Here is a 52,465-nt window from a genome sequence, read left to right on the forward strand (position 1 = left end):
TGGAGATTGCCCGCGCCGTAATCGATCAGCGCGGTGGTCACGTCAGGACCGCCGCCAGCGCATCGTCGGCGAGGTTGGCGGGGAAGCCCACCAGCTCGATCGTCGCGCCGCCGCCGGTCAAGAACGGATCGCTCTCGGCCACCGGTCGCACATGCTCGGGCGTACCGCGGAACAGCAGGACGCCGCCGCCCGCATCGTCGCGTCGCCCGGCGAGCAGCATCACGCCCACGTCGATCGCCTCGCGGATCCACTCGACATGCGCGGGGCGCAGCCGCTCGATCGCTTCCTTGTCGGTATAGGTGATGAGCACCAGCGTCAGCGGGGTCGCCGGGCGGATCATCAGAGCACGCCCTTGGTCGAGGGAATCACGCCCGCCTTGCGCGGGTCGATCTCAGCCGCTTCGCGGAGGGCACGGGCGAGGCCCTTGAACGCACTTTCGGCGATGTGGTGGTTGTTCTCGCCGTACAGCGTCTCGACGTGGAGCGTGAGGCCCGCGGTCTGGGCGAAGCTGTGGAAGAAATGCTGGAACAGCTCGGTATCCATCTCGCCCAGCCGGGCCTGGGTGAACGCAGTCTTCCAGACGAGCCAGGGGCGACCCGAGATATCGACCGCGACGCGGGTCAGTGTCTCGTCCATTGGCGAGTGCGCGTCGGCGTAGCGGCGGATGCCGCGCTTGTCGCCCAGCGCCTTGGCCACCGCCTCGCCCAGCGCCAGCGCCGAATCCTCGACGGTGTGGTGCTGGTCGATATGGAGATCGCCCTCGCATTTCAGGCGGATGTCGATCAGCGAATGGCGAGCGAGCTGTTCCAGCATGTGATCGAAGAAACCGACGCCGGTCTCGATCGCATATTGGCCGGTGCCGTCGAGATTGACCTCGACCTCGATCCGCGTTTCGCTGGTGTGGCGGCTGACGGTGGCGGTGCGCATGGTGGCCACATAGCGCGTCGTCCGGGTCATGCAACGCCGCAGCCACCTTGACCGGCGCGGGCAGGGCGCTAGCTAGGGGGCATGACCGGCAGCACCATCCCCGACAGCCTGATTCCGTATGACGAGATCGTGCAGGAGGCGCTGCGCGCGGTCGTCGGCCGCGTGCTCGGCTCGGTCGCGCAGACCGGCGGGCTGCCAGGCAACCATCATTTCTACATCACCTTCAAGACACAGGCACCCGGGGTCGACATTCCGCAGCGGCTGATCGACCGGTTCCCGGACGAGATGACGATCGTCCTTCAGCACCGCTTCTGGGACCTGAAGGTGGACGACACGCGGTTCAGCGTCGGCCTGAGCTTCAATCAGGTGCCGTCGATGCTCGACATTCCGTTCTCGGCGATCACCGGCTTCCATGACCCGGCGGTCAACTTCGAGCTTCGCTTCCAGGCGTCCGACGTCGCCGAGGAGAGCGAGCACGAGCCGGCGGAAAATGACGGCGACACCGCGCGCGCCGCGCCGGTCGAGGACGGTTCGAACGTCGTCGCTGTGGATTTCAAGCGGAAGAAGTAGGCGGCGCCTCCGCCGCGGCGATCTCGTCGCGGCGACTCGGATAGTCGTGCAGGACCATCGGCCGCAGCCGCACGCCCAGGCTGATGACCAGCGGCCAGAACAGCGTGTTGCCGATATCGGCCAGCGTATCGTCCAGCCGCAGCCCGTAGTGCAGGTAATCGAGCAGCTCGTTGCCGAACTCGGCAAGGACGACCACCGCGAACGGCACGAACGAGCCCAGCGAACGGCGGGATACCAGCCGGACGATCAAGAGGATCGCCAGACCGGCATGGATGTGCAGGATCGCATCGGGCAGGCCAGTGCCGTCGCCGATCCATTCGATCCAGCCGTGATAGATGCCGGGAATGTCCATGCCGCGCTTTCGCCGGGCGCAGCCTGTCGATCAAGCCCATATGTGATCGCCGCGGTTCGTCCGGCGAAAAGGGGTCAGTGGCCGTAACGCTTGATCCCGCGCCGGCGCAGATTTTCGCGCCGCCGCTTGCTGATCGTGACCGTCAGCCAAGGAATCGCAACGACGACGATCGCACCCAGAATCCCGTAAGCGACGATCTCGCGCGTCGTGTCGAACAAGGCGTAACTCCGCAAACCATTGTCTTTAAACTGTCGCTAATTCAGCACGCGCGACCGCGACGCACAAGCAGCCCGTGTCCGGAAACGCGCCGAGCCGGGCCGCTCGGCCGATGCCACGAGGTGGAGCCGCGGGCCGAGGCAGGCGTTGAATGACCCGATCATGAACCGAAGGGGAGGGACAAGTGACCGAAACCCGCACCGAAACCGATTCGATCGGCGCGATCGAGGTGCCCGCCGCCACTTACTGGGGCGCGCAGACGCAGCGGTCGATCGAGAACTTCCCGTTCGGCGTGGCCGAGCGGATGCCGATCGGCATCGTCCACGCGCTCGCGCTGGTGAAGCAGGCGGCGGCGCGCGTGAACCGCCGCCACGGCCTGGAGCCGGAAAAGGCCGACGCTATCGAGGCGGCGGCGGCCGAAGTAGTCTCTGGCGCGCTCGACGACCAGTTTTCGCTCGTCATCTGGCAGACGGGCAGCGGCACCCAAACCAACATGAACGTCAACGAGGTGATCGCCGGCCGCGCGAACGAGGCGCTGACGGGCACGCGCGGCGGCAAGACACCCGTCCACCCCAATGACGACGTCAATCGCGGCCAGTCGTCGAACGACAGCTTCCCGACCGCGCTGCACATCGCCGCCAGCATCGCGGCCTATCAGCGGCTCTTCCCTGCACTCGATCGCCTCCGCACCGCGATCGAAACCAAGGCGGCGGCGTGGGACGGGATCGTCAAAATCGGCCGCACGCACCTTCAGGACGCGACGCCGCTGACGCTGGGGCAGGAGTTCTCCGCCTATGCCAACCAGCTCTATCGCGCGGGTCGGCGGATCGAGCCGGCGATCGAGCACGGTACCAACCGACTGGCGCAGGGCGGGACGGCGGTCGGTACCGGCCTCAACGCGCCCGCCAATTTCGCGCGCGATTTCTGTGCGGAGATGAGCGGCCTGACCGGCATCAATTTCATGCCGGCGGAAAACGCGTTCGAGGCGCTGGCGTCGAACGACCCGCTCGTCCACCTGTCGGGCACGCTCAACACGCTGGCGGTCGCGCTGACCAAGATCGCCAACGACATCCGCCTGCTCGGCTCCGGCCCGCGATCGGGGCTGGGCGAGCTCGACCTGCCCGCGAACGAGCCGGGCAGTTCGATCATGCCGGGCAAGGTCAATCCGACGCAGTGCGAGATGCTGACGATGGTCGCGGCGCAGGTGATGGGCAACCATGCCGCGATCACCATCGGCGGGCTGCAGGGGCATCTGGAACTAAACGTGTTCAAGCCGCTGATCGGCGCCAACGTCCTGCGCTCGATCGACCTGCTGGCGACCGCGATGGAGGGGTTTGCCGAACGCTGCGTCGAGGGTCTTGAGGCGAACGAGCGGCGGATCGCCGAGCTTGTCGACCGCTCGCTGATGCTCGTCACCGCGCTGGCGCCCGAGATCGGCTACGACAATGCCGCGAAGATCGCCAAGCACGCGCATGCCGAGGGGTTGACGCTCAGGGAGGCGGGGCTGGCACTCGGCCTGGTCGACGAGGCGACGTTCGACCGCGTCGTCAGGCCGGAGGCGATGACGGGACGCTGACGGAACCGGCGCGATCCGCCGCCGTTACGATCGCTCTGACAAGGCAGAACGAAGGATGATTTCCATGGGTGCGACGACCCTCGGCGCGCTGGTCGGCGCGGCGATCGACGGGATGAGCGGAGATGACGGCGTCGGCGACGGCGCGATCATCGGCGCGATCACGGCGAATGTGCTCAAAGTCGCGGTGCCCGTCGCGCTGACATATGCGGTCGGCTGGGCGGTGCTCTACGGCGTCGGGCAGGCCTTCGATACCATCACGGGCAAGGAGCAACGGGCATGATGAAGCAGATTATCGGCGCGCTCGTCGGGCGCGAAATCGATCGCCGCGACGGTCGCGGCGGCGTCAAGGGCGCCGCGATGGGCTATGCGGCCGGCAGCCTGCTGCGCCGGATGGGGCCGCTCGGGACGATCCTGGGGGCGGCCTATGTCGGTAAGAAGGCGTATGATCGCCGCAAGGGCCGCCGCCCGCTTTAAGGGCCTCTAGGCGGGCGGGGTCTTGACCTTGCCCGCCCGGCACCGCCAAAGGCGCACATGGCGCAATCCACCGACTCCGATCCGCATGGCATGAAGCGCAGGGGCGTTTTGTTCGTCCTTTCCTCACCCTCGGGTGCGGGGAAATCGACGATCGCGCGCAAGCTGCTGGCCGAGGATTCGGACCTTAAGATGTCGGTATCGGCCACCACCCGTGCGATGCGGCCGGGCGAGGTCGACGGGCGCGACTATCATTTCGTCGATCTCGAACGGTTTCGCGCGATGGTATCGAACCACGAGTTCCTCGAATGGGCGCATGTGTTCGATCACCGTTATGGCACCCCTCGCCAGCAGGTTGAGGATATTCTTGCCTCTGGCCGGGACGTCCTGTTCGACATCGACTGGCAGGGCGCACAGCAGCTTTTCCAGATCGCGGGCGGCGACGTGGTGCGCGTTTTCATCCTGCCGCCGTCGATGGAGGAACTGCACCGCCGCTTGGTTGCGCGCGCGACCGATAGCGAGGCGGTGATCGACGCGCGCATGAACCGCGCCGCCGCCGAAGTCAGCCACTGGGACGGGTACGACTATGTGCTCGTCAACGACGATGTCGAGCATTGCTACGACTGCGTCCGCACGATCCTGAAGGCCGAGCGGCTGAAGCGGTCGCGCCAGACCGGGCTGATCGGCTTCATCCGGTCGATGCTGAAGAACTAGCGCTGCGCCGCGTGCGCCTGAGCACGCGCGATCAACTGGTCCAGATCCTCGCGCGCGATGTCGAAGCTTTCGTGCATCTCCTCCAGCGCCGCGTCGATGTCGGTCGGCAGGATGCCGCTTGCCGATTTGGGCGCGGGCACTGGGCGGTGCGGGTAGCTGCGCCGCGTCAACCGGTGAAAGGCGAGCCCCGCCACCACCAGCGTGACCGAATTAAGCGCGACCGGGACCAGCGCGAAATCGAACCCCGCCCCATGCACCGCCGCCCCGCCGATGACCGCGGTGAGCGCCGCCGCGCCGCCCGGCGGGTGAAGGCATCGCAGCAGCGACATGACGAGGATCGCCGCGGCGACCGCCAGCCCGGCAGCGACCGCCGGATCGGGGAGTAGTCGCCAGACGGCTATCCCGACCAGCGCGGAGATCGTGTTGCCGCCGATCACCGGCCATGGCTGTGCCAGCGGACTGGCCGGCACCGCGAAGACTAGCACTGCTGAGGCGCCGAGCGGCGCGACGATCGCCGGCAGCGTGCCGTGCGGCGCCAGCGTACCCGCAAGATAGGTAAGGGCGATGCCCACGCCCGCGCCGAGACAGGCAATTAGGCGCTCGGAAAAGGTGGCGCCGGCGAGCAGCGGCTTGAAGAAAGGCAGCGGCATGACCGCCGCGTCGCGCAAACGCCTCGCTGGTGCAAGCAAGCTCGGCTTGGCCGTGCCCTAGTCAGGCGGCGAGCGCGTTCAGGAACCGCACCGCGCCGTCATATTCCGCGCGCTTGGCCTCGCGTGCCTGTGCGGCGAGCGTATCCTCGCCCCATTGCTCGACCTGCCAATGCTCGTCGATCAGCGAGGCGGTCCAGAGCGCGTCGGCGTCGAACGCCCGCTCGGCGAGCGCGAGGGCCATCACCAGCGAGCCGGTGATCGTCGTGACGATCGACAACGGCGCGAGCTCGAACGCGGGGCGGGCGGCGATCGCCTCGCCCAGCCGCGCGATCGTCGCCTCTGGCTGGGCGACGTGCATGACGCCGCTCGTCACCTCGAAATGCACGTCGTAGCGCCCTTGCGCCCAGGCGAGCAGCGGGTCCCACGCGGCCGCCTGCCGCGTGACCAGCGCCTGTGGCCCGTCGGCGCGGTAGCAGGTGAGGTCGCTTTCGCCGTAGCGCGCGAGGCCCGCGGCGAAGCTGGCCAAATCGGGCGCGATCCGGTCGATCGCGGCGTTGGCAAGGCCGGTGAGCGGCATCGCGCGCGGGTCGATCGTTTCCTCGACACGGGCCCACTCGTCGGCGATCGCGTCGGCAAGGGCGCGGGTCGGCACTTCCAGCGGGGTGCGGCCGGGGGTGCGGACGGGCCGGTCGTCGAGCGTGATGCCGAAGCCGGGGACGACGGCGACGTCCTGCCAGAACCGCTTCATGGCGCGGGCGGCGTCCGCCAGCGGCGTGCGAGCGAGCGCGGCAGCGTCGCCATCACCCTGAGCGCCGCCAGGACGATCGCGAGGCCGAGGATTTGCTGCGGCAACTGGTGCGCGCGGCCCATGATGACGAGCCCGAACAGCGCGCCGCAGACGGGCACGATGCGCGCAAGGACCATCAGGTAATAGCGGCCCATGGCCGGATCGCGGGTCGGTTCCATGCCCCTCAGTACGTCCCTTGCGACAGTCGCACCAGTTCGTCCGCGCGATCCGCGACCGCCAGCGCGCCGGCGTCGCGAAGCTCATGCGCGTCGTGATAGCCCCAGGCGACGCCGATCGGGCGGACGCCCGCGGCGACGCCCATCGCCATGTCGAAGCTGGTGTCGCCGATCATCACGCTGCCCTCCGGCCCGGCGCCAGCCTCGGTGAGCGCGGCGTGAAGCATCGCGGGATGCGGCTTCGACGGGTGGCGGTCGGCGGTCTGGAGCGTGACGAAGCGGTCGGACAGGCCATGATGCGCGAGGATCAACGACAGCCCGCGATCGGACTTGCCCGTCGCGACGCCGAGCAGCCAGCCCGCCGCCTCGAACGCATCCAGCGCCTTGCCCACGCCGTCGAACAGCGGTTCGTCGAGCAGGCCGCCATTGCCACGCAGGTGCTGGAACGCGCGCTTGTAATCCTCGGCCATATCCCGGTGCTGCTCGGGCGCGGCGTCGGGGAGAAGCGCCGCCATCGCTTCAACGAGGCTCAGCCCCACGATCCGGCGGATCGCCACGCGGTCGGGCGCGGCGAGGCCGTGCGCGGCGAAGCTCTGCTCCATCGCGATACAGATGTTTGCCTGGCTGTCGACCAAAGTGCCGTCGCAGTCGAAGACGGCGAGGCGGCGGGTCAACGCTGGCTCCGCCCGCGCCGTTCGCCGCGGCGTTCCTTGCGGATCGTCTTGGCGTGCGCGCGCGCCTTTGCCTTTTTCTCCTCGCGCGTGGCGGGGGGCGGGCTGTCGTCGACGCGGATGTCGCCCAGGCTCTGGTCGAAGCCCAGCATCTCCATCGATTCGGCGAAGTGGGTGGGCAATTCGGCCGTCACCTCCAACTTGCCGCCATCGGGGTGGTCGATGCGAATACGGCGAGCATGGAGGTGCATCTTGCGGCTGATCCCGCCGGTCAGAAAGCTTTCCTGCCCGCCATATTTGCCGTCACCAACGATCGGGTGGCCGATCGCGGCCATATGGACGCGCAGCTGGTGCGTGCGCCCCGTCTGCGGCTGCAACTCGACCCAGGCGGCGCGGTTGCCCGCGCGCTCGATCACGCGATAGCGGCTGGTGGCGGGGGCGCCGTTTTCCTCATCGACATGCATTTTCTCGCCGCCCGTGCCCGGCTGCTTGGCGAGGGGGAGGTCGATCAGGCCATCGGCGATCTCGGGCACGCCGACGACCAGCGCCCAGTAGACCTTCTTGGCCGAACGCCCCGAAAAGCGCTTGGAAAAGAACGCCGCCGCGCGCGGGCTGCGCGCAATCAGCAGCGCGCCCGACGTGTCTTTGTCCAGCCGGTGGACGAGCTTCGGCCGGTCGTCGCGCTCGAACGACAAAGCATCGAGCAGGCCGTCGACATGGTCGTGCGTCTTGGTCCCGCCCTGTGTCGCAAGGCCCGGCAGCTTGTTGAGGACGATCGCCTGCGCGTCGCGGTGGATCACCATCGCTTCGGCCATCGCCGTCTGCTCGGGCGTCAGCGGGCGCTTCTCGCGCACCGGCCGCGCGTTCGCGGGCGCGGCCTCCGCCGGGGGGACGCGCAGCGTCTGACCGGTTGTCAGGCGATCGCCCGGATCGGCGCGCGCGCCGTCGACGCGCAGCTGGCCGGTACGTGCCCAGCGCGAGACGAGGTTGAAACTCGTCTCCGGCAGATGCCGCTTGAACCAGCGGTCGAGGCGGATGCCGTCGTCCTCCGCATCCACGGTGAACTGGCGCACCTGGGCCCTGTCGTCGGTCATGCCAGCGTCCTCACCGCCATCAGGCCGGCGAACAGCGCCAGCGCCGCGCCGATCACCGACACCAGCGCATAGCCGATCCCTGCCATCGCCTGCCCGCGCTCGATCATGTTCACCAGCTCGAGCGTGAACGCCGAAAACGTCGTGAACCCGCCGAGCAGTCCGACGCCGATCAGCAGCCGACAGTTCTCTCCCCCGGTCCCCGCGCGCGCGAGGAAGCCGGCGAGCAGGCCCATCGCCAGCCCGCCGACGATGTTGACCGCCAGCGTGCCCCAGGGCCAGTTCGGACCGAATGCGCCGAGCGTCAGCCGCCCGACCGAGTATCGCGCGGCCGAGCCGAGCGCACCGCCCAGCATCACCAAAAGATATGCCATGTGCGTCCCCCTAGCGCGGGTCGGACGGTTTGGAAACTCAGCGCCCGGTAATGAGGTCGATGTCGGTGCCGCCGTCGCCGCGGTTCGTCAGCACGACCAGATAGGCGCGCCCATCACGGCGCATGCCGCCCAGCACGTGCGTGGCGCCGTCGACCTGATGTTCGGCGGAAAAGCCGGCGCGGACGGCGCGCGTATAGTACCAGTCGATCAGGAGTGCGGTCGGCTTGGCGACGAAGAAGCTGGCGACACGCATAGAGCAGCCGTCACCCTCCACCCCGCCCGCCTCGGTCACGCGCGCGTCGGGATAGAGCGGCAATTCGGACGGCAGGCGATTGGCCCAACTCGCCGAATAGGATAACCGCGCGGTACAGGTCGCCGCCGTCTTCGATCCCCTGGCGCGGGCAAGCGAGCCGAGCGTGATCGACTGGCGGATCGCGCCGTCTCTCAGCGGCTTGGGCGCTGGGGCGGCGATCAGCTTCTCGTCGGGCGCGGCGCTGCCCGCGGCGATGCCGGGATAGGGGACGGGCGCGGCATAGGGCTGGGGCGCGGGGCGCACCGCGTCGGCGTTGCTCTTGGCCGACAGTTGCGGGTCGATCATGATCGGGTCCTGAAGCGCGGCCATTACCGCGGGATCGACCGCGTTGGCCGACTGACCCGCGGTCAGTTCGGCGTCGAGCGCCGCAAGGTCGATATCGTTCGCATTGCCGCCCCCGCCGCATCCGGCAAGCGACAGGCAAAGGGCGATGAGCGGCAGACAGCTACGCATGGCGCCTCCGTAACGGCGCAACGGTTAAGATCGCGTTGGTCAGATCACCAGCAGCCGGGCATCGTCCCCGGCCTCGCCTAGCAGCGATACCAGGCCGCAGCGATCGGCATCGGGGAAGGGCAGCGGCGTCAATCCCGCATCGGCAAGGCCGGTGGGGCAGAGGGACAGGACCGCGCCGAGCAAACAGGCCTGCTCGATCGCAGCGATCATCCCCGCGTCGCCGAGCAGACCGATCGCTCCGGCATCGATATGCAGGCGCGTCGCGGCGCCGAGCGCGGCGCTGGCCGCGGCGAGGTCGAGGCCGCTCTTGGCCCGCGCGGCGCTGGCCGCGGCGAGAATCACGATCAATGGACGCATGGCCTGCTCGTCAGCACCAGCGAGTCGGCGAGACGACCGATCGCCTCCGCCCAAAACAAAAGCGGCGGCCACATCGGGCCGCCGCTTCCGTAATCTGGCTTTCGCCGGACAGCTTAGTTGCTGTCCGAACCGCCGTCGTCGGTCGCGATGATGATACCGGCGATGATCGCGGCAGCCGCCACGACGCCGATGATCACGCCCGAGCCGGCAACCGCACCGTTCGCGTCACGCGAGGCGGTCGAAGCACGGACCGTCTTGGTCTGCGCGACCGAGAGCTTCGACGCCTCGTTCGCGGCAAGCGCCGGAGCAGCGGTCATCGAAACCATCGCCGCGGTCGCAAGGATCTTTGCAAAACGCATCAGAAACACTCCCTTAGTTAAAGTTGCGCCGCCGGCTGGCCGTAGACGCACGACATCAAGAAAACGGCCAACCGTCTATGATGCCGCGATGCTGTAGCGCAACAATCGCGGCTCGGCAACCCGCCGATTTGCACCATATGGGTGGCTAAATTTCGTTTCCACTCCGGGGGTTCGCATCCGGCTGTTGGTCGGCGGGGGTCTGAAGGAACCACCGCTCCGCGCCCTCTAGGCCGATCGCGGTCAGGCGCCCGCTTTCGTACGCGCCCGTGTCGATGCCGATTCGGTTGCTGCGCACATCGACGTCGGAGGTAATCGTATGACCATGCACCACGACCCGCCCGAAATCGCCGCGATGGTCCAGAAACTCGCGCCGGATCCAGCGGAGCGCCTCCGGAGTTTGCTCGGCGATCGGCACGCCCGGCTTGATGCCGGCGTGGACGAACAGATAGTCGCCGATCTCGATCATGTCCTCGAGCGCGTCGAGATAGGCGATGTGCGCAGCGGGAACGATCCGCGCCGCCGCCTCGATCAGTTCGGGGAACAGATATTCGTTATAGTCGCGCTGGCTCATGCCATAGGACAGCAGCGTCTCTCGCCCGCCGAACTGCGTGAAGCCGCGCATCGCCCGCTCGCTGCCCCCGATCGCACTGAGGAACATCTCTTCGTGATTGCCTTTCAGCCCGCGGACGGCGCGGCCCGATCGCGCCAGCGTCATCGCCCGATCGACGACGCCCGCCGAGTCCGGACCGCGATCGACCAGGTCGCCGAGGAAGACGATCTGCGTGTCCGCCGCGCCGCGCGCGGCGTCGTCCGCGTCGATCATCGCGAGCAGCACGTCCAGGCAGTCGAGCCGCCCGTGCACGTCGCCGATCGCATAGACGCGGGTGCCCGGCGGGACGGCGGCATCGGGGGCGGCTTGCTTGGCGGCAACGGCCTTGAACAGACGCTTCAACATGGTTCGAGCGAAGGGCTCCGTCGGACAGCGACACTTCTGTTCGCCGCTTCAACTGGCTAATGGGAGGGAGAATGATCGGTCACGTCCTATGGTGAGCCGCAGCTGGCTCTGCAAGCTTGCGGCGCTCCTGATGCTCGTCGCGGCCCCGCCAGCGACGGTCGCTGCGCAGGATCTTATCTCCGTTTTCGAGGGGCTTCGTGCCGCCGACGCGCGGCTGGAGCGGCTGGGCGAGCGGCTGGCGATCGCTGCCGCCCCCTGGTGCCGGACGGTGCAGCCGGCGCTCGGCATCGCCATCCACGGCCCGGACCAGTATCTGGGCGACGCGCGGGCGCCGGCGACCGCGCATTTCGGCTTTACGACCCCGATCGGCGTTTCCGGGATCGTGCCGGGCGGTGCCGCCGCCCGCGCCGGGGTGAAGGCGGACGATTCAATCGCGGCGATCGATGGGCGACGGACCGATCGCTTCGACATCCTGCCGAGCGACACGCGCGCGACCGCGCCGCTGGCCGCCTTCGATCGGGCCGCCGCGACGCTGTCCCCGGCGGGGCCGGTCCGCCTGTCGCTCCAGCGGGGCGGCAAGCCGGTCGAGGCGGTGCTGAAGACGGTGCCGATGTGCCGCGCCCGCTTCGAGCAGCGCGATGCCGACGTGGTGGCGGCGAGTGCCGACGGCGTGCTCGTCCAGATCAGTTCGCGCCTGATGGACACGCTGGACGATGAGGGGGTGGCGGTGCTGCTGGCGCATGAACTGGCGCACAACGTTCTCGAACATCGCCGCCGCCTCAACGCGGCGGGGGTGAGCCGCGGGTTGCTGGCGGGGTTCGGCCGCAACGCCGGCTTGTTCAAGCAGACGGAGGTCGAGGCCGACATCCTGTCGGTGCATATCCTGGCGAAGGCGGGCTACGATCCGGCGATCGGCGGCCGGTTCTGGCAGATCAACGGGTCGAAGCTGGCGGGCGGGCTGCGGGATGCGACGCATCCGGGCTGGCGCGACCGCGCCGCGACGATGACCGCCGAGGCGGGGCGGGTGGCGGAGCCGAGGCGGCTCGCCGACCTGCTGTCGGCGCGCGACCGGCCCGCGGACGGCAAGTGGCAGGCGATCCTGATCCGCGCGCGCTAGCCGCCGCAGCGGGGGCAGCCGGGGTCCTTGGGCACGGTGAGCGTGCGAAAGCGCATCGTCAGCCCGTCGGCGATCATCAGCTTGCCGGCCATGTCCTCGCCGAAGGGGACGATCGCGCGGATTGCCTCGAGCGCCGCCATGCTGCCCATGACACCGGCCATCGCGCCCATCACGCCGACCTCGGCACAGCTTGTCCCAGGCCTTTCGGGCGCGGTGCCGACGACACAGGCGTAGCAGGGCTTGTCGGCTTCCCATCCGCGATAGACGCCGAGCTGCCCGTCGAACTGCGTCACCGCGGCCGACACGAGCGGGATGCGCGCGGCGAGGGCAGCGTCGGCAACGACGAGGCGGGTGGCGAAGTTGTCGCATCCGTCGAGGACTGCGTCGGCGTCGGCGATCAGCCCCGCTGCATTTTCGGACGTGATCCGAGCGACTTCGCCGATGGCGTTGACATCGGGATTGAGGTGCGTCGCCGCGGCTGCCGCGCGCTCGGCCTTCGGCAAACCCAGATCGGCCTCGGCGAACAGCGTCTGGCGCTGGAGGTTGGACAGGTCGACGCGGTCGTCGTCGACGATCGTCAGCCGGCCGATCCCCGCCGCCGCCAGATACTGGATCGCGGGCGAGCCGATCCCGCCCGCGCCGATGACGACGACATGCGCCCCGATCAGCCGCGCCTGCCCGCCGCCGCCCACTTCGCGAAGGACGATATGCCGGGCGTAGCGGTCGAGTTGCGCGTCGGTCAGCCCGGCCATCGGAACCGGAGCGTCGCGCGATACCATTGCGGCACGATCGCGCGGCCGGGCAGGTTGTTGCGCGAAAAGCTGAGGACGAGGCCGGCGGCATATTGCTCGACCGTGGGGCAATCGATCGCCCGCGGGATGGTCAGGCGCGGCCCCATGTCGGGCGTGACCAGCATCGCCACGTCGACCACCACCTCGCCCCGCGCGCGCGTCGCATTGGCAAAGCGGCAGCGCCCGGCGCCGACCTCACCCGCCACGAACGCCATCATGTCGGGCAGCATCACCGGCGGCGTGCGATAGGGAACGGGCGGCAGCGTATCCCACGCGATCACCTGCCCGGGCGCGGAGGGAAGCGGCAGCGGCGGCGGGGCCGACTGCTGCGCCGCGGCGGCCGCGGCGATAAGGGCGAGCGTGAAGCTCACCGCCCCGTCGAACCGAACCCGCCGCCGCCGCGCGCGGTATCGCCCAACTCCTCGACCTCAGCAAAGTCGGCGCGCTGGACCGCGGCGGGGACGAGCTGGGCAATCCGCTCGCCGCGGACCACGGCGAAGGGCTCGCTGCCCAGATTGGCGAGGATGACCTTCACCTCGCCGCGATAGTCGCTGTCGATCGTGCCCGGCGTGTTGAGGCAGGTGATGCCGTGCTTGAGCGCGAGGCCCGAGCGCGGGCGGACCTGAACCTCGTACCCTTCGGGGATCGCGATCGCAAAGCCGGTGGCGACGGCGTGCCGCGCACCGGAGGCGAGCATCACATCCTCCGCCGCGACGACGTCGAGCCCGGCGGCGCCCGCGGTCGCGTAGGCCGGCAGCGGTAGTCCCACGCCATGCGGCAGGCGGCGGATCGCGATGCGGATCGGGGTGTCGGTCATGTCCGGGGCTCCGCCGTGGCCGCGTTGTCGGCAAGCCGCGACAGCAACTGGGTCACTTCGCCCTGGGCAAGGAGGTCGTCGCCCTCGACTTGGCGATACTCGACGGCGATTCCGCGCAGCGCCAGCGCCTCGGCATAGAGGCGCGCTATGCGGGCGGGTACCCGCGCCTTGTCGCCGCCCGACACGATCGCGATCCGCGCGGTGGGGGCAATGCCGCCGACGGTCTGCAGCGGGTCGAGGCTGTCGACGCTCTCGGCAAAGGCAGGCTCGCGCCGCGCCATATATTTGCGCCATTCGGGAAGCGCGCAGGGGCAGCCGATCAGCAGCATCGACCCAACCAGCGACGGCCGGGTCGCGGCGACATTCGCTGCCAGCACCGCGCCGCCGCCATCACCGACCAGGATCGTGCGCGCATTGCGGTATCGCGCGGCCAGCGCTTGTACGCTCTCACCCACCAGGCGGATCTGCTCGGCGGAATAGCCATCGCCGATGCCGCGTGCGCGCATGCCCTCGCTCATGCGGCCGGCGGGATCGGCGTAACCGGGGCGCAGGACGACGACCGCCGCGCCCGCAGGAACCGCAGCGGCCGCCCGTGCGGCGAAGGCGGAATAGTCGACCGCCGTACCGGGGGCGAGATCGTCGTGCAGCACGATGACGAGATTGCGGACCTGTGCGGGCTTCAGCGCGCCATAGCTTTCGGTAACGAGCCGCGGGGCCGGCGCGCTCACCTCACGTGTCGTCGCACAGCCGCAAAGGAGCAGCGCGGCGGCGAGGGAAAGGCTAGAGCGCATCGGCAATCCTTTGGGCCAGACGGCGGGCGACCACGGCCTTGGGCGCATGGGGCCAGCTTTCGACGCCGGTTTCGGTCAGGAGGTGGACGCTGTTCTCCTCGCCCCCCATCACGTCGCCCGACACGTCGTTGGCGACGATCCAGTCGGCGCGCTTGGCGATCCGCTTGGCGGCGGCATGGTCAAGCACGCGCTCGGTCTCCGCCGCGAACCCTACGAGCAGGCGGGGGCGGTTCGGCGAGGCGCCGAGATCGGCGAGAATGTCGGGATTGGGGACGAGCGACAAGGCGGGGGCGCCCGCGCCCTTCTTGAGCTTCTGCCCGGCCGCCTCGACATGCCAGTCGGCGACCGCGGCCACCATGATCGCGGCGTCGGCGGGGAGCGCGGATGCGACCGCATCGGCCATCTGCAGCGCGGTCTCCACGTTGATCCGATCGACGCCGGCGGGGGTGGGGAGGGTCACGGGACCGCTGACCAGCGTCACCCGCGCGCCCATCTCCGCACAGGCGGCGGCGATCGCGAAGCCCTGCTTCCCCGAGGATCGGTTGGCGATGTAGCGCACGGGGTCGATCGGTTCGTGCGTCGGTCCGGCGGTGACGAGGATATGCCTGCCCGCCAGCCGCCGGTCGGGCGACAACGCCGCCTCGATCGCCGACAGGACCGCTGCCGGTTCGGGCAGGCGACCGGGGCCGAACTCGCCGCACGCCATCGGCCCCTCGTCGGGTTCGAGGACGGTCACGCCGTCGCCGCGCAGCGTCGCGACGTTGCGACGGGTGGCGGCATGGCCCCACATGCGCACGTTCATGGCGGGCGCCGCCAGCACCGGCTTGTCGGTGGCGAGGAGGAGGGTGGTGGCGAGGTCGTCGGCGATGCCCGCCGCCATTCGCGCGATGAGGTCGGCAGTGGCCGGGGCGACGACCACCAGATCGGCCTCGCGGCTGAGCTGGATATGCCCCATCTCGGCCTCGTTCTTGAGATCCCAGAGCGTAGTGTGGACCGGGTTTTCGCTCAGCGCTGCCAGCGTCATCGGGGTGACGAACTGCGCGCCGCCCTCGGTCAGGACGCACGTCACCGCGATCCCGGCGCGGCGGCAAAGGCGAATGAGCTCGCACGCCTTGTACGCGGCGATGCCGCCGCCGACGATCAGCAGGATCCGCTTCATCGCGTGATCCTCTGCACCCGCACGCGGCGCGTGTCCATTGCGGCGGTGGCCAAGTCGCGCAGCGCGTCGGGCAGGAAGGCCAGCCCGACGAGAATGAGCGGCGTCGCCATTAGCGCCCAGTAGAACGTGTCGAGCCGCGCGAAGAGGCTCATGACGACTGCATAGGCGGCGATGACGGCGGCGACGCGCTTGCCCGCCGGGTCGGCCCATGCGCTCCACCCGAACGCGGCAAGCGCGACGATCGGCGCGGCGAGGGCGAGGGGCAGGAGTTGCAGCGCGCTCGACTGCCACACCGCGCGCACGAACAGGCCGGGGCCGTTGAGGCCCGCCCAACCCGGCGACTGCGCATCGAGCGGCCCGACCGCATGGCTCGCCGCCCAGGCATGGAAGCCGAGGACAATCGCGAACAGGCCGAGCGCGCCGGCCCAGCCGAACGCCTCGCGCCGGTTGCCCTCGATCCAGGCGCAGGCGGCCATGACGAGGAGATAGAGCGCGGCCGTCTCGCGGATCAGCGTCGCCGCCAGCCCGATCGCAGCCGCGGAAAGCCACAGGCCGGGGCGGCGGACGGCCATCGACAAGGCGACGAGCGGCGCGGCCCAGAACTCGTGAAACGGCCAGAGCGGCCACTGGACGAAGGCGACCAGCCCGCCCGCCAGGAGCACCGCCGCGGCGACGAGCGGGGCGGGGCGGGTGAATGCGCGCGCCATCAACAGGCCGAGCCAGGCAAGGCCCGCCGAAACCGAGATCGACAGCATCAGGATGACGACCGCCACCGGCGGCAGCGCGGCCTGCACCACCGCCAGCGTCGGCACGCGAAAGGTTAAAAAGGGGCGGAGCGGATAGTCGAGCGCACGAAGCTGGTCGGCGGCGACATCGTAATAGCCCCCGCCCGATCGCATTCCCGCGACGATCCCTTCGTACAGCGCCAGGTCGCTCGCCCCTGCCGCCCCCTCTGCCGAGGGCGCATCGCCGAGCAGCAGCGACTGGAAGGAGAGAAGGACGAGCAGAGCCAGCCCGCCGAGGATCAGGCGCGCGCGGGTGCGGGTCACGCCCGCATACCGGCTGGGCGTCGCCAGCCAGAGCGGCGGGCGGGTCCTCACGTCAGCAGCAGTGTCGCGACGATGCCGGCCCCGGCGCCCATTACCGCCATCGCCGCATAGCGCCAGCCGCCGCCGACGCGGATCACCTGGATTTCGCGGAGCGGCGGCGACGGGGGCGCGCCGCCCGGATCGGGAAACTGCCGCTCGATATTGCGGATCAGGCGGGGCAGGCGGGCGAGCGTCTGGAAATCCTCGACCAGCCGGTCGGCGACCGCGGCCTCCGGCCCCAGTTCGGTGCGGATCCACTCGCCGATGAACGGCGCGCCCACGTCCCACAGGTTGACGTCGGGATCGAGGCTGGTCGCTACCCCCTCGACCATCACCATCGTCTTTTGGAGAAGCAGGAGGTGCGGCTGCGTCTGCATGTCGAAGTCGCGGGTGATGTTGAACAGGCTGTCCAGCATCATGCCGACCGACATGTCCTTGGTCGCCATGCCGCGAATGGGCTCGCCCACGGCGCGCAGCGCGGTCGCGAACTCGGCGACATTGTGGTGCGGGGGGACATAGCCCGCCTCGAAATGAATCTCCGCCACGCGGCGATAATTGCCGGTGATGAGGCCGTAGAGGATCTCCGCCAGCCAGACGCGCGCGCGCCGGTCGATCCGGCCCATGATGCCGAAATCGATCGCCGCGATCCGTCCGTCATGCAGCGCGAACAGGTTTCCCTGATGCATGTCGGCGTGGAAGAACCCCTCGGCGATCGCCTGGCGAAGGAAGGCGCGGACGAGCTTGGCGGCAAGTGCGGGAAGGTCGTGGCCCGCGGCGATCAGCGCCTCCCGGTTCGACAGCTTGATGCCATCGATCCATTCGAGCGTCATGACCTTGCCGGTGGTGCGCTGCCAGTCGATCGCGGGCACGACGAAATCGGGCTCGGCCGTCATCCCCTGCGCGAGTTCGGATGCGGAGGCGGCCTCGCGGCGCAGGTCGAGTTCGCGCAGGGTCCAGCGCTTGAACGTGTCGATCGTCAGGCGGGGGCGAAGGCGCGCTGCCTCGCCGCCCATCTGCTCGACCTGCGCCGCCGCCCATTCATAGGTGTCGATCGCGCGGGTGAACTCGGCCTCGACGCCGGGGCGGATCACCTTCACCGCGACGCGGCGGCCGTCGGTGGTGGTCGCGCGGTGAACCTGCGCGATCGAGGCGGCGCCGATCGGCACCGGCTCGATCTCGGCGAACAGCGTCTCCAGCGGTTTGCCGAAGCTCGCCCGCATGACGGCGGCCACATCCTCGAACGGGACGGGGGGCAGTGCATCCTGAAGCCGCAGGAGGTCGAGCGCCGCCTCGTCGCCGACAAGGTCGGGACGCGTCGCCAGCGTCTGGCCGAGCTTGATCGCGGCGGGGCCGATCGCCTGGAAGGCGTCGGCATAGGCGGGCTTTTTCGGCACACGCGCGCCGAACCGCGCGAGCCGCGCAACGCGGCGAACGGCGGGCGGCGTGTTCGGATCGCGCTCGATGCCCCGAAGCGCGCCGTGCCGCGCGAGCGTGCGGCCCCATTTGAGCAGGCGCCAGAGATGGACGGCGGGTGCGGTCACGCGCCTCAGATCTTCCAGCCGCTATGGATCGCGACGAGGCCGCCGAGCATCGGCTCGACCTTGGTGCGCACGAACCCGGCTTCACCGATCATCTGCTCGAACCGGGCCATGTCGGGGAAGCGGCGGATCGATTCGACGAGGTACTTGTAGCTGTCGGAATCGCCGGCCAGCGCCTTGCCCAGCTTCGGCACCACCTTGTGCGAATAGGCGTCGTACACCTCGGCGAAACCCGGCCAGAGGGTGGTCGAGAATTCGAGGCAATAGAAACGCCCGCCGCGCTTCAGCGCACGATGCGCCTCGCGCAGCGCCTTGGGAATGTCGGTGACGTTCCGGATGCCGAACGCGATGGTGTACGCGTCGAAGAAGCGGTCGGGGAATTGCAGCGTCTCGGCGTTGGCTTCGGTCCAGACCAGCCCGTCGATCCCGCGCTTGGCGGCGCGCTCCATGCCGACTTCGAGCATCGCGGGGTTGATGTCGGCAACGGTGATCGACGCGCCCGACGGCACCATGCGGAACGCGATGTCGCCGGTGCCGCCGGCCATGTCGAGAATGTGCTCGCCGGCGCGCGGCTTCACCCGGCGGACGAACACGTCCTTCCAGACGCGGTGCAGCCCCGCCGACATCGCGTCGTTCATGAGGTCGTAGCGGCCGGCGACGCTCTTGAAGACCTCGCCCACTCGGGCGGTTTTCTCGGCGGGGGCGACGTCTTCGTAGCCGAAGGAGACGGTGTCGGTCATGGCATCGGTCCATGGCGGTAAAGCACGGCGCTGCCAAGCCTTGCGAGGCACGCCCCCGCATCCTAGCTCCAAAGCCTGTATGCCCGAACTTCCCGAAGTCGAGACGACCGTGCGCGGCCTCGCCCCCGTGCTGCACGGCCGGCGGATCGCGCGCGTGATCGCGAACCGCCCAGACCTGCGCCGTCCGCTGCCCCCCGACCTCGGCCAGCGGCTGACGGGCGCGGTCGTGACGGGGCTGGGGCGGCGGGCGAAATACGGCCTGATCGACACCGACCGCGGCGACACGATGGTCTTCCATCTCGGCATGTCGGGCCGCTGGCGCGTGGACCCGAGCGAGGCGTTGATCCACGACCATCTGGTGATCGAGACCGACGAGGGGCGCACGCTCGCGCTCAACGACCCGCGGCGGTTCGGGTCGATCGATCTGGTGCCCACCGCCGAAGTCGAGGATTGGGGGCCATTCGGCGCGCTGGGGCCCGAGCCGCTGGGCGACTCGTTCGACGCGGCGCATTTGGCAAGCCAATTCGAGAATCGCGTCGCGCCGGCCAAGGCGCTGCTGCTCGACCAGCGCGTCGTCGCCGGGCTCGGCAATATCTATGTGTGCGAGGCGCTGCACATGGCGGGGATCGCGCCGTCGCGCGCGGGCGGCCGAATCGGCGCCAAGCGCCTCGACCTGCTCGCCGAATCGGTGCGGTCGGTGCTGCTCGCCGCGATCGAGGCGGGCGGGTCGACGCTTCGCGACTATGCGCGGCCCGACGGCGAACTCGGCTATTTCTCCAAGCAGTGGCGCGTCTATGGCCGCGAGGGGCAGGCGTGCGAATGCGGAACGATGATTCGCCGCCGCGTGGAGGGTGGGCGATCGACCTTCTGGTGCCCCAAATGCCAGCGTTGACGGTTGACCGTTTGCGCCGCGCTCGCTAAGGGGCGCGCTTTCCCGAGCGGTGCCGTGCGTGGCGGCGCTCTTCCACATTACAGGTTTCGAGGACTGGCATGGCGAACACGCCGCAAGCGAAGAAGCGTATCCGTCGTAACGAGCGCCGGGCGGAAGTGAACGGCGCGCGCGTCGGCCGCATCCGCACTTTCGTCAAGAAGGCCGAGGCGGCGCTCGCTTCGGGTGACAAGGCGGCGGCGACGGCCGCGATGTCGGCGATGCAGCCGGAACTCGCTCGCGGCGTCGCCAAGGGCGTCGTCCACAAGAACACCGCGGCGCGCAAGTTCTCGCGCCTGACGAAGCGCCTCGCCGCGCTCGCCTGAACGCAGCTTCGCGCAGGGTTAGAGGCCCCGTCGGCATCCGCCGGCGGGGCTTTTCGCGTGTCCGGGCACCCGAAATGGTGAACGAATCGGAAGGCACGGAAATCCGGCGAGTCGAGCGGCGGCGTTCGCGCCGAAGCCTCTATAAAACCTAGCAAGAACAGAGGCATAAGAGACATTCCGACGCGACCCCGCGGGTTTGCACGTCAAGCCTTTTATATTTCAATTTGTTGACCGCCGGGCCTTGATCGATCCCCGTCAGGCTTCCAAAACGGTCTTCCCGCTGCGCTGTCATGTGCATCCCCGGCCCCGGCCGGAAAGCGGGACTGCCGGGTTCCGCGAATCCGGCGGGGGGCAACCGATCGCTGGTTTTAATGCTGGGCCGCAAGACACCCGTCCTGCGGAACGAGGGAGAATTGTGCGCGTGCACGGCAACGAACCGCTTCGATCCACACCGACTATCGTCGATGCCTGGGACCGGGTGCGCCGCAATCTGCGCAGCCAGTCGGGCGCGAAGGTCTTCGACCAGTGGCTGAAGCCCGCGGTGCTCGCCGCCGGTTCGGATGACGAGACCGTGCGCATTGGCCTGCCGTCGCCGTTCATGACCAATTACGTGAAGAGCCATTTCGGCGACCGTTTGCGCCTCGAATTCCGGCAGGCGATGCCGAGCGTGCGCAGCGTCGTCGTCGAAACCTCGACCAATGCGATGGCACCCGCCGCGATCGCTAACGACGAATCGCCCGTGATCACCGCCGCCCCCGCGCCGACCCCGCGCGTGTTGAGCGCCGAGCGCCCGATCGCTGCCGCGCCGGCCAAGCCGCTGCGCGAGGGCGAGCGATTCGCGTTCGACCCGCGCTTCACCTTCGACCGATTCGTGCCCGACGCCACCAACCAGGTCGCGTTCAACGCCGCCCGGCTGCTCGCGGCGGAGGGACCGGTGCGGTTCAGCCCGCTCTACCTTCACGGCGCGACGGGGCAGGGCAAGACACACCTGGCCCACGCGATCGGCCACGCCTTCCTCGAGGCCCACCCGGCCGGCACCGCGATCTACATGCCCGCCGAGCGGTTCATGTTCGAGTTCGTGAAGGCAGTGCGCGAGCGCGACACCTTTGCGTTCAAGGCGCGACTGCGCAGCGTCGACCTGCTCGTCATCGACGACCTGCAGTTCATCGCCGGCAAGGATTCGACGCAGGAGGAATGCTTCCACACCGTCAACGAATTCATGACGATGGGGAAGCGGCTGGTCATCTGTGCCGACCGCAGCCCGCGGATGCTGGAGGGGATCGACCCCAAGCTGGTCGGCCGGCTCGCCTCGGGCCTGGTCGCCGACATCCGGCCGCCCGAATATGCGCTCCGGCGGGCTATACTGGCTGCCAAGGTGGCCGAGATGCCGCAGGTCGGCGTGCCCGACGAAGTGCTCGAACTGCTGGCGATGCGGATTACCGCGAACATCCGCGAGCTGGAGGGGGCGCTCAACCGCCTCGTCGCCTATGCGCAGCTGATCGGGGAGGCGGTGACGATGGACTTCGCGCTCCAGACGCTGGGCGAGGTGCTGAAGGGTCCGCAGCGCCGCATTACCATAGACGAGATCCAGAAGGCAGTGTCGGCGCATTTCGAGGTGAAGCAGCTCGACCTGGTCTCCGAACGCCGCGCGGTCGCGATCGCGCGGCCGCGGCAGATCGCGATGTACCTCGCCAAGAAGCTGACGACGCGCAGCCTGCCCGAGATCGGCCGCAAGTTCGGCAACCGCGACCATTCGACCGTCATTCACGCGGTCAAGCGGATCGAGGAACTGCGCGACAAGGACCGCGAGATCGACACCGCGGTTCGCGGGCTGCTGCGCCAGCTCGAGGGATAGGACCGCTTGTCAATGCGTTGACCTCGGCATAGCCTGTGCAGACACAGGTGTCTTGCTGGAGGTCGTCATGCGTTACGCGTTGATCGGACTGGTTGCTCTTGGCATTTCGGGGGCCGCTTGGGCCCAGATTTCACCGCAGGTCACGCCGGGCATGGCATCGGGCGCGGGCTTGCCGGCGGTCGGCAACAATTTCGGGCACGATCCCGATCCGCGCATCCGTGCGTCGAGTCAGGAAGAATATCAGCGCCTCCGCCGCGACCGGATCAACCGCATCCTCGCCGCCAATCCGAATGCCGAGGCCGAGCTGCGCGCACTGCCCACGCGCGAGGCGCGCGTCGCCTATTTCCGGAAACTGGACAAGGCGACGCCGCGCTACTGACGCGATGGGGCTTCAGTCGACCTGAAGTCCCATCGAATCCTGTGCTGCGCGCAGCGTCGGGGCGGCGAGCGCTTGCGCCTTGGCCGCGCCCTTGCGGAGCAGCGCCGCCACCTCGCCGCGATCGGCGAGCAGCGCGGTGAGCTTGTCGCGAATCGGGCCGATTTTGGCGACAGTGAGATCGGCCAGGCGCGGCTTGAACGCGCCGAAGCCTTGGCCGGTGAACTCGGCGAGTACATCGGCGGGCGTGCGCCCTTCAAGCGCGGCATAGATCGTCACGAGGTTTCGCGCCTCGGGCCGATCCGCCAGCCCCTCGATCGTCTCGGGCAGCGGCTCGGGGTCGGTCTTGGCCTTCTTCACCTTGCTGGCGATCAGGTCATCCTCGTCGATCAGGTTGATGCGGCTCATGTCGCTGGGGTCGGACTTCGACATCTTTGCCGTCCCGTCGCGCAGGCTCATGATTCGCGGTGCCTCGGCCGGGATGATCGGCTCTGGCAGGGGGAAGAGCTCGACATTGAAGTCGAGGTTGAACTTGGTGGCGATATCGCGGGCCAGCTCCAGATGCTGCTTCTGGTCCTCGCCCACGGGCACGTGCGTCGCCTGGTACACCAGCACATCGGCGGCCTGGAGCACGGGATAGGTGAACAGGCCGACGCTGGCGCCCTCGCGGTTCTTGCCCGCCTTGTCCTTCCACTGGGTCATGCGGTTGAGCCAGCCCATGCGGGCGGTGCCGCCGAGCAGCCAGCAAAGCTCAGAATGCGCGGGGACGCGCGCCTGGTTGAACAGGATCGCGCGGTCGGTGTCGATGCCCGCCGCCATCAGCGTCGCCGCCATCTCGATCGTCGCGGACGCGAGGCTGGCCGGCTCCTGATGCAGCGTCAGCGCGTGCAGGTCGGCGAGGAAGAACAGGCAGTCGTCGCTTGGGCCCATCGCGTCCTGCATCGCGACCCAATTGCGGATCGCGCCCAGATAATTGCCGAGGTGCAGGTTGCCGGTGGTCTGAATGCCCGAGACGATACGCATGGGGTAAGTCCTAGTCGGTGGAACGGCGGCGGATAAGCGCCTTGATGTCGGCGGGACGGAATGCGCCCGTCGCGAAACAGGCGATCGCATAGATCGCAACGCCGATCCCGACCAGTACGGCAAGGGCGGGCAGCGTCGTGAGCAGCGACCCCTGGGTGTAGGGCGCGAACCACGGCTTGATGAAATACAGCGCACCGCCCATCGCCAGCGCGGCGATCGTCAGCCGGGGGATGCGCCGGCGAAGCTGCGCGTCGGCGGCGAAATGCCCGCGCTTCTTCAGCGTCGAATAGAGCATCGCCACATTGAGGCTGGACGACAGCGCAGTCGACAGCGCCGATCCGATCACGCCGACCGAGGGGATCAGCACGAGATTGCCGACGATGTTGACGAGAATCGACAGCATCGCGAGCCGCACCGGCGTTTTCGTGTCCGCGCGGGCATAGAAGCCGGGCGTCAGGACCTTGACCAGCACGTAGGAGGGCAGGCCGATCGAAAAGGCCGAGAGCACCCAGCCGGTACGGATCGTGTCGGTCGCATCGAACTGGCCGCGCTGGAACAGGCCCTGCACGATCGGCTCGGCGGCAAAGACGAAGGCGGCGGCAGCGGGGAGGGTGAGGAACAGCGCCAGCTCGATCCCGCGGTTCTGCGTCTCCATCGCCTGTGCCTCGTTGCCCTTGCGAAGGAGGCGGGTGACCGTGGGGAGCAGGATGGTGCCGAGGCCGATGCCGATCATGCCGAGCGGCAGCTGGTTGACGCGGTCGGCGTAATTGATGGCGGAGATCGAGCCCTCGGCCAGCAGCCAGCCGGCGAGCGCGGTCGAGATGGCGAGGTTGATCTGCGCCGCTCCCGCGCCCGCGGCGGCGGGGATGATGAGCTTCAGCAGCCGCTTCACGTCGTCATCGACGCGCGGCAGCTTGAGGCGCAGCTTCACGCCCGCGCGACGGCAGGCGAGTACCAGCCAGCCGAGCTGCAGCGCACCGCCCGCGGTGACGGCCCAGGCCTGCACCCGCGCGGTTTCGTACGGGTCGCCGTGGAGGAACCAGAGGGCGCTCACCATCGAGATGTTGAGCAGGATCGGCGCCGCCGCATTGACCCAGAAACGGTCGAGCGAATTGAGGATACCGCCGAGCAGCGAGGCGAGCGAGATGAGGAAGAGATAGGGAATCGTGATCCGCGACAGCGTGACCGCAAACGCGAAGTCGCTGGGGGAGGGCTGTTGCCGCGTGAACCCGCCCGCCAGCACCCAGGTCAGCGGCCAAGCGGCGAGGATCATCGCGATCGTCATGCCCATGAGGATCGGGAACAGCCACGCCAGCGCGCGTTCAGCAAAGGCGATGGCGGGAGCGAGGTCGCCGTCTTCGCCCACCCTCTGGTTAAACAGAGGAATGAACGCCGCGGCGAACGCCCCTTCCGCGAACAGCGCGCGGAACATGTTGGGCAGGCGGAAGGCGACGAAGAAGGCGTCGGACGCGAAGCTCGCGCCGATATACGCCGCTTGAAGCGTGTCGCGCACCAGCGCGAGCACACGGCTGGCCAGCGTCAGGCCGCCGACCGATCCCAGCGCGCGGACGAGGTTCATGGTTTCACTCGCACCCGCGCGCCGGCCGGTTCGTCAGGCGTTGCCGATTTCGCCGCTGATCTCGCCCTGTTCGGCGGCGGCCTGCGCCTGCGCGAAATAGAGCGCGCCGAAGTCGATCGGCTCGAGAAGGAGCGGCGGGAAGCCGCCGTCGCGAACCGCATCGGCCAGCACGCGGCGCGCAAAGGGGAACAGGATTCGCGGCGCTTCGCCCAGCAGGAACGGCTGGAGATGCTCGTCGGGGATGTTACGCAGTCCGAACAGGCCGGCATAGCTGAGCTCGCACAGGTACATGACGCGGCCGTCGACCTCGCCGCGGGCCTCGACCTTCAGCACGACCTCGTGCACGTCCTCGCCCACCTGCGTCGCGCCGATGTTGAACTGGACGTCGAGTTTGGGCGCGCCCTGCGACTGATAGATGGCGGGGGCGTTCGGGTTCTCGAACGACAGGTCCTTGACGTACTGCGACAGGACGTTGGCGGCGGGCGCATCGTCCACGCCGTTGGGAAGGGGCGCGCTCGCGTCGAAGCCCTGGTCTTGCTCGTCCATCATATCCTCGTCGAATAAGGCCGGGGCCGGCAATCGTCGCTACCCCCGCGAAAGCGCGGCGACTAGCAGCGGGAACGGACCAGTTCAACGATGGGTTAAGGGCGGGTGCCGGGATCGTTTGAATCCGGCGCGCCACGCGCCTATGTTGGACGCCTAATCTATCGGAGGTCCGGTGCTTCTATACGTCATCGTCCTGGCCATGATCGCGGGTTTCCTCGCGCTGCGGCTCTATTCGGTCCTGGGCAAGCGGACGGGGCATCACCAACCGCTGCCCAAGCCGGCCGAGGATGGCGCGTCGATCGCCCGGCCGCAGCCGCGCACGATCGATGCCGAGCCCGCCCCGCGAGAGGCGGCGACCCGGTCGATCGAGGGGCGCGCCGAACAGGGCGTGCGCGCAATCGTCGGTGCCGATTCGAACTTCGACGTCGCCCAGTTCCTCGACGGTGCGAAGGGCGCGTACCGCATGATCCTCGAGGCCTTCTGGAAGGGTGATCGCGACACGCTCGACTGGCTGACCGAACCCGATGTGAAGGCGGCGTTCGCCGGCGCGATCGACGCTCGCGAGGCCGAGGGGCAGACGCTGGAAAACCGGCTTGTCTCGATCGAGCGCGCGGTAATCTCGGACGCCGCGCTCGAGGGGCAGACTGCGCGGATCACGGTTCGGTTCGATGCAGATATCGCCGCGGTGACGCGCGACAGCGAGGGGAACGTCGTCGCCGGCTCTCTGACCGACGCGGTCGAGACGCACGACGTCTGGACGTTCGTGCGCCGCCTACGTAGCGACGATCCGAACTGGAAGCTCGCCGAAACCGACGAAGCCTGAAAGGGACCTGATGCGCGCTTGGGGGGCGCGGCGCGTCGGCGTCGCAGTCATGCCACTGTTGCTGGCTAGCGCGTGCTCGAACGCGATCGTGCCCGCCGGCATCGATCGCGGCGCGCCGCCACCGCAGCGACCGCGTGCGGCTCAGTCGTCGCCCGTCAGCCCGAGTGCGACCCGATACACGCCGGGCGTAAAGCTCGGCACGCCGGCCACACCGATGCCCGCAACTCCCGCTGCCGCAGCGCCCGCTGACGCGACAAGCGCCGTCGCGGCGGGTTGGGTCGCCGGGCCGTCGATCGCCTCGCTGCCGATCGATGCTGCCGCGGCGCAGCGGGCGCTGGCGGCGTTCCGCCTTTCCTGCGCATCCCTTCAGAAACGGGTCGACGCCACGGGGCTGACTCAGGGGGCCGACTGGGCGCCCGCCTGTGTCGCGGCGGGGCAGGCTGGCGACGCCCTCGGCTTTTTCCGGCAGCAGTTCGAGACGGTGCAGATCGCTGACGGCCGCGCCTTCGCTACCGGCTATTACGAGCCGGAGATTCGGGGCAGCCGTACGCGCCGCGCGGGGTACGAGACGCCGATCTACGGCGTGCCCAGGGATCTGGTCGAAGTCGACCTGACCCTGTTCGCCACCGACCTTGCCGGTCGCAAGATCCGCGGGCGGGTCGAGGGCAATCGCTTCGTCCCCTATTTCGACCGGACGGAGATCGAGAACGGCGCGCTGGCGGGCAAGGCGCCGGTGATCGCCTACGCCGCCGATCCGGTCGAGCTGTTCTTCCTTCAGGTCCAGGGTTCGGGCCGCCTGCACCTGCCCGACGGCGGCGTGATGCGGATCGGCTATGCCAGCCAGAACGGCCGCGCCTATACCGGCATCGGCGCGCTGATGCGCGACCGCGGCCTCGTCCAGCCGGGGCAAGCATCGATGCAGGGGATCATGGCCTATCTGCGCGCCAAACCGGCCGAGGGGCAGGCGCTGATGCGCGAGAACAAGAGCTACGTCTTTTTCCGTGAACTGACCGGACCGGGGCCGCTTGGCGCGATGGGCGTGCCGGTTACCGCGAACGGCAGCGTCGCTGCGGACCCGCGCTTCGTGCCGCTGGGCGCGCCGGTCTTCCTCTCGCTCGACCGGGCGGAGGCGAGCGGGTTGTGGGTCGCGCAGGACACCGGCGGCGCGATCAAGGGAGCCAACCGCTTCGACACCTTCTGGGGCGCGGGCGAGGATGCGCGTGCGTTTGCGGGCGGCCTGACCGCGCGCGGGACCGCGTTCCTCCTGGTGCCGCGCGGCACGCTTGCGAAGCTGGGCAATGGTCGGGCGCCGGCTTGGCCCTGACGAATCCGCGCTTTGGGCGCGGGTGATGGCGTCGGTGCAGCCGCTGCCGGGGCGCAGCCGGCCGCCTGTGCCGGCCGAGGCGGTGTCGCTCACGCCCGCCGTTATTCAGGCGACCCCGCTGGTCGCCAAACCGCTGCCACGCCGCGCCGCCGTGCCGGGCGTCACGCTCGACGCCGGATGGGACAAGAAATTGGCGCGCGGGCTGGTCGCGCCGGAGAGCAGTATCGACCTGCACGGCCATACGCTCGCCAGCGCGCATGCGATGCTCGATCAAGGCCTCTCGCAAGCGATCGCACGCGGGGATCGCGTGTTGCTGCTCGTGACGGGCAAGCCGCCGCGGCCGGAGGCGGAGCGACCCTATTCGCGCGGGGCGATCCGCGCGGCGGTGGGCGACTGGATCGCCGCCTCCCGCCACGCCGACCGCATCGCCGCGGTCCGTCCCGCGCATCCGCGGCATGGCGGGGCGGGGGCGCTGTACATCGTGCTGCGGCGCCAAAGGTGAGCTTCGGTCCGCGCGGAATATGATCGCAGCGTCTGCTCCCGTCCGTACCCCGGCCCTCGCCGGGGTACGAGTAGGAGGCGTCGCCGCCCCGTTCGATGGTTCAGGCCAGCGCCCGACTGATAATGTCGCGATAGATATCCGCCAGCGCGACCAGATCGGGGATCGCCACCGCCTCGTCCGCCTTGTGCATCGTGGCGTTGAGCAGGCCGAACTCGACCACCGGGCACAGCGCCGACAGGAATCGCGCGTCCGACGTGCCGCCGCTGGTCGACAATTCGGGCCGCAGCCCCAGCCGCGCCTCGATCGCGTCGCCGACGATCGTCGAGAGCGGCCCCGGCTGCGTCAGAAACGCCTCACCCGACACGACGGGGCGGACGGTCGCGCCGGGGGCATGGGCGTGGACGATCGCGGCGATCCGCTCGCCGAGGTCCGCGCCGCGGTGGCGGTCGTTGAAACGGATGCTTAGCCGTGCGGAGGCGAGCGGCGGGATGACGTTGGTCGCAGGATTGCCGACGATGATCTCGGTGATCTCGATGTTCGACGGCTGGAACCAGTCGGTGCCGGTGTCGAGCACCAGCGCGTCGATCTCCGCCAGCGCCGCCACCAGCCGCGGGATCGGATTGTCGGCAAGATGGGGATAGGCGACGTGCCCCGCCTGTCCGGGCACGTCGATCCAGATGTTGACCGATCCGCGCCGCCCGATCTTGATCGTGTCGCCGAGGCGATGCGCGGAGGTCGGCTCGCCGACGAGGCACAGGTCGGGCTTCAAATCGCGCTCCCGCATCCGCTCGATCAACGCGCGGGTGCCGTGGATCGCAGGCCCTTCCTCGTCGCCGGTTATGACGAGGCTCAGCGTGCCGCGCGGCTGCGGATCGGCACAGGCGGCGATGAACGCGCCGATCGCCCCCTTCATGTCGACCGCGCCGCGGCCATGGAGCAGGTCGCCGCGCACCACCGGCTCGAACGCCCCCGCGCTCCAACCCGTCCCCGCGGGCACCACGTCGACATGCCCGGCAAAGGCGAAATGCGGCCCGCCCGATCCGCGCACGGCAAGCAGATTCTCGACCGGGCCATCGGGGGCCTCGCCCGCCACGAACCGATCGACCGCGAAGCCGAGCGGCAGCAGCATCGCCTCCAGCACGTCGAACACCGTGCCGCGCGCTGGCGTCACGCTTTCGGCGGCGATCAGCGCCTGGGTCAGGCGGGCGGCGATGGGCAGCGCGTCGTCCATGTCAGGCGGTGGCCGGCTCGCGCTCATATTGTTCAAGCACCCAGTCCTCCTCCTGCGCGCCGGCGATCCAGTCCTGCATGTGCGGGTGGGCGATGACCGACTGGATATAGCCGCCGGCGAATCGCGCGATCGGCAGCGAGTAGGTGACGATCCGCGTGACGACCGGCGCGAACATCATGTCGGCGGCGCTCCACGGTCCGAACAGGAAGTCGCCCTCACCGCCGAAGCGCGCGCGCGCCTGAGCCCAAAGCTCCATGATGCGGGTGAGGTCGGCGATCACGTCGTCGTCGGGACGCTTCGGCTCATAGACCTGGCGCACGTTCATCGGATGCTTCTTGCGCAGCGCCGCGTAGCTCGAATGCATCTCCGCCGCCATCGACCGCGCCATCGCGCGCGCGGCGGGGTCGGTCGGCCAATAGCGGTCGTCGCCCGTTTTTTCGTTCAGATATTCGACGATGGCGAGGCTGTCCCACACCACCACGTCGTCGCCATCCCAAAGGATCGGCACCTTGCCGGAGGACGGCGCGAACTCGTCCCCCTCGCGCCGTGCTTCCCATTCGGCGTCGTAGAGCGGGACGACGACCTCTTCGAAGGGGAGGGCGGAATGTTTGGCGGCGAGCCAGCCGCGCAGCGACCACGAGCTATAGGCCTTGTTGCCGAGGATGAGCTTGAGCATGGCCGGGGCTTAGCTGCGGGGGATCGGTGCGGCAACGCGCAACTCGTCTTTCGGGCCATGGTGTTTCGCCCGAAGCCGCGATAAGCTCCGGTCATCGTGTTTCATGCCTATGCGAATCCTGCCCGGTTCCTGAAGATTGCGCGGCCGCTGACGCCGATGCTGATCTGGACCGGCATCGCGCTCGCCGCGTTCGGAGCCTGGGCGGGCCTGACGCAGACGCCGCCCGATTATCTCCAAGGAGAGACGGTCCGCATTCTATACCTGCATGTGCCCGCCGCGTGGCTCGGGATGGGCGGGTGGAGTGGGATCGCGATCGGCAGTATCGCCTATCTAGTCTGGCGCCATCCGCTCGCCGCGCTGTCGGCGCGGGCCTGTGCGGTGCCCGGCGCGCTGTTTGCGGCGGTGTGCTTGATTACCGGCTCGATCTGGGGGCGGCCGACCTGGGGGACGTGGTGGCAGTGGGACGGTCGGCTGACCTCGATGCTGCTGCTCTTCTTCGTCTATCTCGCCTATATCGCCCTGTCGCGCGCCGACGGGCAGCGCGGCGGCGACGGGCGCATTCCGGCGCTGTTCGGGCTTGCCGGCACGGTGCTGCTGCCAATCATCCGTTATTCGGTCGTGTGGTGGAATACGCTACACCAGGGGCAGAGCCTGACGCTGACCAAGTCGACGATCGACAATGCGATCCTGTGGCCGCTGCCGTTCACGTTGGTCGGCTTCACGCTGCTGTTCGCGGGGATCGTGCTGATGCGGATGCGGGCGATGCTGGCGGCGGGGAAGGTTGAGGCGCGGATGCGGCGGATGGCGGCGGCATGAACCAATGGGCTTTCGTCGCCGCGGCCTATGCCGTGACGATCCTGGCGGGCGGCGGAATCACCTTTGCCAGCTACATACAGATGCGCCGCGCCGAACGCGCCGCCGAGGAGCTTCGCCGCCCATGAAGGCTAAGCATCAACGCCTCGCGCTCGTGGGCCTCGGCCTCGTCACGATCATGGGAGCGAGCGGCCTTGCGCTGTCCGCGCTTCAGGATGAGGCGGCGTTCTTCTACGCCCCCGCCGACGTCGTCGGCAAAGCGCCGCCGGTCGGCCGCGCGGTTCGCCTAGGCGGGATGGTCGAGGCGGGATCGATCAAGAAGCAGGGCGATGGCGTGTCGATCGCCTTCACCGTCACCGATGGCAAGGCCAGCGTGCCGGTGACGTTCAGCGGCATCACCCCCGACCTGTTCAAGGAAAAGTCCGGCGTGGTGGCGGAGGGCGAGTTCCGCGCCGACGGCAGCTTCGCCGCCGACAACCTCCTCGCCAAGCATGACGAGCGGTACATGCCGCCGCAGATGAAGGGCAAGATGGCCGCGGCCGAGACGCTCGACACCAAGACTGCCCAGCAATGATCGCAGAAACCGGACTGGCCGCGCTGTGGCTCGCCGCCGCGCTTGCGCTCCTTCAGCTGATGCTGGCGGCGGGCGGGCTATGGACCGCGCGGCCGGGCCGCACCGACCGGCAGGACCGCGCGAGCATCGAGGCGGCGGCGCAACTGATAGGCGGCGTGCGGCCGGTGGCGGTGGTGCAGGGGCTGCTCGCCGCCTTCTCGTTCGCGCTTCTCATCCTCGTCTTCGTCAACTCGGACATGTCGGTGCTGCTGGTCGCGACCAACAGCCACTCGATGAAGCCGCTTATCTACAAGGTCGCGGGCGCATGGGGGAATCACGAGGGGTCGATGCTCCTGTGGGTCACGATCCTCAGCCTAGCCGGCGGGGCGATCGCGGTGCTGGAGCGGCGGCTGGCGGAGCGGACGCTGGTCGCGACTCTGGGCGCACAGGCGCTGATCGCGCTCGGCTTCTACGCCTTCCTGTTGTTCGCCTCGAACCCGTTCGCGCGGGTCAATCCGGCGCCGGTCGACGGCAACGGGCTAAACCCGCTGCTTCAGGACCCGGGCCTCGCCTTCCACCCGCCGACGCTCTATTTTGGCTATGTCGGGCTGTCGGTCGCGTTCAGCTTTGCCGTGGGCGCGCTGGTGACGCGCGACGTGGGCGCGGCGTTCGCGCGGGCGATGCGGCCCTGGGTGCTGGGTGCCTGGGTGTTCCTGACGATCGGCATCACCGCCGGCAGCTACTGGGCCTATTACGAGCTCGGCTGGGGCGGCTGGTGGTTTTGGGACCCGGTCGAGAACGCCTCGCTGATGCCGTGGCTGGCGGCGACGGCGCTCCTGCATTCGGTGACGGTGCTGGCGACCCGCGACGGGCTTCGCGCCTGGACGGTGATGCTGGCGGTGGTCGCGTTCAGCATGTCGATGATCGGCACCTTCCTCGTCCGCTCGGGCATCCTGACCAGCGTCCACGCCTTTGCCGTCGATCCGACGCGCGGCAGCTTCATCCTCGGCCTGCTCGTCATCTATATCGGCGGGGCGCTGGCGCTGTTCGGTGCGCGGATCGGGACGGTGAAACAGGGTTCGACGTTCGAGCCGATCAGCCGCGAGGGTGGGCTGGTGCTCAACAACCTCCTGCTCTCGGTCATCCTCGGCATCGTCCTGATCGGCACGCTCTATCCGATCGTCGCGCAGGCGATGGGGACGCAGCTGTCGGTCGGGCCGCCCTTCTTCAACAAGACGATCGTGCCGATCACGCTCATTCTGATGATCGGCATCGCGGTCGGCCCGATGATGCGCTGGCGCCGCGACGACGGGCAGGCGCTGCTCAATCGCGTGACGATCCCGCTGGCGGTCGCTGTGTTCGTGGCGGCGGCGTTCTTCGTCTTCGCTTGGGGGGCGGGGCTATTCCCGATCCTCGGCCTCGGCCTTGCCGCCGGGCTGGCGGTGGCGAGCGTCGCGCCGCTCTGGAAGCGCAACCTGCTGCGCACCCCGCTGTTCACCTGGGGCATGGTGATCGCGCATCTGGGTGTCGCGGTCAGCATCGCCGGCATGGCGAGCGAGCGCGCCTTCACGGTCGAGAAGCTGGTCGCCGCGCGCGTCGGCGATGCGTTCTGGGTCGGGCCGTACCGCGTCGAGATGCGCGGCATCCGCCCGGCGATCGGCCCTAACTGGTCCGCGATCGAGGCGGCGCTATCGGTCCGACGCGGCGACGGGTCGAACTTCTGGATGCACCCGCAGAGCCGTTATTTCTCGGATCCGCCCACCAATACGAGCGAGGCGGACATTCTGACCGCGGTCGACGGCCAGCTCTATACCGTGATCGGTCAGGCCGATGGGTCGGGCCGCTGGCAGCTTCGCCTGTGGTGGAAGCCGTGGGTGACGCTGATCTGGGCGGGCGGCGCGCTGATCGGATTCGGCGGCCTCCTGAGCCTGATCGGCCGCGTGCGGCGCGAGCGAAAGGCGCAGCGGCGAGAGGCGCTGGCGTGAAGCGTGGCCTGCTGATCTGGGTGCCACTGGCAGTGTTCGTCGCGCTGGCGGCGCTCGTCCTCTACGGCCTGTTCCGGCCTGACAACACGGTGATCCGCTCGGCGCTGGTCGGCAAGCCACTGCCCAACTTCGCCCTCGCGCCGATCGCGCCAGGCAAGCCGGGGCTGGCGGCGGCGGACATGAAAGGCGGGGTGCGGCTGCTCAACGTGTTCGGCAGCTGGTGCATCCCCTGCATCGCCGAGGCGCCGCAACTGATGGCGCTGAAGGAACGCGGGGTCGAGATCGACGCGATCGCGATCCGCGACACAGGCCCGGCGGTGCAGCGGTTCCTCAACGAAAACGGCGATCCCTATGCCCGCATCGGCGACGATCCGCGCAGCCAGGTGCAACTGTCGCTCGGCTCGTCGGGGGTGCCGGAGACGTTCGTGATCGACGCGCAGGGGAAGATCGCGCTCCAGCATGTCGGGCCGATTAATGCGAATGATATCGACGACATCCTGAAGGCGGTCGAGGACGCGAAGTGAAGCGCGCCGCGCTCCTCCTCGCGATCGTCGCCGCGCCCGCGCTCGGCCAGTCGAACCAGGCCGCGGCGCCGATGGCGAACGTCCAGCTGCCCGACGCGGCGAAGGAACGCGATGCCAAGGCGCTGATGGAGACGCTGCGCTGCGTCGTCTGTCAGGGCCAGTCGATCGCCGATTCGGATGCCGAGATGGCCGGCGACATGCGCTCGCTGGTGCGAGAGCGCATCGCGAAGGGCGAGACGCCCGACCGTGTCCGTGACTGGCTGATCGAGCGGTATGGCGATTATGTCAGCTACGACCCGCCGCTCAGCGGGGCGACCGCGCCGCTCTGGATCGCGCCGGTGGCGCTGCTCGTCATCGGTGCGCTGGTCGCCGCGCGCAGCTTCAAGCGGCGTCGGCGGTGACCCGGGGGGCGACGAGGCCCGCTGCGTCGGGCACGCTCGCGCCCAAGGCCAGCAGCCGATAAGCCTCGAACGGGCCGGGCAGGCGCCAGCCGCCCGTGCGCTCGGCCGTGAAGCCGAAGAAGCGACCGTAATAGTCCGGATCGCCGATCAGCATCAGCGCGTCGCCGCCCTCGACCCCCTCGGCCCGCGCGATCGCCGTGCGGGTGAGGGCGCGGCCGATGCCGATATCCTGATGTCCCGGGCTGACCGCGATCGGGCCGACGAGGATCATCGGCACCGCACCGTCGTCATCGCGCCGGAGCGAAACCGGCCAGCACTGGATGCTGCCGACCAGTTCGTCACCGATGACCGCCGCCAGGCTCATCGCCGCGATCGGTTGTACCCCTTCGCGCAGCCGATAGGCGGTTCGCCCATGCCGGTCGGTCCCGAAGGCGGCGTCGAGCAACGCCTCGACAGCGGCGGGCGAAACGGCTTGGATGGGGACGAGTTCGAACACGGGCGTCGGCTTTCCTGTCCCGCGACCGTGCGGGCGGGGCGCCATACCGCCCAGTGATGACAAAACAAGGGGGAGCCATGCGCCTTTACGATTCGCCCTGGGCGCCGAGCCCGCGCCGCGTGCGCATCTTCGCCGCCGAAAAGGGCATCGCGCTCGACCGGGTCGAGGTCGATCTGGGCAGCGGCGAGCATCTGCGCGAGCCGTTCCTGAAGTGCAATCCGCGCGGCGCGGTGCCCGTCCTCGAGACGGATGACGGCGAGTGCCTGACCGAAGGGCCGGCGATCTGCCGCTATCTCGAGGCGCTGTACCCCCACCCGCCGCTGTTCGGCGCGACCCCCATCGAGGTCGGCCGGATCGAGCAATGGACCCGCCGGGTTGAGGGGGAGGGCTATGCCGCCGGCGTCTATGCGTTCCGCAACAGCGCCCGCTCGCTCGCCAACCGCGCGTTGATCGGTGCCGCGCCGCCGGTGCCGCAGATCCCCGAACTGGTCGAGCGGGCGCGGATCATGTGGGCGGCGTTCGTCGCCGATCTCGATGCGCACCTTGGGACCCGCGAATGGATCGCGACCGATGTTTACAGCTTCGCCGACATCACCGCGCTGGTGACGCTGGACTTCTGCGGCCGCGCGAAGCTGGCGCTGCCGGAGGATGCGGTGAACCTGCGCCGGTGGCATGCGGCGGCGAGCGCGCGGCCGAGCGCGTCGGCCTGACCTCCGGGCCACGCTGGCGGGCGGGCGGCGGCTCTGCTACCCGCGCCGCCATCGTCATCCATCCAAGGCCAGACCCTTGCCCGACAGCCTCAAGCTCCAGGTCCGCGACCTCGAAGTCGACGTCCTGACCGGCGTCTATTCCGAAGAGACGCACCTGCCCCAGCCGCTGCGCATCTCGATCACCGTCGACCTGAAGATGCCCGAGCGGTTCGATCCCGACACGCCGCTTTCGGCGTCGAAATCCTATCTCGACCTGAAGGGCGCGGCCCAGAATCTGCCCGCGGGCGTCCACTTCACGCTGATCGAGGCGGTGGCCGAGCATATTGCCGACACGCTGTTCATCGGCGACGACCGCGTCACCCGCGTCGAGGTGGAGATCGTCAAGCTCGCGATCGCCGAGGCGGGCGAGCGGATCGGCATCACCATGGTACGCGAGCGCCCGTGAGCGGGCGCCCGCTCGCGCTCGTCACGGGAAGCTGTCGCCGGCTGGGCGCGTACATCGCGGCCGCACTGGGCGAGGCAGGCTACGACCTTGCGCTCCATGCCAGCACCGTGGCCGAGCCCGAGCGGTGGCTGGTCGAGCGCCTAGACGGGGCGGCGGCGGCGTATCGCGCGTTCGCCTGCGACCTCGGCGATTTCGCCGCGGTCGAGACGCTGGTGACGCGGGTCGCCGCCGCGTTCGGCCACGCGCCCGTCCTCCTCGTCAACAACGCCTCGCGCTTCGCCGCGGATGAGCAGGGGCTGCCCGGCGGCGACGTGCTGGTCGATCATTTCCGCGTCAACGCCGCCGCGCCGGTACTGCTCGCACGCGCCTTTGCGCAGGCGCTGGGCGAGGGGGAGGGGGCGGTAGTCAACATCCTCGACCAGCGGATTGCGCATCCGCCGGCCGACCAGCTAGCCTATACGCTCTCGAAACAGGCCCTCGCGGAAGCGACGCGGACGCTCGCGCGCGTGCTCGCGCCACGGGTGCGGGTGAATGCGGTGGCGCCAGGGCTTACCATTCCGACGCAGGACTACGGCGCGGCGCAGCTTGCCCGGCTGACCGCTTCGATGCCGCTCGAACGCCTGTCACAGCCTGAAGATGTGGCCGCGGCAGTCGTCTATCTCGCCGGCGCGCGGGCCAGCACGGGGCAGACGCTGTTCGTCGACGGCGGCGCGGGCCTGCACGATTTCGCCCGCGACTTCGTGCACTTGGAGCGCGACTAGCTGGCCTTGCCGCAGGCGCCGAGCGCGGCGATGACGAAGGCGTAGTCCTCCGCCGCGATGCCCGCACGCGCCGGCTCCTCGTTCGCGACAGCGCTGGCGGGCAATGTGCGCGGGAGGCCGCAGGCGAGGCGATACCAGAGCAGCGTGTCCTTCGCCGGCGGACCGGCGGCCTCGTCGACGATTTCCCCCAGCGACACTGCCCAGCGCCGCTGCTCGCCCGGTCGGCGCAAAATCAGGAGCGAGATCGGATCGCCCGTAGGCGTCTGGAGAAAGACCTGCGTCTCCCCTTCGCCGGGCAGGCTGCCGGGGACGTGGAATGCGTTGCCGATCCCGGTGATCGCGGGCGGCGCATCCGCGGCGAGCACTTCGCGCACCACGCGCTTGATCTGCGCATCGTCGCCGGCATTCCACGAGATCTGCGAGTCGGGCGAGACGAGCTGGATCTGGTCGGCGCGGCCCGCGACGGCACGCGCGAAGGCGATGACGCGCAGCTTCCTGAGCTTGGGCACGCGGCCCCGCGCGTCGAGCGGCACGTCGGCCAGCCAGCCGAGCACCGGCGCCACCGCACCCGGCCCGCGAATCAGCGCGCCGACGTCCGCCTCGACGTAGAAACGTGCAAATCCGGTTGCCAACCCTGCCGCCTCGGCTCCTTTTATCCTGACAGCGCTTCGGATCGTCGCATCGGCGATAATCGGCGATTGCAGCACGCGGCTGACTGTGTCGGCATAGCCGAGCGTGGGCGACGCCGCTGGCGACGCCTGCCCGTTTTCCGCCACGATCCGTTGGTTTTGCGCCGCGATGGGGCCAGCCGGCAGGGTGGCGGCGAAAAATGCTACCGCTAGCAAGGGGGTCGGTTTCATGCGCCGGATTCCTAGGCGAACGGGACCAGGGGTTACAGAAATAAATCTGCCATACGGCGATTATACGTTTGTTGCGTCCGACAAAGCGTTTGCGTCACGTCGGATGCGACGATAACAATCCGGGCTCCGGATCAGGCCGCGTGCCGCAGCGGAGCAGCGGGCTTGGCGTGCCGCCGCATTTTGGGCACAATGTGTTCAAAGACGCGGGGCCGGACGAGCTACGCGCGGGAATTGAGGAGTGTCGTTACTGAATGGCCTATGCTGACCAAAAAGCAGGCTCCGGAAGGATCATCGCGATCGTCATCGTCGCGGCGATTCATGCGGTGTTGGGCTACGCCTTCGTAACCGGCTTGGCGTTTCAATACATCAAGCAGGCCACCGAGAAGATGGATGTCTTCGACGTGCAGGAAGAGCCGCCGCCGCCGCCCGACGAGCCGCCGCCGCCGCCGCCCGAGCAGCCGACCCAGCCGCCGCCGGTGGTGACACCGCCGCCGATGGTGAAGACCAATGTGCCGCCGCCCGTGGTAGTGCAATCGGTCACCACGCCGCCGCCGACGTACGTGCCGGTGCCGATCGCTGCGCCCCCGGCGCCGCCTGCGCCCGTCGCCCCGCCTGCGCCCCCGGCGCCGGTGGTGAACAAGGCCGCGGGCGCGAAGGGTAACCCGGCCGACTGGATTTCGACCGACGACTATCCGCCCAGCGCGCTCCGCGCCGAGGAGGAGGGGACGACGGCGATCGCGTGGACAATCAACACGCAGGGTCGCGTGGAGAATTGCCGCGTGACCTCGTCGAGCGGATCTAAGGCGCTGGACGACGCGGCATGCCGCGCGATCACCCGCCGCGGTCGCTATTCGCCTGCACTCGATCAGTCGGGCAATCCGATCGCGACGTCTTCGTCGCGCCGCGTCGTGTGGAAAATCCCGCAGTAACGATGATCAAGCCGGTCCGGCGCCCCGAGGCCCGGACCGGATCCACTACCCTTTCCAGAGGATCTACCTGAACATGCTCACCACCATCCTTGCCGCCGCGCCCGCGGCCGAAGGCGAAAACCCCTACGGCCTGATGGCCGCGCTCCAGCAGGGCGGTCTTATCGCGCAGGGCACCTTCGCGATCATGGTCCTGATGTCGGTCGTTTCGTTCTACATCCTGTTCACCAAGCTGTTCGAGCAGCAGAAGATCATGAACCAGGCGAAGCGCGTCCGCGCCGAGTTCTGGCGCTCGGGCAACCTGCGCGAGGGTGCGGCGAAGCTCGAGAAGAACTCGGCCTATCGCCAGCTCGTCGACGACGGCATCGAGGCGCAGGACCAGCACTCGAAGCTGACCGATCCGGTCGAGGCGCATGACTGGCTGCACGGCTCGCTCGCGCGTTCGGAAGCGGCGATCAACTCGAAGCTGGGCGGCGGTCTCGCCTTCCTCGCGACCGTGGGTTCGACCGCGCCGTTCATCGGCCTGTTCGGTACCGTGATCGGCATCTACCGCGCGCTCATCAAGATCGGCATGTCGGGCCAGGCGTCGATCGACGCGGTTGCCGGCCCGGTCGGCGAGGCGCTCATCATGACCGCGCTGGGTCTGGCCGTCGCCGTTCCCGCGGTGCTGTCGTACAACTGGCTGCAGCGCCGCAACAAGGCGATCGCCGAGGAGCTGTCGGCGTTCTCGACCGCGGTGCTCGGCTACCTCGCCTCGAACGGCGCGGTTCGCCCGTCGCTCGCCACTGCCGCCGGCACGCCCAAGGCGCAGCCGGGCGCCGCGACGAAGGCTGCTGCCCCGTCGACCACGGCCGGCCAGGTCGGCGGCGCGCAGACCCGCTGATCGAACGGGTTCGGGCGGCGCCCGCTCCCTTTGCGGGACGGGCGCCGACCCGCCGGCCCACGGGTCGGAACTGAGACTAGGATAGGAATTCGCATATGGCGATGAGCGTAGGCAACGGCACGGAAGAGCGGGTGATGTCCGACATCAACACCACGCCGCTCGTGGACGTGATGCTGGTGCTCCTCATCATCTTCCTGATCGCGGTGCCCGTGGTGCTGCAGTCGGTGAAGGTGGAGTTGCCCAAGGTCGAGTTCGAGCCGACCACGACCAAGCCCGAAAACATCAACCTCGCGGTCAAGGGCGCCCCTGACGGCAGCTGTGAGGTCTATTGGAACCTCACGCGCGTCAACAGCCAGGAGCTGCTCGATCGTGCCGTCGGCAACCTCAAGGGTGTCGTCGATCGCCTCGGCAGCAACCTGACGCCCGATGACATTCCCGAAGTGCACATCCGCGGCGACGTGAACACGCCGTACAAGTGCATCGGTGGCACCGTCTATCAGATGCAGCAGGCCGGTTTCGTGAAGGTCGGCTTCATTTCCGAGCCGCCCGCGGGCACCGGCGGCCGTCGCGCCTGACGCGCCGGTCCAGAGGAGACTGAACAATGGCAATGAGCGGTGGCACCGAAGACGGTGAACCGATGGGCGAAATGAACACGACGCCGTTGATCGACGTCATGCTCGTGCTGCTCATCATGTTCATCATCACCATCCCCATCCAGACGCACGCGGTGAAGGTCGACCTGCCGCAGAACTCTGACAGCAACCGGAACGAGAACATCGACCCGGTGAAGAACAAGATCGTCGTTGATGCCAACGGCAACCTGACCTGGAACGGCGCGCCCGTGAACGAGGTCACGCTGACCCAGTATCTGGAGCAGACGAAGACGATCAGCCCCGAGCCCGAGCTGCATTTCCAGCCCGACGCGACGGCGAAATATGATCGTGTCGATCAGGTTCTGGCGATCATCAAGCGCTCGAACGTGTCGAAGCTCGGCTTCATCGGCAACGAGCAGTATCGCGAGTTCTGATCCTCACCGGTCAGGCTTTCGATTCGAGAGGCGGCTTCGGCCGCCTCTTTTTTTTGTGCCCGGCGTCCGTGTGCGAAAACTGCACGTGCCAACCGTAGGGGAGTGTGGCACCCACAAGAGCTATTGCGTCATCGAACCGCAACGCGCATGTAACAGAAGTGTCACGAAGTTGACGCGGAAATGACATGTGGAGGATGACGAGATGCGTGTGACGAAGGCAATCATTGTCGCGGCGATGCTGGGCGTCCCGGCGGCGTCGGCCGTGGCGCAGGACCGGGCCGACCCCTATGCCCACAATGCCATCGAGGCGGGCAATTTCACCGAAGCGGAAACGTCGCTGCGCGCGCAACTCGCGCTCGAGCCGGCCAAGCCCGAACTGCTGCTGAACCTGGCGGCGATCTATGCTCGCACGAACCGGCTCGATGCGGCACAGGCGATGTACGCCCGCGCGATGCAGGCCGAGAACGTGTCGCTGCTGTTGCGCCCCGATTTCGCGCAGGATTCGCACGTCATCGCCAAGCGTGGGATGATGAAGCTCGAGCAGCAGCGGATGGCCGCGCGCTGACTCTGATGGGCAGGACGCGCAGCCATGCGCGCCCTGCCGTGGTTGCCATGGCGGATGAATGGTGACAGCCTCGGGCCATGGGCTCTTTGATCGTGCTCCCGCTGATTGTCGCCCTGTCCCAGGCGCCTGCAGGCGAGGCGGGGTTCGGCCCGCCGCAGCGGATGCGGTGCGAATGGTTTAGCAACTTCGAGAACAGCCGGTTCGAGCGTTGTTCCAGCGATAGCCGCCCCGTCGTCGCGGAGGCGGCCATCCCGGTGTTCGCGGCTGGGGTTGCAGCAAGCTTCGATCGGGCCGCGCGCAAGCTTGGTGGCCGCAGTGTCGATGGCGTGCCGTGGGGCGTTTTCGACGTCGAAATCGTCGGCCGCCGCGGCCTCACGCGGCGCGAACATTCGCGCTACATCGGCGACGCGCGTTGGGACGTGAAGGTCGAGCGTCTAATCGCCATGCGCCTCATCCGCAGGGGCGATTGAGGTCGTGCGCTAGTCCTCGTCCTCGGCGTCGAGCATGTCCATCAGGTCCCGCGCGGCCTCTCGATCCTCGGCGGACTTGAATGTCTCCTCCACGTCGGGCGCGGCGCCCAGCATGTATAGCATCGTCCAGAGCGCGAAGCGGTGCGAGGCGTCGGTCGCAAGGCCCAGGTCCACGCGCATCCGCTCGATCCCGGCGATTAGCGCGTCCTGCGGCACGCTGCCCAGATCGTCGGTCCCGAAATAGTGGCGCGCCTGGTCGTCGAACTGCATCTCGTCGCTCATCCCGTCAGAGCCGCGGCAGCGTGACGCCGCGCTGGCCCATATATTTGCCCGCACGATCGGCGTAGCTCGTCTCGCACGGCTGCTCGCCCTTCAGGAACAGAAACTGGCAAGCGCCCTCGTTTGCATAGATCTTGGCCGGCAGCGGCGTCGTGTTGGAAAATTCCAGCGTCACATGCCCCTCCCATTCAGGCTCCAGCGGGGTCACGTTCACAATGATCCCGCACCGCGCATAGGTCGACTTGCCGAGGCAGATAACGAGCACGTCGCGCGGCACGCGGAAATATTCGACCGTGCGGGCAAGTGCGAAGCTGTTGGGCGGGATGATGCACACGTCGGTCTTGCGATCGACGAAGCTGTTGGCGGCGAAGTCCTTGGGATCGACCACCGCCGAATCGACGTTGGTGAAGATCTTGAACTCGTCGGCGACGCGCGCGTCGTATCCGTAGGATGACAGGCCGTAGCTGATGCAGCCCTCTCGCCGCTGGCTCTCGACGAACGGCTCGATCATGCCGCCCTGCGCCGCCTCGCGAATCCAACGGTCCGACAGGATCATCCGAAGTCCCCTTCAATCAAGCGGCGCTTGTCGCGGGTCGCGGGCGCGGCGGCAAGGGGAGAAGTGCCCCGCCGCGATCAGCCGCAGCGGGGCAGGGGCGCTTACTTGCTGCGCTCGACCTGTTCGAAGTCGAGCTCGACCGGCGTCGCGCGGCCGAAGATCGACACCGCGACCTTGACCTTCGCCTTGTCGAAATCGAGCTCCTCGACCAGCCCGTTGAAGCTGGCGAACGGGCCGTCGAGCACCTTGACCGAATCGCCGATCTCGAAATCGACCTTGATCTTCTGCTTCGGCGCAGAGGCGGCCTCTTCCTTCGAATTGAGCATCCGCGCGGCTTCGGCGTCGCTCACCGGCTGCGGCTTGCCCGACGAACCGAGGAAGCCGGTGACCTTGGGCGTGTTCTTGACGAGGTGATAGACGTCGTCGTTGAGTTCGAGCTTGGCAAGCACGTAGCCGGGCATGAACTTGCGCTCCGACTGCACCTTCTTGCCGCGGCGAACCTCGGTCACATGCTCGGTCGGCACTTCGATCGCCTCGACCAGCCGCTCGAGGCCCATGCGATTGGCCTCCGACATGATCGAATCGCGGACCTTGTTCTCGAAGCCCGAATAAGCGTGGATGATGTACCAGCGCGCCATCGTTGAATTATCCCTTTTGCGCGAGCGAGAGGAGGAACTTGACGAGCGTGTCGAAGAAGGTGTCGACGCCCAGGAAGAAGATCGCGAGCAGCGACGTCATGATGACGACCATCACCGCGGTCATCACCGTTTCGCGGCGGGTCGGCCACACCACCTTGGCGGTTTCGGCGCGTACCTGGCGAATGAACTCGGACGGACTGGTCTTGGCCACGGAATGCATCCTCGATTGCTCGGCCGCCAACCGGGCATGGGCCCGCTGCCCGTTTCCACTCTTGGAAGTCGGTGCAGCCCATCCAGATTGTCGGATTGAGCCGCGGACATAGCGCTGGTGAACGCCCGCGGCAAGGGCCGGTTCGTTACGGAACCGGTGTCAGGTCGCTTCGTTGGCGGGCCGAGACGAGGGGAGAGGAACGTTGAAGAAGACCGTCTGGGCCGCCGCCACCGCGCTGATGCTGACCGCGCCGGGCGCCGCCGATGCGCAGCGCACCGACCTTGCCGCCGGACAGGCCGCGGCGATCACCCCGGCCGAGCGACAGCAGGGGCAGCAGGCCAATGCCGGTATCGTCGCCGAATATGGCGGCGCGATGAGCGGGCGGACCGCGACCTATGTCGAGGGTGTCGGCCGGCGGATCGCCACCCAGTCGGGCCTGTCGTCGAACCCCGGCGCGTTCGACGTGACGCTGCTCAACAGCCCGGTGAACAACGCGTTCGCGATCCCCGGCGGCTATATCTACGTCACGCGCCAGCTGCTGGCGCTGATGAACGACGAGGCGGAGCTGGCCGCGGTGCTGGGGCACGAGGTTGGCCACGTCGCCGCCCGGCACAGCCAGTCGCGTCAGAAGGTGGCGCAGCGCAACTCGATCCTCGGCGCGCTGGGACAGCTGGCGGTCGGCGCGGTCGCGGGCAATTCCGGCTTCGGCCAGCTTCTTGGCCGCGGCGTAGGGACGGGCGCGCAGCTCCTGACGCTCGGCTATTCGCGCAAGCAGGAGACGCAGTCCGACGATCTCGGGATCGCCTATCTGCGCCGCGCCAATTACGATCCGGAGGCGATGGCCTCGATGCTCGACGCGCTGGCGTCGCAAACCGCACTCGACGAGCAATTGCGCGGCGACGCGCGCTCGACCCCGGCCTGGGCGAGCACGCACCCCGATCCCGGCGCTCGCGTCCAGCGCGCCGCACAGCAGGCCAGGCAGGGGACGGGAACGCGCAACCGCGACGCCTTCCTCGCGGCGATCGACGGGCTGCTCTATGGCGACGATCCGAAGCAGGGCGTGATCGAGGGGCAGAGCTTCCTCTATCCGCCCGGCCGCGTCGCCTTCACCGTGCCGCAGGGGTACAAGATGCAGAACGGCGCGAAAGCGGTGAGCATCAGCGGCGACGGCGGGCAGGCGCAGTTCGCCAGCGCCGCCTACGACGGCAGTCTGGAGCGCTATGTCGGTGCGGTCCTGCGCGGTCTCGGCGCCGCCAACGCACAGCCCGCGATCGAGCAGACACGGATCGGCGGCTTTCCCGCGGCGGTAACGACGGTGCGGGGCACGAGCGGGCAGCAACAGGTCGATGTGACTGTCGTCGCCTATGCGCTTGACGCGCGTCAGGCCTATCACTTCGCGATCGTCACGCCCGCGGGGCGCGGGGCGGCGGCGTTCGAGCCGATGATCGGATCGTTCCGCCGCATGACCGCCGAGGACGATCGCGCCGCGCGCCCGCGCTACCTTCGCGTCGTGACGGTGAAGCCCGGCGAGACGATACAAACGCTGGCGCGGCGCATGGCCTATGCCGACGCGCCGCTCGAGCGGTTCCAGGTGCTCAATCGCCTGGGCGAGGGCGACGCCGTGCGCGCGGGCGACAAGGTGAAGATCATTACCTACTGATGGCAAACGTCACCTCAGCTTGCGCTGGGGTGACGGGTCAGAGCGCCCCGCCGGTCAGTAGCGCAATCAGCAGCGGGTCGCGGGTGCGGCGGGGGTCGGCGCGGATCGCCGCCTCCTCGCGCCCAATCGCGCGGAAGATCGAGTCGCTCGCCTGGCGCGACACGGTGTTGGCGAGCGCGCTCAGGTCGAAACCCGATTGTGCGGCGAGCGCCGCGGTAAGGATCTCGAACGCATCGCCGCGCAAGCCCGCGGTCACTTCGGGGAACATCGCGTCGACCAGCGCGCCGCCGGTCTCGCGGCGGAGCAGATCGGTCGCCGCGGTCGGCCCGCCGCGCAGAATCGACAGCGCATCGGCGAACGACATGCGCCGGATCGAATCGAACACGATCGGCGCGGCGCGATCCGCTGCATCGACGGCGATGTCGTTGACCGCGATGGCGAGACGACGCTGCACCGCCTCGGTCCGGAGCACTGCGGCGAGCACTGCGCCCCCGCGCCCTTCACCGGGGGCGGGCAGCGCAAGCCGCGTCAATTGGTCGTCATAGAAGCCACCGGGCTGGATCAGCCGTGCGAACGCCGCCTGGCTTGCGGCGGTGAGCAGGCGCTGGACGCCCTCCTCGGGCGAAAGGGCGGCGCCCAGCGGTGTGGTGCAGGCGGCCAGCGCGACGGGTGCGGCGGCGACGAGGCCGAGGAACGCGCGGCGGGCGGGGGCGGGGATAGCAGACATGACGGGCTCCCATGTTGATGGGGGCGGCTCATGCCGCAGCGTGCCTTGCGCCAGCTTGAACGCGGGGGCGGGCCGTCAGTCCCGGCGATGGGGAAGACGGCTGGCAGGAGTGCACGGACTCGAACCGTGGGCCCTCGGTTTTGGAGACCGATGCTCTACCAACTGAGCTACACTCCTGCAGCCGGTGGCGGCCTTTAGCGCGTGACCCGGCGCGCGGCAAGCGGGGTTTCGCGATCAGGCCGCGACGCTGTCGCCGCCCGTGGGCACGCCCATCAGCGCGCGCGCTTCGGCCACCGGCAGCGGGCGGCCGAAATAATAGCCCTGCACCTTGTCGCAGCCGAGCGCGGCGACGACGCGGTGCTCCTCCTCGGTCTCCACCCCCTCCGCCACGGTCGCCATGCCGAGCGAATCGGCGAGCGCGACGACGGCGCGGATGATCGCCGTCGCCTCGCGTCCACCGGTCGCCGCAGCCTGGACGAAGCTGCGGTCGATCTTGATCGCCGAGAAGCGGGTGCGGGAGAGATAACCGAGTGAGGAATAGCCGGTGCCGAAATCATCCAGGCTTAGCCGGCAGCCGAGGCCCAGGAGCTGGTCGAGCACGCGGATCGCGCCCGTCCCCTCGCGAAGGAAGACGCTCTCGGTGACTTCGAGCTCGAGCCGGTCGGGGCGAAGGCCCGACTGGCTGAGCGCCTGCGCCACGACCGAGACGAAGGCAGGGTTGTGGAGCTGTTCGGAGGAGACGTTGACCGAGATGCGAAGATCGTCGCTCCAGCACGCCGCCTCTGCACAGGCATGGCGCAGCACCCACTCGCCGATCGGGGCGATCAGGCGGGCATCCTCGGCCAGCGGGATGAACTTCGACGGGCTGATCGGCCCCAGTTCGGGGTGGGTCCAGCGAAGCAGCGCCTCGAACCCGGTCAGCTGCGTCGTGGCGGCATCGACGACGGGCTGGAAATAGAGATGCAGTTCGTCGTTCTGGAGCGCGCCGCGCAGCGCGATCTCAAGGATGCGGCGCTCTTCCGCAGCGACGTGGAGCTGCGGCTCATAGGCGTGGAATACGCCGCCGCCCGCGTCCTTCGACCGGTAGAGGGCAAGGTCCGCTGACCGCACCAGCATCTCTGCGGTACGCCCGTCGCGCGGACCGACGGCAAGGCCGACGCTGGCACCGATATAGAGCGTGTGCTGGTCGACCTCGTACGGGCGTGACAGCTTGGCGATGATCGTCCGCGCGAGATTTTCGAGCCGTTCGGTATCGCGCGCGTCGCGAACAACGACGGCGAACTCGTCGCCGCCCAAGCGACCGATGATCTCGTTTTCGGTCATCATCTCGCGCAATCGCTCGGACACGCGGCCGAGCAGGCGGTCGCCGACCGGATGGCCGAGCGTGTCGTTGACCGCCTTGAACCGATCGAGGTCGATCATCATGAACGCGCAGCGCGAACCCCATTTGTCGGCGTCGGCCATCGCCTGTCCCAATGCCTCGTTGACCAGCAGGCGGTTGGGCAGGCCGGTGAGCAGGTCGTAGCGGGCCATCCGGTTGATGCGGTCGGTGGATTGGCGCGCTTCGGTCACGTCGGAGCCGACGCCGCGAAAGCCGATAAACGTCCCGGCATCGTCGAAGCGTGGGTTCGCCGCGAGCTGCCACCAGCGTTGCTGGCCGGCGACCTCGACCTGCAGGATCAGGTCGCGAAACGCCTCGCGCGCCTTCAGCTTGTCGGCGAGGACGCGCAGGCTGGGGGCGAATTTGCCCGTTTCCCAGTCAGGGCCGGCAAGTAGCTGGAGCAGCGGCATCCCGTCAAGGCCCGTCGGGTCAAGGCCGAGGGTGAGGGCAAAGCGCGCACCGGCGCGGACGACCCGGCGCTGCGCGTCGATCTCCCACAGCCAGTCGGCATTGCTTTCCTCGAACTCGCGCAGGAGCAGGCTGACGGTTTCGTCGCGTTCGGCAAGCGCCAGCTGCTGCGCGTGGACGATCGCCATCGCCCGGGCGCGGCTGAAGCTGGCGACGCCGAGGATCGCGGCGAGGACGAGGATCGCAAGGCCGAGGGCGGGGTGCGCCGCGAGTGCCAGCGACAGCCCCATCGCCGCCGAAAGCGTCGCGAGAAAGGCGATGCTGGCGAGCGGGAGCGTGGCCATCGCCATGGCGGAGGCGGTCATCAGGACGATCAGCATCATCCACACGCCGAGCACCGCGTCGTTGCCGTCCAGCGGCGCCAACCATAGCGGCACGACCGCCCAGACGATTCCGAGCGCGAGGCCGTCGAGCGCGGTGCGCCGAATGTCCGACAGCGAAGCGGCGGTCCGCGTGCGGTTACGGGCGGACAGACGGTGAAAGACCACGAAAAGCGACGTTGCGCCGACGATCGCAGCCCAGAGGATGCGCTGCCAGGCGGGCGCCTGTCCGGCCAGAAGCACGGTGACGATACCCGCGCCGAGAACGTTCGCCGCCAGCAGCATCAGGGCGAATTGCGCGCCGCCGCCGATCTGTGCGGCCCTGATGCGCGGCCAGTCGAAGCCGTCGCGCACGTCCCGGATGCCGAGAAGCGCAGGGCCGTCGATCGGCGGACGGGCAGGCGGGATCGGGGCGGCGCTCTTCACGAACGCCTCGCTACCGCGGGTCTGGTTATCGATCGGTTAGAATCGAAACGACCCCGGACGAATTTTATCGATCGAGCGTCGCAAGTCGCTCGGAAAGCGTGCTCATGATCGATCGGCGAGCCTCGGGCGAGAGCTGCGTCCAAGCGGCGATCTCGTCGCCTGTGCGCCCACAGCCGAGGCACAGGCCGCTAGCGGTATCGAGCATGCAGACGAGGATACACGGGCTTTCGATCGCGACCGCCGAGGTCCGTTCGAACACGCCCGTCATCGCCGGTGCCTCAGCGGCCGAGCGTCACGTCGAGGAACGCCGGGATCGGACCGTTCCAGCCGCCGTCGTCACGGTCGTCGTCCTGGTCGCGGCGACGATCGCGGCGACCGCCACGTTCACGCCGGGGCTCGAACGCGTCGTCGCGGCGCGTGTCGCGCGGGGCGTCCCGGCGGGGCGAGGGTTCGCGGAGCGGCGACGATCCGGCGACCGGCGCAATCTCGGGCTCGGCCTTCGCCTCGAACGTCGGCGCATTGCTGCGCGGCTTCTCGCGGCGCGGTTCCCGCTCGAGGCGGGGTTCGCGCTCGCGCCGCGGGCGTTCGGCCTGCGCTTCTGCCTCGGGCTCGCGATCGGGCAGCGTGTAGCGTTCGATCGTCTGGCCGGTCAGCTTTTCGATATTGGCGATGTTCTCGGCATCTTCGGCCGTCACGAAGGTGAAGGCCGCACCCAATGCCCCCGCGCGGCCGGTGCGGCCGATGCGGTGAACATAGTCGTCGGGATGCCAGGGCGCGTCGAAATTGAAGACGTGGCTGACGCCCTTGATGTCGAGGCCGCGGGCCGCGACGTCGCTGGCGACGAGGATGTTGACGTCGCCGCGCTTGAACCGGTCGAGTTCGGCGAGGCGTGCGGGCTGGTCCATGTCGCCATGGATCTCGCTCGACGCGAAGCCGCTGGCGCGCAGCGACTTGTTGAGCTCGCGCACCGTCGTCTTGCGGTTGCAGAAGATGATCGCGGTGCGGACGTCCTCGCCCTTCAGCAGGGTGCGCAGCGTCTCGCGCTTCTTGTCGGCGCGGAGTTGCACCACGCGCTGGGTGATGTTGACGTTGGTGGTCGCGGGGCGCGCGACCTCGATCGTCTTGGGATTGCTCAGGAACTTGTCGGCCAGCTTCTTGATCGGCGGCGGCATCGTCGCCGAGAAGAGCAGGGTCTGGCGCGTCTTGGGCAGCTTGGAACAGATCGTCTCGATGTCGGGAATGAACCCCATGTCGAGCATCCGGTCCGCCTCGTCGATGACGAGCAGTTCGCAGCCGGTCAGCAGGATCTTGCCGCGCTCGAACAGGTCCATCAGCCGGCCCGGCGTGGCGATGAGGACGTCGACGCCCTTTTCCAGCGCCTTGATCTGGTCGCCCATCTGGACGCCGCCGATCAGAAGCGCCATCGAGAGCTTGTTGTACTTGCCGTACTTCTCGAAGTTTTCCGCGACCTGTGCGGCGAGTTCGCGGGTCGGCTCGAGGATCAGGCTGCGCGGCATCAGCGCGCGGGTGCGCCCCTGCGACAGGATGTCGATCATCGGCAGGACGAAGCTGGCGGTCTTGCCCGTGCCCGTCTGGGCGATGCCGATCAGGTCGCGCATCATCAGAACCGACGGGATCGCGCTCGCCTGAATCGGGGTGGGCTCGCTATAGCCCGACTCGGTCACGGCGCGCAGCAGTTCGTCAGAAAGGCCGAGGTCGGCAAAGTTCATGCAATTGTCCGGAAAGGCGGCGCGTAAACCATGGCCGCGTCCCCAAGGGCGCTTGCGGATTTGGCGCCGAAAGTCAAGTCTGACGGCGGTTTCAGCGCGACGGGATCAGCGCGCGAAGACCCTCGATCCGGCACTCGCCGCCGCTGCGCGAGCGGATGGAATCGCGCCGCGCGCAAATCTGCCCGTCGGCGGGCGGGCGGATGTAGAAGCCCGAATAAAAGCCGAGCGCCGGACAATCGTCCCCCAGCCGCGCGCGCATCCGCCGACCGCCGGACAGGACGAGGTCGACGCTGTCGGGCCGGGTGATCGACGCGCCCGCCAGCGCGGCGACGGGCACGCACTGCTCTGCCTTGCGCTCGGTCCAGCTGATCGGCGGCAACGGGGCTGCGGCACTGGCGGGAGCGGCGAGACTGGGGGCGAGGCTCATCCGGGGCACGCGGACGACCATGTGGCGCTCGATGCGGATCATGGTGCGCGTCCCCGGTGCCGGCGCACGCGCGACCTGCGCCTGAAAGGCGGGGTCGGGTGGCAGGGAGAGGGTCAGCAGCAACAGGTCGAACAACAGGCCCACCATCTAAAACGGTCCCGCACGTGGCCGTCGCGGGTTGAACCGCCGATGAATTGGCGGCGAAGGAGCCCCATGCTAACCCCGCCGCCATCATGACGCCAGCCCAGTCCCAGCTTGTCGAGGAAGCGCAGCGCATCGGCGGCGCGCGCGCCGTCGTCACCGATCCCGCCGATATCGAACCGTGGCTGACCGACTGGCGCGGGCGATATCACGGGACCGCAGCGGCGATCCTGTTACCCGCCACGACGGCGGAAGCGGCGGCGATGGTGCGCGCGGCGCGATCGGCGGGCGTCGCACTCGTGCCGCAGGGGGGGAATACCTCGATGGTCGGTGGGGCAACCCCGCCCGCGGACGGTCGCGCGCTGATCCTGTCGACGCGGCGGATGCGGGGCCTGCGCTCGGTCGATGCCGCGGCGGGGCTCGCCGTGGCGGAAGCCGGCGTGATCCTCGCCGAACTGCACGATGCGGCGAACGGCGTCGGGATGCGCTTTCCGCTGACGCTCGGCGCGCGCGGATCGGCGACGATCGGCGGGCTCGTCTCGACCAATGCAGGGGGCACGCAGGTGCTCCGTTTCGGGACGATGCGGCGGCTGGTCGCGGGGGTCGAGGCGGTGCTGCCCGACGGATCGATCCATGACGGGCTGTCGGCATTGAAGAAGGACAATCGCGGCTACGACCTCAACCAGTTGCTCGTGGGAGCGGAGGGGACGCTGGGCCTCGTCACCGCGGCGGCGCTGACGCTGGCGCCGGCGGTGCGGATCCGCGCGGTCGGCTGGGCCGGGGTGGCGAGCCCGGCGGATGCGCTCACGCTGCTCCGCCGGATGGAAGCGCACACGTCGACGATCGAGAGCTTCGAGATCATTCCAGGCTCTTCGCTGCGCCTCGTCGTCGAGCATATCCCCGGCGCCCGCGCGCCGCTGGCGGGGGATCATCCCTGGCACCTCCTCATCGAGGCGGCGAGCGGCGATCCGTCCGCGCCATTGACTGAGACGCTGGAGGCGCTGCTGGCCGAGGCGATCGAGGCGGGGCTGGTCGCCGACGCGGTGATCGCCGCGAGCGAGGCGCAGGCCGAGGCGTTCTGGCGCCTGCGCGATTCGCTGTCGGAGGCCGAACGCGCGGCGGGGCCGGCGGCGCAGCACGACATCTCGGTGCCGGTCGCCGTCATGCCCCGCTTCATGATCGAGGCCGCCGCCGCGCTCGAGGCGGCATTTCCCGGCAGCCATGCCAGCGGCTTCGGCCATCTGGGCGACGGCAACGTCCATTTCCACGTGCGTGCGCCCGCGGGGATGGCCGCCGACCACTGGTATGGGGAGGTGGCGCCGCATGCGACGCGGATGGTCCACGACATGGTCGTCGCGGCGGGCGGCTCGATCTCTGCCGAGCACGGGATCGGGCAGATGAAGCTGGATGAGCTGGAGCGGCTGTCGTCACCCGCTCATCTCGCTGCGCTCAGGGGAATAAAATCGGCATTCGACCCGATGGGGCTTTTCAATCCGGGCAAGCTGGTCAAGGTTGCGCCCAGCGACGCGGCGACCTAGACGCGCGCGTCGACCGTGGCGGCACGTTGCCGCCGACTTTGGAATACCAGGAGAGTATGATGGCCAGCGCGCCGCAAGGACAGCTTCCGCTTTTCTACAACCAGCTTGCCGCGCTTTCGAGCGTCGACCATGCCGACTTCCGCGTGCGTCCGACGAACACCGCGCCGTTCCTTGCCAATCATCACGCCGTGCCGCTGACGGTCGAGGAATTCCCGCTGGTGCAGCGCCGGATGCCGATCGTGTTCTCGGTTGGCGACGATCCTGTGCCGCTGGCGCTGATGGGCCTCAACGAGGGCGTGAAC

The 52,465-nt window shown here is 68.7% G+C and carries 71 protein-coding genes and 2 tRNA genes (2 of these 73 only partly in view); 31 read left to right on the plus strand and 42 right to left on the minus strand.

The window, feature by feature from the left end; translation table 11 throughout:
- The 3 genes in view from hisH to hisB are tightly spaced (each overlapping or abutting the next) and all read right to left on the minus strand, a layout consistent with a single transcriptional unit that may run on beyond the window.
- Positions 1-41, minus strand: partial view of an imidazole glycerol phosphate synthase subunit HisH gene (hisH, locus tag FHR19_RS13455; RefSeq protein WP_184029347.1) — the 5' end (the start) only. Its footprint begins 562 nt before the window's first position; 41 of the gene's 603 nt are visible here — the first part of the coding sequence; it begins with the start codon at positions 39-41; the stop codon falls past the left edge of the window.
- Complete coding sequence (locus FHR19_RS13460; protein ID WP_184029349.1) at positions 38-340, minus strand: YciI family protein; 303 nt, start codon at positions 338-340, stop codon at positions 38-40. The genes hisH and FHR19_RS13460 overlap by 4 nt, the downstream gene beginning before the upstream one ends.
- On the minus strand, positions 340-927 hold the full coding sequence (gene hisB, locus FHR19_RS13465; RefSeq protein ID WP_184029351.1) for an imidazoleglycerol-phosphate dehydratase HisB: 588 nt from the start codon (positions 925-927) through the stop codon (positions 340-342). Before hisB ends, FHR19_RS13460 begins: the two co-directional genes overlap by 1 nt.
- 81 nt (positions 928-1,008) lie before the next feature.
- Between hisB and FHR19_RS13470 the strand changes: the two genes are divergently transcribed.
- A complete protein-coding gene (locus FHR19_RS13470; protein ID WP_184029353.1) occupies positions 1,009-1,497 on the plus strand; it encodes an SspB family protein in 489 nt (162 codons plus the stop codon).
- On the opposite strand, the gene FHR19_RS13475 is transcribed toward FHR19_RS13470, so the two are convergent.
- Positions 1,481-1,849, minus strand: coding sequence for a hypothetical protein (locus tag FHR19_RS13475; RefSeq protein WP_184029356.1), 369 nt, complete (start codon positions 1,847-1,849; stop codon positions 1,481-1,483). The genes FHR19_RS13470 and FHR19_RS13475 overlap by 17 nt on opposite strands.
- Positions 1,850-1,923: 74 nt before the next feature.
- On the minus strand, positions 1,924-2,082 hold the full coding sequence (locus FHR19_RS13480; RefSeq protein ID WP_184029359.1) for a hypothetical protein: 159 nt from the start codon (positions 2,080-2,082) through the stop codon (positions 1,924-1,926).
- Positions 2,083-2,249: 167 nt separating this feature from the next.
- On the opposite strand from FHR19_RS13480, the gene fumC reads away from it, so the two are divergent.
- The 4 genes from fumC to gmk all read left to right on the plus strand — a co-directional run bounded on the left by fumC (position 2,250) and on the right by gmk (position 4,826).
- The gene (gene fumC / locus FHR19_RS13485; protein ID WP_184029362.1) at positions 2,250-3,641 is read left to right on the plus strand and encodes a class II fumarate hydratase; all 1,392 of its coding nucleotides are present in this window, start codon (positions 2,250-2,252) and stop codon (positions 3,639-3,641) included.
- Between the two features lie 64 nt (positions 3,642-3,705).
- Positions 3,706-3,921: a hypothetical protein gene (locus FHR19_RS13490; protein ID WP_184029365.1), complete on the plus strand. Its 216-nt coding sequence runs from the start codon at positions 3,706-3,708 to the stop codon at positions 3,919-3,921.
- Positions 3,918-4,115, plus strand: a complete 198-nt coding sequence (locus FHR19_RS13495; RefSeq protein WP_184029369.1) for a hypothetical protein — start codon at positions 3,918-3,920, stop codon at positions 4,113-4,115. The genes FHR19_RS13490 and FHR19_RS13495 overlap by 4 nt, the downstream gene beginning before the upstream one ends.
- 90 nt (positions 4,116-4,205) lie before the next feature.
- Positions 4,206-4,826 (plus strand): guanylate kinase, encoded by a 621-nt coding sequence (gmk, locus tag FHR19_RS13500; RefSeq protein WP_425505969.1) that lies wholly within the window; start codon positions 4,206-4,208, stop codon positions 4,824-4,826.
- Here gmk and FHR19_RS13505 read toward each other — a convergent pair.
- From FHR19_RS13505 to FHR19_RS13550, 10 genes are all read right to left on the minus strand, one after another.
- The gene (locus tag FHR19_RS13505; protein WP_184029372.1) at positions 4,823-5,476 is read right to left on the minus strand and encodes an HPP family protein; all 654 of its coding nucleotides are present in this window, start codon (positions 5,474-5,476) and stop codon (positions 4,823-4,825) included. The two genes, gmk and FHR19_RS13505, sit on opposite strands and share 4 nt — an antisense overlap.
- Positions 5,477-5,537: 61 nt before the next feature.
- Entirely contained in the window at positions 5,538-6,224 is a 687-nt protein-coding gene (locus tag FHR19_RS13510; RefSeq protein ID WP_184029373.1) for an ATP12 family chaperone protein, read from the minus strand.
- Positions 6,221-6,442, minus strand: a complete 222-nt coding sequence (locus tag FHR19_RS13515) for a hypothetical protein (protein WP_246359524.1) — start codon at positions 6,440-6,442, stop codon at positions 6,221-6,223. The genes FHR19_RS13510 and FHR19_RS13515 overlap by 4 nt, the downstream gene beginning before the upstream one ends.
- Positions 6,443-6,447: 5 nt before the next feature.
- Entirely contained in the window at positions 6,448-7,113 is a 666-nt protein-coding gene (locus FHR19_RS13520; protein ID WP_184029374.1) for an HAD-IA family hydrolase, read from the minus strand.
- Entirely contained in the window at positions 7,110-8,204 is a 1,095-nt protein-coding gene (locus tag FHR19_RS13525; protein WP_184029375.1) for an RluA family pseudouridine synthase, read from the minus strand. The genes FHR19_RS13520 and FHR19_RS13525 overlap by 4 nt, the downstream gene beginning before the upstream one ends.
- Positions 8,201-8,575, minus strand: coding sequence for a fluoride efflux transporter CrcB (crcB, locus tag FHR19_RS13530; RefSeq protein WP_184029376.1), 375 nt, complete (start codon positions 8,573-8,575; stop codon positions 8,201-8,203). The genes FHR19_RS13525 and crcB overlap by 4 nt, the downstream gene beginning before the upstream one ends.
- 37 nt (positions 8,576-8,612) lie before the next feature.
- Positions 8,613-9,341, minus strand: a complete 729-nt coding sequence (locus tag FHR19_RS13535; protein WP_221228542.1) for a hypothetical protein — start codon at positions 9,339-9,341, stop codon at positions 8,613-8,615.
- A gap of 39 nt (positions 9,342-9,380) precedes the next feature.
- A complete protein-coding gene (locus FHR19_RS13540; protein WP_184029377.1) occupies positions 9,381-9,698 on the minus strand; it encodes a hypothetical protein in 318 nt (105 codons plus the stop codon).
- A gap of 113 nt (positions 9,699-9,811) precedes the next feature.
- Positions 9,812-10,057 (minus strand): hypothetical protein, encoded by a 246-nt coding sequence (locus FHR19_RS13545; RefSeq protein ID WP_184029379.1) that lies wholly within the window; start codon positions 10,055-10,057, stop codon positions 9,812-9,814.
- A gap of 145 nt (positions 10,058-10,202) precedes the next feature.
- Positions 10,203-11,012 (minus strand): metallophosphoesterase family protein, encoded by an 810-nt coding sequence (locus FHR19_RS13550; protein WP_184029381.1) that lies wholly within the window; start codon positions 11,010-11,012, stop codon positions 10,203-10,205.
- Between the two features lie 91 nt (positions 11,013-11,103).
- Here FHR19_RS13550 and FHR19_RS13555 point away from each other — a divergent pair, with 91 nt between their 5' ends.
- Positions 11,104-12,129: a M48 family metallopeptidase gene (locus FHR19_RS13555; protein ID WP_184029383.1), complete on the plus strand. Its 1,026-nt coding sequence runs from the start codon at positions 11,104-11,106 to the stop codon at positions 12,127-12,129.
- On the opposite strand, the gene FHR19_RS13560 is transcribed toward FHR19_RS13555, so the two are convergent.
- Genes FHR19_RS13560 through FHR19_RS13595 form a run of 8 tightly spaced genes read right to left on the minus strand, consistent with a single transcriptional unit; the run spans position 12,126 to position 19,053 of the window.
- Positions 12,126-12,908, minus strand: a complete 783-nt coding sequence (locus tag FHR19_RS13560) for a HesA/MoeB/ThiF family protein (RefSeq protein WP_246359525.1) — start codon at positions 12,906-12,908, stop codon at positions 12,126-12,128. The genes FHR19_RS13555 and FHR19_RS13560 overlap by 4 nt on opposite strands.
- Positions 12,869-13,291, minus strand: a complete 423-nt coding sequence (locus tag FHR19_RS13565) for a hypothetical protein (protein WP_343053273.1) — start codon at positions 13,289-13,291, stop codon at positions 12,869-12,871. Before FHR19_RS13565 ends, FHR19_RS13560 begins: the two co-directional genes overlap by 40 nt.
- A complete protein-coding gene (gene dut / locus FHR19_RS13570; RefSeq protein ID WP_184029386.1) occupies positions 13,288-13,737 on the minus strand; it encodes a dUTP diphosphatase in 450 nt (149 codons plus the stop codon). Before dut ends, FHR19_RS13565 begins: the two co-directional genes overlap by 4 nt.
- Positions 13,734-14,528, minus strand: a complete 795-nt coding sequence (locus FHR19_RS13575) for an alpha/beta hydrolase (protein WP_184029388.1) — start codon at positions 14,526-14,528, stop codon at positions 13,734-13,736. Before FHR19_RS13575 ends, dut begins: the two co-directional genes overlap by 4 nt.
- On the minus strand, positions 14,518-15,687 hold the full coding sequence (gene coaBC, locus FHR19_RS13580; RefSeq protein WP_184029390.1) for a bifunctional phosphopantothenoylcysteine decarboxylase/phosphopantothenate--cysteine ligase CoaBC: 1,170 nt from the start codon (positions 15,685-15,687) through the stop codon (positions 14,518-14,520). The genes FHR19_RS13575 and coaBC overlap by 11 nt, the downstream gene beginning before the upstream one ends.
- Positions 15,684-16,787, minus strand: coding sequence for a hypothetical protein (locus FHR19_RS13585; protein ID WP_184029392.1), 1,104 nt, complete (start codon positions 16,785-16,787; stop codon positions 15,684-15,686). Before FHR19_RS13585 ends, coaBC begins: the two co-directional genes overlap by 4 nt.
- On the minus strand, positions 16,784-18,316 hold the full coding sequence (ubiB, locus tag FHR19_RS13590) for a 2-polyprenylphenol 6-hydroxylase (protein WP_184029394.1): 1,533 nt from the start codon (positions 18,314-18,316) through the stop codon (positions 16,784-16,786). The genes FHR19_RS13585 and ubiB overlap by 4 nt, the downstream gene beginning before the upstream one ends.
- A 5-nt stretch (positions 18,317-18,321) precedes the next feature.
- Positions 18,322-19,053: a class I SAM-dependent methyltransferase gene (locus FHR19_RS13595; protein ID WP_184029396.1), complete on the minus strand. Its 732-nt coding sequence runs from the start codon at positions 19,051-19,053 to the stop codon at positions 18,322-18,324.
- A 79-nt stretch (positions 19,054-19,132) separates the two neighbouring features.
- Here FHR19_RS13595 and mutM point away from each other — a divergent pair, with 79 nt between their 5' ends.
- From mutM to FHR19_RS13615, 4 genes are all read left to right on the plus strand, one after another.
- A complete protein-coding gene (mutM, locus tag FHR19_RS13600; protein WP_184029399.1) occupies positions 19,133-19,945 on the plus strand; it encodes a bifunctional DNA-formamidopyrimidine glycosylase/DNA-(apurinic or apyrimidinic site) lyase in 813 nt (270 codons plus the stop codon).
- A gap of 98 nt (positions 19,946-20,043) precedes the next feature.
- Positions 20,044-20,307 (plus strand): 30S ribosomal protein S20, encoded by a 264-nt coding sequence (gene rpsT, locus FHR19_RS13605; protein WP_184029401.1) that lies wholly within the window; start codon positions 20,044-20,046, stop codon positions 20,305-20,307.
- Between the two features lie 421 nt (positions 20,308-20,728).
- Positions 20,729-22,162, plus strand: coding sequence for a chromosomal replication initiator protein DnaA (gene dnaA, locus FHR19_RS13610; protein WP_184029403.1), 1,434 nt, complete (start codon positions 20,729-20,731; stop codon positions 22,160-22,162).
- Between the two features lie 67 nt (positions 22,163-22,229).
- Positions 22,230-22,541, plus strand: a complete 312-nt coding sequence (locus tag FHR19_RS13615) for a hypothetical protein (RefSeq protein ID WP_184029405.1) — start codon at positions 22,230-22,232, stop codon at positions 22,539-22,541.
- Positions 22,542-22,553: 12 nt separating this feature from the next.
- Here the strand turns inward: FHR19_RS13615 and trpS are convergent, their stop codons facing one another.
- From trpS to secB, 3 genes are read right to left on the minus strand one after another with little or no spacing between them, the layout of a single operon-like run.
- Entirely contained in the window at positions 22,554-23,561 is a 1,008-nt protein-coding gene (gene trpS / locus FHR19_RS13620) for a tryptophan--tRNA ligase (protein ID WP_184029408.1), read from the minus strand.
- Positions 23,562-23,571: 10 nt separating this feature from the next.
- A complete protein-coding gene (gene murJ / locus FHR19_RS13625; protein ID WP_184029410.1) occupies positions 23,572-25,140 on the minus strand; it encodes a murein biosynthesis integral membrane protein MurJ in 1,569 nt (522 codons plus the stop codon).
- Between the two features lie 33 nt (positions 25,141-25,173).
- The gene (gene secB, locus FHR19_RS13630; protein ID WP_184029412.1) at positions 25,174-25,686 is read right to left on the minus strand and encodes a protein-export chaperone SecB; all 513 of its coding nucleotides are present in this window, start codon (positions 25,684-25,686) and stop codon (positions 25,174-25,176) included.
- Between the two features lie 199 nt (positions 25,687-25,885).
- Between secB and FHR19_RS13635 the strand changes: the two genes are divergently transcribed.
- Genes FHR19_RS13635 through FHR19_RS13645 form a run of 3 tightly spaced genes read left to right on the plus strand, consistent with a single transcriptional unit; the run spans position 25,886 to position 28,335 of the window.
- Positions 25,886-26,509: a Tim44/TimA family putative adaptor protein gene (locus FHR19_RS13635; protein ID WP_221228562.1), complete on the plus strand. Its 624-nt coding sequence runs from the start codon at positions 25,886-25,888 to the stop codon at positions 26,507-26,509.
- Positions 26,510-26,519: 10 nt separating this feature from the next.
- Positions 26,520-27,833, plus strand: a complete 1,314-nt coding sequence (gene mltA / locus FHR19_RS13640) for a murein transglycosylase A (protein ID WP_343053275.1) — start codon at positions 26,520-26,522, stop codon at positions 27,831-27,833.
- A gap of 25 nt (positions 27,834-27,858) precedes the next feature.
- On the plus strand, positions 27,859-28,335 hold the full coding sequence (locus FHR19_RS13645; RefSeq protein WP_425505970.1) for a Smr/MutS family protein: 477 nt from the start codon (positions 27,859-27,861) through the stop codon (positions 28,333-28,335).
- A gap of 100 nt (positions 28,336-28,435) precedes the next feature.
- Here FHR19_RS13645 and dapE read toward each other — a convergent pair whose 3' ends face one another.
- Both dapE and FHR19_RS13655 read right to left on the minus strand, forming a co-directional pair.
- Complete coding sequence (gene dapE, locus FHR19_RS13650; protein WP_184029418.1) at positions 28,436-29,566, minus strand: succinyl-diaminopimelate desuccinylase; 1,131 nt, start codon at positions 29,564-29,566, stop codon at positions 28,436-28,438.
- Between the two features lies 1 nt (position 29,567).
- Positions 29,568-30,242, minus strand: a complete 675-nt coding sequence (locus FHR19_RS13655) for a glutathione S-transferase family protein (RefSeq protein WP_184029420.1) — start codon at positions 30,240-30,242, stop codon at positions 29,568-29,570.
- Positions 30,243-30,398: 156 nt separating this feature from the next.
- Between FHR19_RS13655 and ccmC the strand changes: the two genes are divergently transcribed.
- From ccmC to FHR19_RS13680, 6 genes are read left to right on the plus strand one after another with little or no spacing between them, the layout of a single operon-like run.
- Positions 30,399-31,058: a heme ABC transporter permease CcmC gene (ccmC, locus tag FHR19_RS13660; RefSeq protein WP_221228563.1), complete on the plus strand. Its 660-nt coding sequence runs from the start codon at positions 30,399-30,401 to the stop codon at positions 31,056-31,058.
- On the plus strand, positions 31,055-31,183 hold the full coding sequence (locus tag FHR19_RS17885; RefSeq protein WP_281375707.1) for a hypothetical protein: 129 nt from the start codon (positions 31,055-31,057) through the stop codon (positions 31,181-31,183). The genes ccmC and FHR19_RS17885 overlap by 4 nt, the downstream gene beginning before the upstream one ends.
- Positions 31,180-31,629, plus strand: coding sequence for a cytochrome c maturation protein CcmE (gene ccmE / locus FHR19_RS13665; RefSeq protein WP_184029424.1), 450 nt, complete (start codon positions 31,180-31,182; stop codon positions 31,627-31,629). Before FHR19_RS17885 ends, ccmE begins: the two co-directional genes overlap by 4 nt.
- The gene (locus tag FHR19_RS13670) at positions 31,626-33,593 is read left to right on the plus strand and encodes a heme lyase CcmF/NrfE family subunit (protein WP_184029427.1); all 1,968 of its coding nucleotides are present in this window, start codon (positions 31,626-31,628) and stop codon (positions 33,591-33,593) included. The genes ccmE and FHR19_RS13670 overlap by 4 nt, the downstream gene beginning before the upstream one ends.
- Positions 33,590-34,117: a redoxin family protein gene (locus tag FHR19_RS13675; protein WP_184029429.1), complete on the plus strand. Its 528-nt coding sequence runs from the start codon at positions 33,590-33,592 to the stop codon at positions 34,115-34,117. Before FHR19_RS13670 ends, FHR19_RS13675 begins: the two co-directional genes overlap by 4 nt.
- Complete coding sequence (locus FHR19_RS13680) at positions 34,114-34,518, plus strand: cytochrome c-type biogenesis protein CcmH (RefSeq protein ID WP_184029431.1); 405 nt, start codon at positions 34,114-34,116, stop codon at positions 34,516-34,518. Before FHR19_RS13675 ends, FHR19_RS13680 begins: the two co-directional genes overlap by 4 nt.
- Here FHR19_RS13680 and FHR19_RS13685 read toward each other — a convergent pair.
- Complete coding sequence (locus FHR19_RS13685; protein ID WP_184029433.1) at positions 34,499-35,014, minus strand: GNAT family N-acetyltransferase; 516 nt, start codon at positions 35,012-35,014, stop codon at positions 34,499-34,501. The two genes, FHR19_RS13680 and FHR19_RS13685, sit on opposite strands and share 20 nt — an antisense overlap.
- A 77-nt stretch (positions 35,015-35,091) precedes the next feature.
- On the opposite strand from FHR19_RS13685, the gene FHR19_RS13690 reads away from it, so the two are divergent.
- Entirely contained in the window at positions 35,092-35,724 is a 633-nt protein-coding gene (locus tag FHR19_RS13690; RefSeq protein ID WP_184029435.1) for a glutathione S-transferase family protein, read from the plus strand.
- Between the two features lie 76 nt (positions 35,725-35,800).
- The gene (locus FHR19_RS13695; protein WP_246359526.1) at positions 35,801-36,169 is read left to right on the plus strand and encodes a dihydroneopterin aldolase; all 369 of its coding nucleotides are present in this window, start codon (positions 35,801-35,803) and stop codon (positions 36,167-36,169) included.
- Between the two features lie 140 nt (positions 36,170-36,309).
- Here the strand turns inward: FHR19_RS13695 and FHR19_RS13700 are convergent, their stop codons facing one another.
- Both FHR19_RS13700 and FHR19_RS13705 read right to left on the minus strand, forming a co-directional pair.
- Positions 36,310-36,495, minus strand: coding sequence for a hypothetical protein (locus FHR19_RS13700; RefSeq protein ID WP_184029439.1), 186 nt, complete (start codon positions 36,493-36,495; stop codon positions 36,310-36,312).
- 55 nt (positions 36,496-36,550) lie between these two features.
- A tRNA-Ala gene (locus tag FHR19_RS13705) sits at positions 36,551-36,636 on the minus strand.
- A gap of 69 nt (positions 36,637-36,705) precedes the next feature.
- Here FHR19_RS13705 and FHR19_RS13710 point away from each other — a divergent pair.
- Positions 36,706-36,930: an SDR family oxidoreductase gene (locus tag FHR19_RS13710; protein ID WP_184029441.1), complete on the plus strand. Its 225-nt coding sequence runs from the start codon at positions 36,706-36,708 to the stop codon at positions 36,928-36,930.
- Here FHR19_RS13710 and FHR19_RS13715 read toward each other — a convergent pair.
- Positions 36,927-37,790, minus strand: coding sequence for a hypothetical protein (locus tag FHR19_RS13715; protein WP_246359527.1), 864 nt, complete (start codon positions 37,788-37,790; stop codon positions 36,927-36,929). The genes FHR19_RS13710 and FHR19_RS13715 overlap by 4 nt on opposite strands.
- Positions 37,791-38,041: 251 nt before the next feature.
- Here FHR19_RS13715 and FHR19_RS13720 point away from each other — a divergent pair, with 251 nt between their 5' ends.
- The 6 genes from FHR19_RS13720 to FHR19_RS13745 all read left to right on the plus strand — a co-directional run bounded on the left by FHR19_RS13720 (position 38,042) and on the right by FHR19_RS13745 (position 41,661).
- Complete coding sequence (locus FHR19_RS13720) at positions 38,042-38,719, plus strand: energy transducer TonB (protein WP_184029444.1); 678 nt, start codon at positions 38,042-38,044, stop codon at positions 38,717-38,719.
- Between the two features lie 73 nt (positions 38,720-38,792).
- Entirely contained in the window at positions 38,793-39,599 is an 807-nt protein-coding gene (locus FHR19_RS13725; RefSeq protein WP_184029446.1) for a MotA/TolQ/ExbB proton channel family protein, read from the plus strand.
- A gap of 95 nt (positions 39,600-39,694) precedes the next feature.
- Positions 39,695-40,174 (plus strand): ExbD/TolR family protein, encoded by a 480-nt coding sequence (locus FHR19_RS13730; RefSeq protein WP_184029448.1) that lies wholly within the window; start codon positions 39,695-39,697, stop codon positions 40,172-40,174.
- A gap of 26 nt (positions 40,175-40,200) precedes the next feature.
- The gene (locus tag FHR19_RS13735) at positions 40,201-40,626 is read left to right on the plus strand and encodes an ExbD/TolR family protein (protein ID WP_184029450.1); all 426 of its coding nucleotides are present in this window, start codon (positions 40,201-40,203) and stop codon (positions 40,624-40,626) included.
- A gap of 202 nt (positions 40,627-40,828) precedes the next feature.
- On the plus strand, positions 40,829-41,191 hold the full coding sequence (locus FHR19_RS13740) for a tetratricopeptide repeat protein (protein ID WP_184029452.1): 363 nt from the start codon (positions 40,829-40,831) through the stop codon (positions 41,189-41,191).
- Positions 41,192-41,283: 92 nt separating this feature from the next.
- On the plus strand, positions 41,284-41,661 hold the full coding sequence (locus tag FHR19_RS13745) for a hypothetical protein (protein ID WP_184029454.1): 378 nt from the start codon (positions 41,284-41,286) through the stop codon (positions 41,659-41,661).
- Positions 41,662-41,670: 9 nt separating this feature from the next.
- On the opposite strand, the gene FHR19_RS13750 is transcribed toward FHR19_RS13745, so the two are convergent.
- The 4 genes from FHR19_RS13750 to secE form a co-directional block, all read right to left on the minus strand.
- Entirely contained in the window at positions 41,671-41,931 is a 261-nt protein-coding gene (locus FHR19_RS13750) for a hypothetical protein (protein WP_184030158.1), read from the minus strand.
- Positions 41,932-41,947: 16 nt separating this feature from the next.
- Positions 41,948-42,496, minus strand: a complete 549-nt coding sequence (dcd, locus tag FHR19_RS13755) for a dCTP deaminase (RefSeq protein ID WP_096344386.1) — start codon at positions 42,494-42,496, stop codon at positions 41,948-41,950.
- Positions 42,497-42,597: 101 nt separating this feature from the next.
- Complete coding sequence (nusG, locus tag FHR19_RS13760; protein WP_184029456.1) at positions 42,598-43,134, minus strand: transcription termination/antitermination protein NusG; 537 nt, start codon at positions 43,132-43,134, stop codon at positions 42,598-42,600.
- Positions 43,135-43,141: 7 nt separating this feature from the next.
- Positions 43,142-43,345, minus strand: a complete 204-nt coding sequence (secE, locus tag FHR19_RS13765; protein WP_176484731.1) for a preprotein translocase subunit SecE — start codon at positions 43,343-43,345, stop codon at positions 43,142-43,144.
- 202 nt (positions 43,346-43,547) lie between these two features.
- Between secE and FHR19_RS13770 the strand changes: the two genes are divergently transcribed.
- Positions 43,548-45,005, plus strand: a complete 1,458-nt coding sequence (locus FHR19_RS13770) for a M48 family metalloprotease (RefSeq protein WP_246359528.1) — start codon at positions 43,548-43,550, stop codon at positions 45,003-45,005.
- A 37-nt stretch (positions 45,006-45,042) separates the two neighbouring features.
- Here FHR19_RS13770 and FHR19_RS13775 read toward each other — a convergent pair whose 3' ends face one another.
- The 6 genes from FHR19_RS13775 to FHR19_RS13800 form a co-directional block, all read right to left on the minus strand.
- Positions 45,043-45,732, minus strand: a complete 690-nt coding sequence (locus tag FHR19_RS13775; RefSeq protein WP_184029458.1) for a DUF4197 domain-containing protein — start codon at positions 45,730-45,732, stop codon at positions 45,043-45,045.
- A 101-nt stretch (positions 45,733-45,833) separates the two neighbouring features.
- Positions 45,834-45,909 (minus strand) — tRNA-Trp (locus FHR19_RS13780).
- Positions 45,910-45,966: 57 nt separating this feature from the next.
- Positions 45,967-48,327, minus strand: coding sequence for a putative bifunctional diguanylate cyclase/phosphodiesterase (locus FHR19_RS13785; RefSeq protein ID WP_343053277.1), 2,361 nt, complete (start codon positions 48,325-48,327; stop codon positions 45,967-45,969).
- A 64-nt stretch (positions 48,328-48,391) separates the two neighbouring features.
- Positions 48,392-48,595: a DUF1289 domain-containing protein gene (locus FHR19_RS13790; protein ID WP_184029460.1), complete on the minus strand. Its 204-nt coding sequence runs from the start codon at positions 48,593-48,595 to the stop codon at positions 48,392-48,394.
- A gap of 10 nt (positions 48,596-48,605) precedes the next feature.
- Positions 48,606-50,057: a DEAD/DEAH box helicase gene (locus FHR19_RS13795; RefSeq protein ID WP_184029462.1), complete on the minus strand. Its 1,452-nt coding sequence runs from the start codon at positions 50,055-50,057 to the stop codon at positions 48,606-48,608.
- 91 nt (positions 50,058-50,148) lie between these two features.
- The gene (locus tag FHR19_RS13800) at positions 50,149-50,631 is read right to left on the minus strand and encodes a hypothetical protein (RefSeq protein ID WP_184029465.1); all 483 of its coding nucleotides are present in this window, start codon (positions 50,629-50,631) and stop codon (positions 50,149-50,151) included.
- Positions 50,632-50,717: 86 nt separating this feature from the next.
- Between FHR19_RS13800 and FHR19_RS13805 the strand changes: the two genes are divergently transcribed.
- Both FHR19_RS13805 and FHR19_RS13810 read left to right on the plus strand, forming a co-directional pair.
- Positions 50,718-52,163, plus strand: a complete 1,446-nt coding sequence (locus tag FHR19_RS13805; protein ID WP_184029467.1) for an FAD-binding oxidoreductase — start codon at positions 50,718-50,720, stop codon at positions 52,161-52,163.
- 59 nt (positions 52,164-52,222) lie between these two features.
- On the plus strand, positions 52,223-52,465 hold the beginning of the coding sequence (locus tag FHR19_RS13810; RefSeq protein WP_184029469.1) for a SapC family protein. Its footprint extends 537 nt past the window's final position; the window shows 243 of its 780 coding nt (coding positions 1-243); the start codon lies at positions 52,223-52,225; the stop codon falls past the right edge of the window.

The sequence above is a fragment of the Sphingomonas yantingensis genome (genome assembly GCF_014199325.1).
GTDB classification, from domain to species: Bacteria; Pseudomonadota; Alphaproteobacteria; order Sphingomonadales; family Sphingomonadaceae; genus Sphingomonas; species Sphingomonas yantingensis.

Coding starts and splice junctions, on each gene's coding strand:
- FHR19_RS13460 (WP_184029349.1), bottom strand. CDS start 340: ATGATCCGCCCGGCGACCCCGCTGACGCTGGTGCTCATCACCTATACC.
- hisB (WP_184029351.1), bottom strand. CDS start 927: ATGCGCACCGCCACCGTCAGCCGCCACACCAGCGAAACGCGGATCGAG.
- FHR19_RS13470 (WP_184029353.1), top strand. CDS start 1,009: ATGACCGGCAGCACCATCCCCGACAGCCTGATTCCGTATGACGAGATC.
- FHR19_RS13475 (WP_184029356.1), bottom strand. CDS start 1,849: ATGGACATTCCCGGCATCTATCACGGCTGGATCGAATGGATCGGCGAC.
- FHR19_RS13490 (WP_184029365.1), top strand. CDS start 3,706: ATGGGTGCGACGACCCTCGGCGCGCTGGTCGGCGCGGCGATCGACGGG.
- FHR19_RS13495 (WP_184029369.1), top strand. CDS start 3,918: ATGATGAAGCAGATTATCGGCGCGCTCGTCGGGCGCGAAATCGATCGC.
- gmk (WP_425505969.1), top strand. CDS start 4,206: ATGAAGCGCAGGGGCGTTTTGTTCGTCCTTTCCTCACCCTCGGGTGCG.
- FHR19_RS13505 (WP_184029372.1), bottom strand. CDS start 5,476: ATGCCGCTGCCTTTCTTCAAGCCGCTGCTCGCCGGCGCCACCTTTTCC.
- FHR19_RS13510 (WP_184029373.1), bottom strand. CDS start 6,224: ATGAAGCGGTTCTGGCAGGACGTCGCCGTCGTCCCCGGCTTCGGCATC.
- FHR19_RS13515 (WP_246359524.1), bottom strand. CDS start 6,442: ATGGAACCGACCCGCGATCCGGCCATGGGCCGCTATTACCTGATGGTC.
- FHR19_RS13525 (WP_184029375.1), bottom strand. CDS start 8,204: ATGACCGACGACAGGGCCCAGGTGCGCCAGTTCACCGTGGATGCGGAG.
- crcB (WP_184029376.1), bottom strand. CDS start 8,575: ATGGCATATCTTTTGGTGATGCTGGGCGGTGCGCTCGGCTCGGCCGCG.
- FHR19_RS13535 (WP_221228542.1), bottom strand. CDS start 9,341: ATGCGTAGCTGTCTGCCGCTCATCGCCCTTTGCCTGTCGCTTGCCGGA.
- FHR19_RS13540 (WP_184029377.1), bottom strand. CDS start 9,698: ATGCGTCCATTGATCGTGATTCTCGCCGCGGCCAGCGCCGCGCGGGCC.
- FHR19_RS13545 (WP_184029379.1), bottom strand. CDS start 10,057: ATGCGTTTTGCAAAGATCCTTGCGACCGCGGCGATGGTTTCGATGACC.
- FHR19_RS13550 (WP_184029381.1), bottom strand. CDS start 11,012: ATGTTGAAGCGTCTGTTCAAGGCCGTTGCCGCCAAGCAAGCCGCCCCC.
- FHR19_RS13560 (WP_246359525.1), bottom strand. CDS start 12,908: ATGGTATCGCGCGACGCTCCGGTTCCGATGGCCGGGCTGACCGACGCG.
- dut (WP_184029386.1), bottom strand. CDS start 13,737: ATGACCGACACCCCGATCCGCATCGCGATCCGCCGCCTGCCGCATGGC.
- FHR19_RS13575 (WP_184029388.1), bottom strand. CDS start 14,528: ATGCGCTCTAGCCTTTCCCTCGCCGCCGCGCTGCTCCTTTGCGGCTGT.
- coaBC (WP_184029390.1), bottom strand. CDS start 15,687: ATGAAGCGGATCCTGCTGATCGTCGGCGGCGGCATCGCCGCGTACAAG.
- FHR19_RS13595 (WP_184029396.1), bottom strand. CDS start 19,053: ATGACCGACACCGTCTCCTTCGGCTACGAAGACGTCGCCCCCGCCGAG.
- mutM (WP_184029399.1), top strand. CDS start 19,133: ATGCCCGAACTTCCCGAAGTCGAGACGACCGTGCGCGGCCTCGCCCCC.
- rpsT (WP_184029401.1), top strand. CDS start 20,044: ATGGCGAACACGCCGCAAGCGAAGAAGCGTATCCGTCGTAACGAGCGC.
- FHR19_RS13615 (WP_184029405.1), top strand. CDS start 22,230: ATGCGTTACGCGTTGATCGGACTGGTTGCTCTTGGCATTTCGGGGGCC.
- trpS (WP_184029408.1), bottom strand. CDS start 23,561: ATGCGTATCGTCTCGGGCATTCAGACCACCGGCAACCTGCACCTCGGC.
- murJ (WP_184029410.1), bottom strand. CDS start 25,140: ATGAACCTCGTCCGCGCGCTGGGATCGGTCGGCGGCCTGACGCTGGCC.
- secB (WP_184029412.1), bottom strand. CDS start 25,686: ATGGACGAGCAAGACCAGGGCTTCGACGCGAGCGCGCCCCTTCCCAAC.
- FHR19_RS13635 (WP_221228562.1), top strand. CDS start 25,886: ATGATCGCGGGTTTCCTCGCGCTGCGGCTCTATTCGGTCCTGGGCAAG.
- mltA (WP_343053275.1), top strand. CDS start 26,520: ATGCGCGCTTGGGGGGCGCGGCGCGTCGGCGTCGCAGTCATGCCACTG.
- FHR19_RS13645 (WP_425505970.1), top strand. CDS start 27,859: ATGGCGTCGGTGCAGCCGCTGCCGGGGCGCAGCCGGCCGCCTGTGCCG.
- dapE (WP_184029418.1), bottom strand. CDS start 29,566: ATGGACGACGCGCTGCCCATCGCCGCCCGCCTGACCCAGGCGCTGATC.
- FHR19_RS13655 (WP_184029420.1), bottom strand. CDS start 30,242: ATGCTCAAGCTCATCCTCGGCAACAAGGCCTATAGCTCGTGGTCGCTG.
- ccmC (WP_221228563.1), top strand. CDS start 30,399: ATGCTGATCTGGACCGGCATCGCGCTCGCCGCGTTCGGAGCCTGGGCG.
- FHR19_RS17885 (WP_281375707.1), top strand. CDS start 31,055: ATGAACCAATGGGCTTTCGTCGCCGCGGCCTATGCCGTGACGATCCTG.
- ccmE (WP_184029424.1), top strand. CDS start 31,180: ATGAAGGCTAAGCATCAACGCCTCGCGCTCGTGGGCCTCGGCCTCGTC.
- FHR19_RS13670 (WP_184029427.1), top strand. CDS start 31,626: ATGATCGCAGAAACCGGACTGGCCGCGCTGTGGCTCGCCGCCGCGCTT.
- FHR19_RS13690 (WP_184029435.1), top strand. CDS start 35,092: ATGCGCCTTTACGATTCGCCCTGGGCGCCGAGCCCGCGCCGCGTGCGC.
- FHR19_RS13700 (WP_184029439.1), bottom strand. CDS start 36,495: ATGATCGACCAGCACGTCGCCGCCGGGCAGCCCCTGCTCATCCGCGGC.
- FHR19_RS13715 (WP_246359527.1), bottom strand. CDS start 37,790: ATGAAACCGACCCCCTTGCTAGCGGTAGCATTTTTCGCCGCCACCCTG.
- FHR19_RS13720 (WP_184029444.1), top strand. CDS start 38,042: ATGGCCTATGCTGACCAAAAAGCAGGCTCCGGAAGGATCATCGCGATC.
- FHR19_RS13725 (WP_184029446.1), top strand. CDS start 38,793: ATGCTCACCACCATCCTTGCCGCCGCGCCCGCGGCCGAAGGCGAAAAC.
- FHR19_RS13730 (WP_184029448.1), top strand. CDS start 39,695: ATGGCGATGAGCGTAGGCAACGGCACGGAAGAGCGGGTGATGTCCGAC.
- FHR19_RS13735 (WP_184029450.1), top strand. CDS start 40,201: ATGGCAATGAGCGGTGGCACCGAAGACGGTGAACCGATGGGCGAAATG.
- FHR19_RS13740 (WP_184029452.1), top strand. CDS start 40,829: ATGCGTGTGACGAAGGCAATCATTGTCGCGGCGATGCTGGGCGTCCCG.
- FHR19_RS13750 (WP_184030158.1), bottom strand. CDS start 41,931: ATGCAGTTCGACGACCAGGCGCGCCACTATTTCGGGACCGACGATCTG.
- dcd (WP_096344386.1), bottom strand. CDS start 42,496: ATGATCCTGTCGGACCGTTGGATTCGCGAGGCGGCGCAGGGCGGCATG.
- nusG (WP_184029456.1), bottom strand. CDS start 43,134: ATGGCGCGCTGGTACATCATCCACGCTTATTCGGGCTTCGAGAACAAG.
- FHR19_RS13775 (WP_184029458.1), bottom strand. CDS start 45,732: ATGTCTGCTATCCCCGCCCCCGCCCGCCGCGCGTTCCTCGGCCTCGTC.
- FHR19_RS13790 (WP_184029460.1), bottom strand. CDS start 48,595: ATGACGGGCGTGTTCGAACGGACCTCGGCGGTCGCGATCGAAAGCCCG.
- FHR19_RS13795 (WP_184029462.1), bottom strand. CDS start 50,057: ATGAACTTTGCCGACCTCGGCCTTTCTGACGAACTGCTGCGCGCCGTG.
- FHR19_RS13800 (WP_184029465.1), bottom strand. CDS start 50,631: ATGGTGGGCCTGTTGTTCGACCTGTTGCTGCTGACCCTCTCCCTGCCA.
- FHR19_RS13805 (WP_184029467.1), top strand. CDS start 50,718: ATGACGCCAGCCCAGTCCCAGCTTGTCGAGGAAGCGCAGCGCATCGGC.